Origin of the sequence: Staphylococcus sp. HMSC072E01 (genome assembly GCF_001814125.1) — a bacterium.
GTDB classification, from domain to species: Bacteria; Bacillota; Bacilli; order Staphylococcales; family Staphylococcaceae; genus Staphylococcus; species Staphylococcus hominis.
Map to the genome: position 1 here is coordinate 131,390 of NZ_KV814964.1, position 57,671 is coordinate 189,060.

General features: G+C 29.9%; 64 protein-coding genes (1 of these 64 cut by a window edge). 62 read left to right on the plus strand and 2 right to left on the minus strand.

All coding sequences use genetic code 11. The annotated features are described in order from the left end of the window. Positions 1-271: 271 nt before the first annotated feature. From pxpB to holA, 19 genes are all read left to right on the plus strand, one after another. A complete protein-coding gene (gene pxpB / locus HMPREF2953_RS05435) occupies positions 272-1,000 on the plus strand; it encodes a 5-oxoprolinase subunit PxpB (protein WP_017176186.1) in 729 nt (242 codons plus the stop codon). Next, positions 990-1,994: a 5-oxoprolinase subunit C family protein gene (locus HMPREF2953_RS05440; protein ID WP_049336040.1), complete on the plus strand. Its 1,005-nt coding sequence runs from the start codon at positions 990-992 to the stop codon at positions 1,992-1,994. Before pxpB ends, HMPREF2953_RS05440 begins: the two co-directional genes overlap by 11 nt. 2 nt (positions 1,995-1,996) lie before the next feature. After that, the gene (locus HMPREF2953_RS05445) at positions 1,997-2,437 is read left to right on the plus strand and encodes an acetyl-CoA carboxylase biotin carboxyl carrier protein (protein ID WP_049336042.1); all 441 of its coding nucleotides are present in this window, start codon (positions 1,997-1,999) and stop codon (positions 2,435-2,437) included. Positions 2,438-2,450: 13 nt separating this feature from the next. Further along, positions 2,451-3,812 (plus strand): acetyl-CoA carboxylase biotin carboxylase subunit, encoded by a 1,362-nt coding sequence (locus HMPREF2953_RS05450; RefSeq protein ID WP_070672180.1) that lies wholly within the window; start codon positions 2,451-2,453, stop codon positions 3,810-3,812. Continuing rightward, the gene (pxpA, locus tag HMPREF2953_RS05455) at positions 3,812-4,564 is read left to right on the plus strand and encodes a 5-oxoprolinase subunit PxpA (RefSeq protein ID WP_049336609.1); all 753 of its coding nucleotides are present in this window, start codon (positions 3,812-3,814) and stop codon (positions 4,562-4,564) included. The genes HMPREF2953_RS05450 and pxpA overlap by 1 nt, the downstream gene beginning before the upstream one ends. 12 nt (positions 4,565-4,576) lie before the next feature. Continuing rightward, positions 4,577-5,815: an NRAMP family divalent metal transporter gene (locus HMPREF2953_RS05460; RefSeq protein WP_049336045.1), complete on the plus strand. Its 1,239-nt coding sequence runs from the start codon at positions 4,577-4,579 to the stop codon at positions 5,813-5,815. A gap of 178 nt (positions 5,816-5,993) precedes the next feature. Next, a complete protein-coding gene (locus tag HMPREF2953_RS05465; protein WP_070672181.1) occupies positions 5,994-6,680 on the plus strand; it encodes a 5'-methylthioadenosine/adenosylhomocysteine nucleosidase in 687 nt (228 codons plus the stop codon). A gap of 27 nt (positions 6,681-6,707) precedes the next feature. Further along, entirely contained in the window at positions 6,708-7,235 is a 528-nt protein-coding gene (locus HMPREF2953_RS05470) for a YqeG family HAD IIIA-type phosphatase (RefSeq protein ID WP_070672183.1), read from the plus strand. Next, positions 7,236-8,336 (plus strand): ribosome biogenesis GTPase YqeH, encoded by a 1,101-nt coding sequence (gene yqeH, locus HMPREF2953_RS05475; protein ID WP_070672184.1) that lies wholly within the window; start codon positions 7,236-7,238, stop codon positions 8,334-8,336. A gap of 12 nt (positions 8,337-8,348) precedes the next feature. Further along, the gene (gene aroE / locus HMPREF2953_RS05480) at positions 8,349-9,155 is read left to right on the plus strand and encodes a shikimate dehydrogenase (RefSeq protein WP_002488542.1); all 807 of its coding nucleotides are present in this window, start codon (positions 8,349-8,351) and stop codon (positions 9,153-9,155) included. A 6-nt stretch (positions 9,156-9,161) separates the two neighbouring features. Then, positions 9,162-9,452, plus strand: a complete 291-nt coding sequence (gene yhbY / locus HMPREF2953_RS05485; RefSeq protein WP_070672186.1) for a ribosome assembly RNA-binding protein YhbY — start codon at positions 9,162-9,164, stop codon at positions 9,450-9,452. Positions 9,453-9,456: 4 nt separating this feature from the next. After that, positions 9,457-10,026, plus strand: coding sequence for a nicotinate-nucleotide adenylyltransferase (locus tag HMPREF2953_RS05490; protein ID WP_002449696.1), 570 nt, complete (start codon positions 9,457-9,459; stop codon positions 10,024-10,026). After that, positions 10,016-10,600: a bis(5'-nucleosyl)-tetraphosphatase (symmetrical) YqeK gene (gene yqeK / locus HMPREF2953_RS05495; RefSeq protein ID WP_002449864.1), complete on the plus strand. Its 585-nt coding sequence runs from the start codon at positions 10,016-10,018 to the stop codon at positions 10,598-10,600. The genes HMPREF2953_RS05490 and yqeK overlap by 11 nt, the downstream gene beginning before the upstream one ends. Beyond that, on the plus strand, positions 10,601-10,954 hold the full coding sequence (rsfS, locus tag HMPREF2953_RS05500; protein WP_002449779.1) for a ribosome silencing factor: 354 nt from the start codon (positions 10,601-10,603) through the stop codon (positions 10,952-10,954). It abuts the gene before it with no gap. Position 10,955: 1 nt separating this feature from the next. Continuing rightward, entirely contained in the window at positions 10,956-11,687 is a 732-nt protein-coding gene (locus HMPREF2953_RS05505; RefSeq protein ID WP_049336056.1) for a class I SAM-dependent DNA methyltransferase, read from the plus strand. Positions 11,688-11,739: 52 nt separating this feature from the next. Next, on the plus strand, positions 11,740-12,402 hold the full coding sequence (locus HMPREF2953_RS05510; protein WP_002449803.1) for a helix-hairpin-helix domain-containing protein: 663 nt from the start codon (positions 11,740-11,742) through the stop codon (positions 12,400-12,402). Between the two features lie 65 nt (positions 12,403-12,467). Then, the gene (locus HMPREF2953_RS05515; RefSeq protein WP_002449872.1) at positions 12,468-12,932 is read left to right on the plus strand and encodes a ComE operon protein 2; all 465 of its coding nucleotides are present in this window, start codon (positions 12,468-12,470) and stop codon (positions 12,930-12,932) included. Positions 12,933-13,267: 335 nt separating this feature from the next. Then, a complete protein-coding gene (locus tag HMPREF2953_RS05520) occupies positions 13,268-15,115 on the plus strand; it encodes a DNA internalization-related competence protein ComEC/Rec2 (RefSeq protein WP_239666092.1) in 1,848 nt (615 codons plus the stop codon). A 70-nt stretch (positions 15,116-15,185) separates the two neighbouring features. Continuing rightward, the gene (gene holA / locus HMPREF2953_RS05525) at positions 15,186-16,160 is read left to right on the plus strand and encodes a DNA polymerase III subunit delta (protein WP_070672188.1); all 975 of its coding nucleotides are present in this window, start codon (positions 15,186-15,188) and stop codon (positions 16,158-16,160) included. Between the two features lie 41 nt (positions 16,161-16,201). Here the strand turns inward: holA and rpsT are convergent, their stop codons facing one another. Continuing rightward, positions 16,202-16,453 (minus strand): 30S ribosomal protein S20, encoded by a 252-nt coding sequence (rpsT, locus tag HMPREF2953_RS05530; protein ID WP_017176203.1) that lies wholly within the window; start codon positions 16,451-16,453, stop codon positions 16,202-16,204. A gap of 330 nt (positions 16,454-16,783) precedes the next feature. On the opposite strand from rpsT, the gene lepA reads away from it, so the two are divergent. The 19 genes from lepA (at position 16,784) to recO (ending at position 34,759) form a co-directional block, all read left to right on the plus strand. Further along, positions 16,784-18,607 carry a translation elongation factor 4 gene (gene lepA, locus HMPREF2953_RS05535; protein ID WP_049336065.1) on the plus strand — a complete coding sequence of 608 codons (1,824 nt, stop codon included), beginning with the start codon at positions 16,784-16,786 and terminating at the stop codon, positions 18,605-18,607. Between the two features lie 82 nt (positions 18,608-18,689). Then, complete coding sequence (hemW, locus tag HMPREF2953_RS05540; protein WP_070672190.1) at positions 18,690-19,811, plus strand: radical SAM family heme chaperone HemW; 1,122 nt, start codon at positions 18,690-18,692, stop codon at positions 19,809-19,811. A 103-nt stretch (positions 19,812-19,914) separates the two neighbouring features. Further along, on the plus strand, positions 19,915-20,892 hold the full coding sequence (hrcA, locus tag HMPREF2953_RS05545) for a heat-inducible transcriptional repressor HrcA (RefSeq protein WP_049336069.1): 978 nt from the start codon (positions 19,915-19,917) through the stop codon (positions 20,890-20,892). A gap of 31 nt (positions 20,893-20,923) precedes the next feature. After that, positions 20,924-21,547 carry a nucleotide exchange factor GrpE gene (grpE, locus tag HMPREF2953_RS05550; RefSeq protein WP_070672191.1) on the plus strand — a complete coding sequence of 208 codons (624 nt, stop codon included), beginning with the start codon at positions 20,924-20,926 and terminating at the stop codon, positions 21,545-21,547. A gap of 42 nt (positions 21,548-21,589) precedes the next feature. Continuing rightward, a complete protein-coding gene (gene dnaK / locus HMPREF2953_RS05555; RefSeq protein WP_049336071.1) occupies positions 21,590-23,422 on the plus strand; it encodes a molecular chaperone DnaK in 1,833 nt (610 codons plus the stop codon). Between the two features lie 153 nt (positions 23,423-23,575). Beyond that, positions 23,576-24,706, plus strand: coding sequence for a molecular chaperone DnaJ (gene dnaJ, locus HMPREF2953_RS05560; RefSeq protein WP_049336072.1), 1,131 nt, complete (start codon positions 23,576-23,578; stop codon positions 24,704-24,706). Positions 24,707-24,708: 2 nt separating this feature from the next. Next, positions 24,709-25,647 carry a 50S ribosomal protein L11 methyltransferase gene (prmA, locus tag HMPREF2953_RS05565; protein ID WP_049336073.1) on the plus strand — a complete coding sequence of 313 codons (939 nt, stop codon included), beginning with the start codon at positions 24,709-24,711 and terminating at the stop codon, positions 25,645-25,647. A gap of 1 nt (position 25,648) precedes the next feature. After that, on the plus strand, positions 25,649-26,401 hold the full coding sequence (locus tag HMPREF2953_RS05570; protein WP_070672194.1) for a 16S rRNA (uracil(1498)-N(3))-methyltransferase: 753 nt from the start codon (positions 25,649-25,651) through the stop codon (positions 26,399-26,401). 5 nt (positions 26,402-26,406) lie between these two features. Then, entirely contained in the window at positions 26,407-27,753 is a 1,347-nt protein-coding gene (gene mtaB, locus HMPREF2953_RS05575) for a tRNA (N(6)-L-threonylcarbamoyladenosine(37)-C(2))-methylthiotransferase MtaB (RefSeq protein ID WP_049336074.1), read from the plus strand. Positions 27,754-27,885: 132 nt separating this feature from the next. Further along, positions 27,886-28,062, plus strand: a complete 177-nt coding sequence (gene rpsU, locus HMPREF2953_RS05580) for a 30S ribosomal protein S21 (protein WP_002449867.1) — start codon at positions 27,886-27,888, stop codon at positions 28,060-28,062. Positions 28,063-28,211: 149 nt separating this feature from the next. Continuing rightward, on the plus strand, positions 28,212-28,919 hold the full coding sequence (locus tag HMPREF2953_RS05585) for an NfeD family protein (protein WP_049336076.1): 708 nt from the start codon (positions 28,212-28,214) through the stop codon (positions 28,917-28,919). Positions 28,920-28,933: 14 nt separating this feature from the next. After that, entirely contained in the window at positions 28,934-29,920 is a 987-nt protein-coding gene (gene floA, locus HMPREF2953_RS05590) for a flotillin-like protein FloA (protein WP_049336077.1), read from the plus strand. 16 nt (positions 29,921-29,936) lie between these two features. Continuing rightward, positions 29,937-30,632 (plus strand): hypothetical protein, encoded by a 696-nt coding sequence (locus HMPREF2953_RS05595; protein ID WP_070672195.1) that lies wholly within the window; start codon positions 29,937-29,939, stop codon positions 30,630-30,632. A 274-nt stretch (positions 30,633-30,906) separates the two neighbouring features. Further along, positions 30,907-31,854, plus strand: coding sequence for a PhoH family protein (locus HMPREF2953_RS05600; RefSeq protein ID WP_002449734.1), 948 nt, complete (start codon positions 30,907-30,909; stop codon positions 31,852-31,854). Continuing rightward, complete coding sequence (gene ybeY, locus HMPREF2953_RS05605) at positions 31,855-32,316, plus strand: rRNA maturation RNase YbeY (protein ID WP_049336081.1); 462 nt, start codon at positions 31,855-31,857, stop codon at positions 32,314-32,316. After that, positions 32,312-32,659 (plus strand): diacylglycerol kinase family protein, encoded by a 348-nt coding sequence (locus HMPREF2953_RS05610; protein WP_049336083.1) that lies wholly within the window; start codon positions 32,312-32,314, stop codon positions 32,657-32,659. Before ybeY ends, HMPREF2953_RS05610 begins: the two co-directional genes overlap by 5 nt. 12 nt (positions 32,660-32,671) lie before the next feature. Beyond that, the gene (gene cdd, locus HMPREF2953_RS05615) at positions 32,672-33,076 is read left to right on the plus strand and encodes a cytidine deaminase (RefSeq protein ID WP_049336085.1); all 405 of its coding nucleotides are present in this window, start codon (positions 32,672-32,674) and stop codon (positions 33,074-33,076) included. Next, the gene (gene era, locus HMPREF2953_RS05620) at positions 33,077-33,976 is read left to right on the plus strand and encodes a GTPase Era (RefSeq protein ID WP_070672197.1); all 900 of its coding nucleotides are present in this window, start codon (positions 33,077-33,079) and stop codon (positions 33,974-33,976) included. 33 nt (positions 33,977-34,009) lie between these two features. After that, positions 34,010-34,759, plus strand: coding sequence for a DNA repair protein RecO (gene recO, locus HMPREF2953_RS05625; protein ID WP_049336087.1), 750 nt, complete (start codon positions 34,010-34,012; stop codon positions 34,757-34,759). Between the two features lie 72 nt (positions 34,760-34,831). Here recO and HMPREF2953_RS05630 read toward each other — a convergent pair whose 3' ends face one another. Further along, a complete protein-coding gene (locus HMPREF2953_RS05630; protein ID WP_002449775.1) occupies positions 34,832-36,223 on the minus strand; it encodes a glycine--tRNA ligase in 1,392 nt (463 codons plus the stop codon). A 331-nt stretch (positions 36,224-36,554) separates the two neighbouring features. On the opposite strand from HMPREF2953_RS05630, the gene HMPREF2953_RS05635 reads away from it, so the two are divergent. The 24 genes from HMPREF2953_RS05635 to comGD form a co-directional block, all read left to right on the plus strand. After that, complete coding sequence (locus HMPREF2953_RS05635; RefSeq protein WP_083310590.1) at positions 36,555-37,178, plus strand: transcriptional regulator CcpN; 624 nt, start codon at positions 36,555-36,557, stop codon at positions 37,176-37,178. 10 nt (positions 37,179-37,188) lie between these two features. After that, complete coding sequence (locus HMPREF2953_RS05640) at positions 37,189-38,001, plus strand: pyruvate, water dikinase regulatory protein (RefSeq protein ID WP_049336088.1); 813 nt, start codon at positions 37,189-37,191, stop codon at positions 37,999-38,001. Between the two features lie 63 nt (positions 38,002-38,064). Then, positions 38,065-39,873 (plus strand): DNA primase, encoded by a 1,809-nt coding sequence (dnaG, locus tag HMPREF2953_RS05645; protein ID WP_070672201.1) that lies wholly within the window; start codon positions 38,065-38,067, stop codon positions 39,871-39,873. Between the two features lie 273 nt (positions 39,874-40,146). Next, on the plus strand, positions 40,147-41,253 hold the full coding sequence (gene rpoD / locus HMPREF2953_RS05650) for an RNA polymerase sigma factor RpoD (protein WP_002449793.1): 1,107 nt from the start codon (positions 40,147-40,149) through the stop codon (positions 41,251-41,253). Between the two features lie 103 nt (positions 41,254-41,356). After that, positions 41,357-42,046, plus strand: a complete 690-nt coding sequence (locus tag HMPREF2953_RS05655; RefSeq protein WP_070672202.1) for a tRNA (adenine(22)-N(1))-methyltransferase — start codon at positions 41,357-41,359, stop codon at positions 42,044-42,046. Then, positions 42,036-43,139: a Nif3-like dinuclear metal center hexameric protein gene (locus HMPREF2953_RS05660; RefSeq protein ID WP_049336094.1), complete on the plus strand. Its 1,104-nt coding sequence runs from the start codon at positions 42,036-42,038 to the stop codon at positions 43,137-43,139. Before HMPREF2953_RS05655 ends, HMPREF2953_RS05660 begins: the two co-directional genes overlap by 11 nt. A 24-nt stretch (positions 43,140-43,163) precedes the next feature. Further along, on the plus strand, positions 43,164-44,510 hold the full coding sequence (locus HMPREF2953_RS05665; RefSeq protein ID WP_002449896.1) for a DEAD/DEAH box helicase: 1,347 nt from the start codon (positions 43,164-43,166) through the stop codon (positions 44,508-44,510). Positions 44,511-44,519: 9 nt separating this feature from the next. Continuing rightward, the gene (locus HMPREF2953_RS05670; protein WP_049336097.1) at positions 44,520-45,410 is read left to right on the plus strand and encodes a deoxyribonuclease IV; all 891 of its coding nucleotides are present in this window, start codon (positions 44,520-44,522) and stop codon (positions 45,408-45,410) included. Between the two features lie 120 nt (positions 45,411-45,530). Further along, positions 45,531-46,307: a metal ABC transporter ATP-binding protein gene (locus HMPREF2953_RS05675; protein WP_070672204.1), complete on the plus strand. Its 777-nt coding sequence runs from the start codon at positions 45,531-45,533 to the stop codon at positions 46,305-46,307. 56 nt (positions 46,308-46,363) lie between these two features. Continuing rightward, positions 46,364-47,209, plus strand: a complete 846-nt coding sequence (locus tag HMPREF2953_RS05680) for a metal ABC transporter permease (protein WP_049336102.1) — start codon at positions 46,364-46,366, stop codon at positions 47,207-47,209. A gap of 3 nt (positions 47,210-47,212) precedes the next feature. Further along, positions 47,213-47,635 (plus strand): Fur family transcriptional regulator, encoded by a 423-nt coding sequence (locus HMPREF2953_RS05685; RefSeq protein ID WP_002455286.1) that lies wholly within the window; start codon positions 47,213-47,215, stop codon positions 47,633-47,635. A 231-nt stretch (positions 47,636-47,866) separates the two neighbouring features. After that, complete coding sequence (locus HMPREF2953_RS05690; RefSeq protein ID WP_002449767.1) at positions 47,867-48,469, plus strand: superoxide dismutase; 603 nt, start codon at positions 47,867-47,869, stop codon at positions 48,467-48,469. Between the two features lie 129 nt (positions 48,470-48,598). Further along, positions 48,599-50,644, plus strand: coding sequence for a peptidoglycan D,D-transpeptidase FtsI family protein (locus tag HMPREF2953_RS05695; RefSeq protein ID WP_070672206.1), 2,046 nt, complete (start codon positions 48,599-48,601; stop codon positions 50,642-50,644). Positions 50,645-50,766: 122 nt separating this feature from the next. Beyond that, complete coding sequence (gene rpmG, locus HMPREF2953_RS05700; protein ID WP_002449881.1) at positions 50,767-50,916, plus strand: 50S ribosomal protein L33; 150 nt, start codon at positions 50,767-50,769, stop codon at positions 50,914-50,916. Positions 50,917-51,124: 208 nt separating this feature from the next. Continuing rightward, on the plus strand, positions 51,125-51,676 hold the full coding sequence (locus HMPREF2953_RS05705) for a 5-formyltetrahydrofolate cyclo-ligase (RefSeq protein WP_070672208.1): 552 nt from the start codon (positions 51,125-51,127) through the stop codon (positions 51,674-51,676). After that, positions 51,676-53,133, plus strand: coding sequence for a rhomboid family protein (locus HMPREF2953_RS05710; RefSeq protein ID WP_070672211.1), 1,458 nt, complete (start codon positions 51,676-51,678; stop codon positions 53,131-53,133). Before HMPREF2953_RS05705 ends, HMPREF2953_RS05710 begins: the two co-directional genes overlap by 1 nt. Beyond that, positions 53,117-53,320 carry a YqgQ family protein gene (locus tag HMPREF2953_RS05715; protein WP_070672213.1) on the plus strand — a complete coding sequence of 68 codons (204 nt, stop codon included), beginning with the start codon at positions 53,117-53,119 and terminating at the stop codon, positions 53,318-53,320. The genes HMPREF2953_RS05710 and HMPREF2953_RS05715 overlap by 17 nt, the downstream gene beginning before the upstream one ends. Continuing rightward, entirely contained in the window at positions 53,317-54,303 is a 987-nt protein-coding gene (locus tag HMPREF2953_RS05720) for an ROK family glucokinase (protein WP_002449785.1), read from the plus strand. Before HMPREF2953_RS05715 ends, HMPREF2953_RS05720 begins: the two co-directional genes overlap by 4 nt. Further along, entirely contained in the window at positions 54,303-54,626 is a 324-nt protein-coding gene (locus HMPREF2953_RS05725) for an MTH1187 family thiamine-binding protein (RefSeq protein ID WP_002449910.1), read from the plus strand. Before HMPREF2953_RS05720 ends, HMPREF2953_RS05725 begins: the two co-directional genes overlap by 1 nt. Position 54,627: 1 nt before the next feature. Next, entirely contained in the window at positions 54,628-55,254 is a 627-nt protein-coding gene (locus HMPREF2953_RS05730) for an MBL fold metallo-hydrolase (protein WP_049336109.1), read from the plus strand. Positions 55,255-55,304: 50 nt separating this feature from the next. Continuing rightward, a complete protein-coding gene (gene comGA / locus HMPREF2953_RS05735) occupies positions 55,305-56,279 on the plus strand; it encodes a competence type IV pilus ATPase ComGA (RefSeq protein ID WP_002449861.1) in 975 nt (324 codons plus the stop codon). Beyond that, the gene (gene comGB / locus HMPREF2953_RS05740; RefSeq protein ID WP_070672215.1) at positions 56,251-57,315 is read left to right on the plus strand and encodes a competence type IV pilus assembly protein ComGB; all 1,065 of its coding nucleotides are present in this window, start codon (positions 56,251-56,253) and stop codon (positions 57,313-57,315) included. Before comGA ends, comGB begins: the two co-directional genes overlap by 29 nt. Positions 57,316-57,333: 18 nt before the next feature. Further along, positions 57,334-57,645, plus strand: a complete 312-nt coding sequence (gene comGC, locus HMPREF2953_RS05745; protein ID WP_070672217.1) for a competence type IV pilus major pilin ComGC — start codon at positions 57,334-57,336, stop codon at positions 57,643-57,645. Beyond that, positions 57,635-57,671, plus strand: the 5' end (the start) of a protein-coding gene (gene comGD / locus HMPREF2953_RS05750; protein ID WP_002449773.1) for a competence type IV pilus minor pilin ComGD. Its footprint extends 398 nt past the window's final position; only the first 37 of its 435 coding nucleotides appear in the window; the start codon lies at positions 57,635-57,637; its stop codon lies off the right edge, out of view. Before comGC ends, comGD begins: the two co-directional genes overlap by 11 nt.

Consider the following 57,671-nt stretch of genomic DNA (forward strand, 5'->3'; position numbering starts at 1 on the left):
CTATAAATTAGATATAAGCAAGTACATTCATTTAATTTTTAGAACTTTTACATGACAAAAATATAAATATATGCTTAAATAACAATGTAGATAAATTATATAGTTATCTTGTACTGAAAGGGAGTAAGCGATTACATTAATGCATTACTTACCTTCTTTTATTATTGTCTATTTGAAAGACATATTAAACTACTATGAATACGTGGATATTTTATATTACTAATATATAAAATGAAATACGTTATTTATAATCGAAGGAGGACCATCATCTTTGGAAATAAAGATTATTAATGAACAATCAATTGCGCTTTATTTTAAAGAAGAAATATCTGAAAGTAATTACAGAGATGTTGAATCCGTTACTAAACATATACACGCTAAAAGAATAGATGGTATCAAAGATGTGATACCGTCATATAGAGCAATTATGATAAATTTTGATAATATAAAGCTTAATTTTAAGCAATTAATAGATATATTAGATTTAAAACAGTTAAATGGTGAACATGCTAAAGATATTTCAGATAAAACGATCATACATATTCCAGTATTATATAATTCAGAAGTCGGACCTGATTTACCATATGTAGCTAAACATAACAAACTAACTACTGATGAAGTCATTCAAATCCATACTCAAAATGAATATCTCGTTTACATGTTAGGTTTTATGCCTGGTTTTCCATTTTTAGGTGGATTGGATTCTCGTTTACATACTCCACGTCGAGATGAACCTAGAGTCAAAATTGACGCAGGTTCAGTAGGAATAGCAAATAATCAAACGGGTTTATATCCTTCTGATTCACCAGGTGGTTGGCAAATTATTGGAAGAACACCATTAAAAGTATTTGATATCAACGACGATGAAATGTCTTTATATCAAGCGGGTGATTATATTAAGTTTTATTCTATTGATGAAAATACATTTAACGACATCCAAAGTGAAATAGCAGAAAATCGATTTAATAAAGAAAAGTGGGTGTTAAATCATGTCGATTAGTATTATTCAACCTGGTATGTTTACAACTGTTCAAGATGAAGGAAGATTTGGTTTTCAACACCTAGGTTTTTCAAGTGCTGGTGCTATGGATTTATATAGTTATTTAATTGGTAAGACTTTAATTGGTAATAATGGACCCAGCCTTGAATATACTATTATCGGTCCAACACTTCAATTTAATAAAGATAATACATTTATTTTGACAGGAGCACATGTAAACGCAAAATTAAATGAAGAGACAGTTGATATTAATACTGTAATTTATGCATGCAAAGGCGATATTTTGAAAGTTGGAGCAGTGACTGCAGGCGCCCGTGGTTATATTTTCTTTGGCCATCCTTTAGATATTCAACCAATAGCAGAAAGTTATTCGACACATACTAGAAGTAAAATTGGTGGTTACAAAGGGAGACCATTATCAAAAGGAGATTTGATATTCTTAAAAGAAAATCCATCTTTCAAACAAAATTTGGGTAAAACAACAGTTTATAATGCTATTCCCGAAGATAATATAATACATATTATTACCGGTCCACAAATTGAAGCATTCTCAAAGGAAAGTATAAATAAGCTCGTTAATATGGAATATAAAGTTTCTGAAAAATCTGATAGAATGGGGTATCGTCTTAATGGTGAGCATATCCCTCCTAAAACTGGAGCAGATATTATTTCAGAACCTGTTGCTTTAGGAAGTATTCAAGTCCCAAATGATGGTAATCCTATTATCTTATTAAATGATAAACAAACTATAGGTGGCTATACGAAAATCGCTACAGTCACTCAACTAGATTTAAATAAAATTGCTCAATTTAAGCCGGGAGATTTAATTCGATTTAAGTGGTCAACGATTGAAGAGGCTACAAAGGTTCAGGAACAATATCTAAATCACTTTAATCATTTAAATGCGGAAATTAACACGTCACCAACCTTTAATATGGGTGAAATGAGACCGACAGCAAAGAAATTGACTAAAATCATTACAGAGGAGAGATAGTTATGGATATAAAAAAAATAGAAGAAGTCATTAAACTTGTAAAATCAAATGATGTAAAAAAATTTAAATATAAAGATAATAAAAACGAAATCGAATTAGATTTTACTGAACAAAGTAACAATCAAAATAATAGTACTCCAGTAATACAATCTGAAGGGAATTCTCAAGACAAAAGTATTTCAGAAAATAACCCTTCAAATGATTCAGCAAAAACAATTACTTCTCCTATGGTAGGAACATTCTTCTTACAAGATAGCAAGGAATTAACGGATCCTATAATTCAAGTAGGTGACAACATTAAATCTGGTGATGTTATCGGATATGTTGAAGCAATGAAAGTAATGAATGAAGTGACTAGTGATATAGATGGTGAGATTACTGACATTGTGGTTGAACATGGTACAAACGTTGAATACGATCAAGTTCTAGTTAAAGTAAAATAAAGGGGGCAGAAATATGTATCGTTGTTTAGTAGCAAATAGAGGAGAAATTGCGGTACGTATCATTCGAGCGTGTCGAGAAATGGGAATAGAAACTGTCGCAGTATACGCTAAAGGTGATGAAAAAAGTCTTCATGTAAGTTTAGCTGATCAAGCAGTTTGCATTGGAGAAGCAAATCCTTTAGATAGTTATTTAAATATAGAACGTATTATTGGTGCAGCTGAAATCACAGGTTCTAATGCTATTCATCCTGGATACGGATTTCTATCGGAGAGTACAACATTTGCCCAAAAAGTTGAAGAAAACGATATTCATTTTATTGGCCCTAACAAAAAAACAATGGAAATGATGGGTGATAAAATAACTGCTCGTCAAACTGTTCATTCAGCAGGAGTACCAGTTATTCCAGGCTCAACAGATGCAGTAAACTCTTTAGAAGAAATTAAAGAATTAGCAAAAGACATAGGGTATCCTTTAGTATTAAAAGCCGCAAGTGGTGGCGGCGGTAAAGGTATTCGAATTGTTAAGGAAGAAAATCAACTTGAAAAATCATTAAAAGAAGCTAAAAGTGAAGGTCAAAAATATTTTAATGATGATCGAGTGTATATAGAAGCATTTATTCCTGTTGCAAAACACGTAGAGGTTCAAGTGATTGGTGACGGAAAAGAAAATTATGTTCATTTAGGTGAACGAGATTGTTCAGTCCAAAGAAAAAATCAAAAATTAATAGAAGAAGCACCATGTGCAGCATTATCTGAAGAACGACGTGAAAAAATATGTAATGATGCTGTCAAAGTTGCAAAAGCCTCTAATTATCGTAGTGCTGGTACTATTGAATTTTTAGTTACTGAAGATGCACATTACTTTATTGAAATGAACGCAAGAATACAAGTAGAACATACTGTTACTGAAATGCGTGCAGATAGAGATTTATTACAAGCACAATTATATTTGTTATTACATAATAAATTACCGTTTAGTCAAGAAGATATTGTATTCAATGGTCATGTAATAGAGGCACGTATCAACGCTGAAAATCCAGAAAAGAAATTCCAACCTACTCCAGGTAAAGTTAAACGTCTACACTTACCTCAAGGCTTTAATATTAGAGTAGATTCGTTATTATATGCTGGTTATCAAGTATCTCCTTACTATGATTCACTAGTTGCAAAAGTTATCGTAAAAGACTCTAATAGAACTTCTGCGATTAATAAATTAAAAGTGGCACTTGATGAAATGGTAATTGATGGTTTCACTACTACGGCTGATTTTCTATATGCAGTATTAAGTTACCCACCATACGCAAAAGGAAATGCAGAAGAAGTTGATATTAAATTCCTTGAAAAACATCACATAGTTAAAGGAGTGAAATTATGATGAAAGTTGATTTGAACTGTGATCTAGGTGAAGCATTTGGTAATTATTCATTTGGAGGTGATAAAGATATCATTCCTTTAATTACATCTGCTAATATAGCCTGTGGTTTTCATGCGGGTGATGAAAATGTAATGAATCAAACAGTAAAATTAGCTAAAAAAAATCATGTAAGTATTGGCGCTCATCCCGGACTTCCAGATTTAAAAGGGTTTGGTCGTCGAAAGATGGATATTAGTCCAACCGAAGTATATAACTTAATAGTTTATCAGTTAGGTGCTTTAGAAGGATTTTGTAAAGTACATCAAACACGAATAAATCATGTTAAACCACACGGTGCGCTGTATAACATGGGTGCTAAAAATAAAGAAATTGCAAAAGCAATTGCAAAAGCAGTATACGATTTTGATTCTGCTATAGTGCTTGTAGGTTTATCTAATTCATTATTAATATCTGAAGCTAAAGCAATTGGATTGAAAACAGCTTCTGAAGTGTTTGCTGATAGACGTTACGAAGATAATGGACAATTAGTTAGTCGTAAAGAACCAGACGCAGTCATTACTGATACTGATGAAGCACTAAAACAAGTTTTGAAAATGGTAACTGAAAACAAAGTGATAAGTCGCAATGGGAAAGAAATTGATTTGGAAACAGATACAATATGTGTTCACGGTGATGGTAAACATGCACTAGAATTTGTTGAACAAATAAGAAAAAAATTAACGAAAGAAGGCATTGATATTCAATCCTTATAAGGGGGTTTTCTAATGAAAGAAAATTTAAATCAAACACAAGATAAAGACAATTTTAAATTTACAAAAAGTCATAGACGCTTACTTTATGGATCTGTATTTTTAATGGCTACATCTGCGATCGGTCCTGCATTTCTAACTCAAACTGCTGTGTTTACAGCAGAATTTTATGCAAGTTTCGCTTTTGCAATCTTAATATCTATATTAATTGATATTGGAGCTCAAATTAATATTTGGCGCGTATTAGTTATAACAGGTTTACGTGGTCAAGAAGTATCAAATAAAGTGTTACCTGGATTAGGAACTTTAATTTCAATATTGATTGCTTTTGGAGGACTTGCTTTTAATATCGGAAACATAGCTGGTGCTGGTTTAGGATTGAATGCAATATTTGGACTTGATGTTAAATGGGGAGCAGCTATTACAGCCATTTTTGCAATTTTAATATTTGTAAGTAAAAGTGGTCAAAAAATTATGGATATTGTTTCAATGATTTTAGGAGTAATAATGATATTAGTAGTCGCTTATGTCATGGTTGTATCTAACCCTCCCTATGGTGATGCACTTGTTCATACAGTTGCACCAGAACATCCTATTAAATTAATTTTACCAATTATTACTTTAGTTGGAGGAACAGTAGGTGGATACATCACATTTGCTGGCGCACATAGAATACTTGATTCTGGAATGAAAGGTAAAGAGTTTTTACCATTTGTGAATCGTTCAGCTATTGCAGGTATCTTAACTACAGGTATTATGAGAACATTATTATTTTTAGCAGTACTTGGAGTTGTAGTGACAGGTGTCACTTTAAATGCAGATAATCCGCCAGCCTCAGTATTTGAACATGCTATTGGACCAATAGGAAAAAATATTTTTGGAGTTGTTATTTTCGCAGCCGCAATGTCATCAGTGATTGGTTCAGCATATACAAGTGCAACTTTCTTAAAAACATTACACAAATCATTATTTAATAAAAATAATTTGATTGTCATTGTCTTCATCGTGATTTCAACAATAATTTTCTTATTAATTGGAAAACCAATTAGTTTATTGATTATTGCTGGAGCAATAAATGGATGGATTTTACCGATTACTTTGGGTGCAATATTGATAGCGAGTAGAAAAAAATCAATTGTTGGAGATTATAAACATCCAACATGGATGCTAGTATTTGGCATTATAGCAGTTATTGTTACAATTATAACAGGTATATTGTCTCTACAAGATTTAGCTACTTTATGGAAAGGTTAATCATAAATATATATATAATTTAAGATTTTAAAATTTAACTGTCGACAGTGTTTAACTGTATCGACAGTTTTTTTATTAAATCATTTTCAAGATTATTTTTTCATAGAAAAAGTTAGTCGTGATGAACTAGAAATTATGTTAGAATAACATGTGCTAAGATTAAAGTTGAGGTGTAAATATGATTGGAATTATTGGAGCTATGGAAGAAGAAGTAGCGATTTTAAAACATAAATTAGTGAATTTAAATGAGATTGAAGTAGCACATGTAAAATTTTATCGTGGTCAACTAAATGATAAAGATGTTGTTTTAACACAAAGTGGAATTGGAAAAGTAAATGCTACAATATCCACAACATTGTTAATTGAAAAATTTAAACCAACATTGATTATAAATACAGGTTCTGCTGGTGCTTTAGATGACAGTTTATCAGTTGGAGACATTTTAATTAGTAATCATGTGATGTACCATGATGCAGATGCAACTGCTTTTGGATACGACATCGGTCAAATACCTCAAATGCCAGCTCAATTTGAAGCTAACCAACAATTACTCCAATTAACTGAAAAAGTTGTAAAACAGCAAAATTTAACCGCTAAAATTGGTCAAATTGTAAGTGGCGATAGCTTTATTGGTAGTAGCGAACAGCGATTAAAAATTAAACGTCAGTTTTCAGAAGCTATGGCAGTTGAAATGGAAGCAACGGCTATTGCTCAAACTTGTTATCAATTTAATTTACCTTTTATCGTCACTCGTGCTGTTTCTGATTTAGCAAATGGGAAAGCAGAAATGTCGTTTGAAGAGTTTCTTGGTAAAGCAGCTCAATCATCAAGTAACATTGTTGAACAGTTGGTTAAAGAAATATAAACAATAAATAATTTAAAGGTGAAATGAATGGGATTAATTAAAAAATATTTTATGCCTAGTGATTATGTACAATCTGTATTTCAAATTGATATTGAAAAGTTAGCATATTCTGGTTTTAAAGGTATTATTACAGATTTAGATAATACATTAGTAGGTTGGGACGTTAAAACACCAACGAAAGAAATACAAGAATGGTTTAAAAAGGCAAATGATTTAGGATTAACGATTACAATTGTATCAAATAATAGTGAAAAACGTGTTTCCGGTTTTTCGAAAGACTTAGACGTTGATTTTATCTTTAAAGCTAGAAAACCTATGGGAAGAGCTTTTAAAAAAGCTATACAACACATGAATATTAAACCAGAAGAAACAGTCGTTATAGGTGACCAAATGCTTACAGACGTACTTGGTGGCAATAATAACGGTCTATATACTATCATGGTAGTTCCTGTCAAAAAGACAGATGGATTTTTAACTAGACTAAATAGAATAATCGAACGTCGATTATTAAACTATTTTAAAAGAAAAGGCTATATTACATGGGAGGAAAATTGATTGGATGAAACTTTAAAATGTATCGGTTGTGGCGCTCCTTTACAATCTGAAGATAAAAACGCACCTGGGTATGTGCCAGAACATAATTTATTTAGAGATGATGTTATATGCCAACGTTGTTTTAGATTAAAAAATTATAATGAAATACAAGATGTAGGAATGGATAGTGAAGATTTTTTAAATTTATTAAATGGATTATCCGATAGACAAGGGATTATCGTTAACGTAATTGATGTTTTTGACTTTGAAGGATCGTTTATTAATGCTTTAAAACGAATTGTAGGAAATAAGAAAATCATTTTGGCGGCGAATAAATTAGATCTTTTACCAAGACAAATTAATCAACGTCGTGTAAAAGAATGGTTAAAAAGAACAGCTAGAAAGTATGGATTAGAAGCTGAAGAGGTGGTATTAATATCAGCTCATAAAGGATGGGGTATTGATGCACTTTTAGAATCAATCAACCGTTTTAGAAATCATCAAGATGTTTATATCGTTGGTACTACAAATGTTGGTAAATCAACTTTAATCAATAAATTAATTGAGCAAAGTGTAGGTGAAAAAGATGTCGTTACAACATCAAGATTTCCAGGTACAACATTAGATATGATAGATATTCCTTTAGATGAAAAAACATTTATGTATGACACACCTGGCATTATACAAGCGCATCAAATGACCCATTATGTTACTGAAAAAGAATTGAAAGTGATTATTCCTAAGAATGAAATTAAACAACGTGTATTTCAATTAAATGAGGGACAAACTTTATTCTTCGGTGGATTAGCTAGGATAGATTATGTTTCTGGTGGGAAACGACCACTTGTATGTTATTTTTCTAATGATTTAAATATTCATAGAACTAAAACTGAAAAGGCAAATGATTTATGGCGAAATCAAATAGGGCATTTATTAAGTCCACCTAGTAACCCCGAAAAATTTAATATAAGTGATATGAAAGCTGTGCGTCTGGAAACAGGGAAAGAAAAACGTGACATTATGATTTCTGGATTGGGCTTTATTACACTCGAAGCAGGTGCAAAAGTGATTGTTCGTGTTCCTAAAAGTGTTGATGTTGTTTTAAGACAATCTATTATGTAGGGAGGATTCATAATGAAATTTGCAGTGATAGGAGATCCGATTTCACATTCATTATCACCAGTGATGCATAATACTAATTTTAAAGTTTTAGGTTTAAATGATACCTATGAAGCATTGCATATACCGGTTCAAGATTTCGATAATATTAAAGAAATAATAACTGAAAAAAATTTAAGTGGATTTAATATTACTATTCCTCATAAAGAACGCATTATTCCATTCTTAGATGATATTGATGAACAAGCTAAAGCTGTAGGTGCAGTGAATACTGTGAAAATAGAAGGGAATAAATGGATTGGTTATAATACTGATGGTCTTGGATACGTAAAAGGATTAAAACAAGTATATCCTGACTTATCAAATGCATACATTTTAATTCTTGGAGCTGGGGGTGCAAGCAAAGGTATTGCAACTGCACTTTCACAATGTGTACAACCTAAATTAACTATAGCGAATAGAACAATGAGTCGCTTTGATAATTGGAAATTAGATATTAATGCGATTACCCTACAACAAGCTGAACAATATCTTGATGAGTTTGATATTATTATTAATACAACATCAGCAGGATTAGATAATAATAAAGAGAGTGTAATTCGTCTCGATCAATTATCACCGAATACATTGGTAAGTGATATCATTTATATTCCCTATAAAACATCATTTTTACAACAAGCTGAAGAGAAGGGTAACCCTATTTATAATGGTCTAGATATGTTTGTATATCAAGGTGCTGAGAGCTTTAAAATATGGACTGGCAAAGATGCTGAAATTAAAGAAATGAAATTAGCAGTTTTAAATCAATTAAAAGGAGAATAATATGCTATGCTAACAGGTAAACAAAAAAGATATTTAAGAAGTTTGGCGCATAACATTGATCCAATTTTTCAAATAGGTAAAGCTGGAATTAATGATAATATGATTAGTCAAATAGATGAAACACTTGAAAATAGAGAATTAATTAAAATTCATATACTTCAAAATAATTTTGATGATAAAAACGATTTAGCCCAAACGCTAAGTCAAGCTACTAATAGTGAATTGGTCCAAGTCATTGGATCAATGATAGTCATTTATAGAGAATCTCAAGAAAATAAGGAAATTTCATTACCATAATTTTATGAAAAAAATTGTTTTATACGGCGGACAATTTAATCCTATTCATACTGCACATATGTTAGTAGCTAATGAAGTATTTCATAAAATTAAACCGGATGTTTTCTATTTTTTACCAAGTTATATGGCTCCACTTAAAGAACATAACGATTACTTAGATGCTCATTATCGCATCAAAATGATTAATATGGTAATTGAGCAGTTAGGTTTCGGAAATATTTGTTATGCAGAATTAGAAAGAAAAGGTCAAAGTTATACGTATGATACATTAAAAGCTTTAATTGACCAAAATCCTTACGATAAGTTTTATTTTGTAATAGGATCAGACCAATATGATCAACTTGATAAATGGTATAAAATAGATGAATTAAAGCAAATGATTATCTTTATAGTAGTAAATAGAGAAAAAAATATTCAAAAGGTTGATGAAAATATGATTTCCATATCTATTCCAAGAATGGATATTAGTTCATCAATGATTAGACAACGTGTAAAAGATAAAAAAACAATTGATATTTTAGTCCCTCGAAATGTTAGTAAATATATTAGAGAGGAAGGATTCTATGAACACTAAAGAAGCAAAAAAACTTATCGAAAATAAATTGCCCGAAAAGCGTTTTAAACATTCTCTTAGAGTAGCTGACACAGCAGTTAAGCTTGCTGAAATCTATGATGGAGATAAAAGTAAAGCAGAGTTAGCAGGTATTTTACATGATTATTGTAAATATGATGATTTAGGAAAAATGTATCAAGTCGTTCGCCAACATGATTTAGATAGCAATTTGTTAAGTTATGGAAGTGAAATTCTTCATGGACCTGTATGTGCAGCATTAATGAAGGCTGATTATGGCATCGAAGATGAAGAAATATTATTAGCCATTAAATATCACACTACTGGTCGTAAAGAAATGACAAAAACTGAAAAATTGGTATTTATTGCTGACTATATAGAACCTGGTAGAAAAACTCCAGGAGTTGAAGAAATTAGAGATATGGCATACAATCAAGGTAGCTTAGATAAAACAATTTATGAAATATCAAAGCGAACAGTGTTATTTTTAATTAGTAAAGATATTACTGTTTATGGTTCTACGATTGAATGTTTAAATTATTATAATTATAGTGATCAAAAGATAAAGGATGATTAAATGAATTCAGAAGAATTATTAAATATTGCTGTCACAGCGACAGAAGATAAAAAAGCAGAAGATATTGTTTCTCTTAATATGCAAGGTATTAGTGATATGACTGATTATTTTGTAGTGTGTCATGGTAATAATGAACGTCAAGTTCAATCAATTGCTAGAGCAGTAAAAGAAAAAGTGCATGAAAATAATATTGAAGTAAAGCGTATGGAAGGTTATCAAAGTGCAAGATGGGTCTTAATTGATTTAGCAGACGTAGTAGTTCATATTTTCCATAAAGATGAACGTAATTACTATAATATAGAGAAACTTTATCAAGATGCTCCAATAGAATCATATAATCAGGTAGCATATTAAAATGATGCAATACACTGAAATGAGTAAAGTTTATGATCAGCTTACTCAAGATCAACCTTATGAAGAATGGTTTAATATTGTAAAATATTATACAAGAACAATGTCTTCTAATGATTCAATAAATATTCTTGATATTGGTTGTGGCACTGGAAGTTTAACGCAATTACTTCCTTCTATTGGAACGGTTACAGGCATGGATTTAAGTACAGACATGTTATCTATTGCTGCAAATAAATCTAATCAAGTTACTTGGTTAGAAGGTGACATGACCGATTTTTCATTAAATACAACATATGATGTTGTAACAATATTTTGTGATTCCCTGAATTATTTACCTGATATTGATGATATCGTAAATACGTTTAATTGTGTATTTAATCATTTATCTCATTTAGGAATGTTTATATTCGATATTCATACGATATATAAAATGAACACAGCATTTAATAATCAATGTTATATTGATGATAATGATGATATATTTTTAGCGTGGGAAGCTATAAAGGGTGAAGAACCTTATAGTGTTTATCATGATATGAGTTTCTTTTTAAAACAGCATAATGGTAATTATCACCGTTTTAATGAATCACACTATCAAAGAACATTTGAAAAAGATTTCTATATTCGATTGTTAAAACAAACTGGATTTAATCGTATTGAAACTTTTGTAGACTTTGACATCAATAATCATAATGAAAAAGGTGACAGATTGTTTTTTGTTGCTTATAAATAAAATAAAGTAAACTCATCTCCTTATACGTTTATACATATAAGGAGATGAGTTTTTGTTTAAGTATAGAAATGAAATAATTCAATTATTAACTAAGTGGAAGACTCATATCATCATTTTAATTGCAGTAGTGTTACTTTTTATAGTGATTCTCATGCTTATGAAAAATAATGAGACTTCAGAACATATGACAACATCTAATGCTAATAATAGCCAATTTAATAATAATGAAAAATATAATAAAAATAAAAATGATAATAATTTATCCACTTCTTCTAAAGAAAATTCAACTATTTATGTAGATGTCAAAGGGGCTGTTAAATTACCAGATGTTTATGAAATGAAAAAGAACGATAGAGTTAAAGATGTATTAAAAAAAGCTAAAGTTTCTGAAAACGCTGATATTACAAAAATCAATTTATCTGAAAAACTTACTGATCAAAAAATGATTTATATACCTAATAAAAATGAAACGAAAATAAATGCTACACCCACTAATCAAAGTAATTTAAATACTTCTGAAAGTATTAAAGTCAATCTTAACACAGCAAATGAAAGAGAATTGCTTAATGTTCCAGGTATAGGGCCAACTAAAGTGAAAGAGATTATTAAATACAGAGAGGAAAAGGGACAGTTTAATAATGTTGAAGACTTAAAACAAGTAAGAGGAATTGGAGGGAAAACTTTTGAGAAACTTAAAGATTACTTTACTACATAAATTAAATTGGAAGAAATTTTAATATAAATTATAATAGATATATATTTTTTAAGGAGTTGAACTTTATGGATAGAATAAAATGGGATGAATATTTTATGGCACAAAGTCATTTGCTTGCATTACGTTCTACATGTCAAAGATTATCAGTGGGCGCAACAATTGTAAAGGACAATAGAATAATTGCAGGAGGTTATAATGGCTCAGTAGCAGGAGAAGTTCACTGTATTGATGTAGGATGTTTAATAGAAGATGATCATTGTATTAGAACCATCCACGCAGAAATGAATGCATTATTACAATGCGCAAAACAAGGTGTATCGTCAGATAATGCAACGATATATGTCACACATTTTCCTTGTTTAAACTGTACTAAGTCTATTATTCAAGCAGGTATTAAAAAAATATACTATGCAAAAGATTATCATAATCACAAATATGCTATTAAATTATTAAATCAAGCAGGTATTGAGTATGAAAAAATACCATTTTCTGCTAATAAAATAGCTGAATTTTTAACTAAAGAATGCTAGTTGTTTTATATGCACTTTCTTTTTTAAGTGGTATATTATGGGTTCATCTTAAATTATTTTCAATTTTAATATTTACTATTATATTAATTATTGTGTATCGAAAGAGTATTCCTTTATACCACTGTTTATTAATTCTATCCTTTTTCTTTCTAGCTTTATTTCAAGTACACCATACTTTAAAAACAAATCATTTAATACTCCAAAATTTAAAAGTCCACAGTAATATACATTCAAAAGTAACGTTTCAAAATGATATAAAACAATTCAATCAAATTATTAAAGGACAATTTCGATATAAACATAATCTTTATCACTTTACTTTTAAAAGTCCACAATTGAGAGCTAAAGATTTAAAAAATCGAGAATGTAAAATTAATGGAAATATCACAAATAGTATTCAAAATGAAGTCTATGTTTATATCAATCAAATAGATAATAAATATTGTACTAAGGTTAATCATATAAGTTTTATAGATAAACACCTAAATTATATTCAAAACAAGTTATATCATTCTTCGTTAAAATATCCAGAGAGAGTATTAGCTTTAATTACTGGGGATACTGGTGCAATTGATACAGATTACTTAGATAAAGTTAAAGCTATAGGTATTTATCATTTACTTGCTGTCAGTGGATCACATGTTGCTACCATTATTTTTATCATTCAATATAGTCTGGTCAGGTTTAATATTCCAAAATTATTTATACGAGTTTTTATTATTATAATACTAATACTATTTATTTTTTATACAAATTTTGCACCGAGTGCTTTAAGAGCAGTTTTAACCGCTATTACTTTTTTTATTATCCCTAAGGCTTTTAAAATTTCGTCTATAAGTGTATTATCTTTAGTCTTTTTATTGATGACAATTTGGAATATGAATTTTGCTTATGATATTGGATTTCAATTTTCTTTCATCATTTCTTTTTTTATACTACTTTCTAAGCCACTATTTAATAATCAATCAATTTTAAAGAATTATATTTATATAACAATTATCGCTCAATTTTCATCCATGATTATTAGTATTTACCATTTTAATCAGTTTCAATGGATTGGTTTTATTTCTAATGTAATATTTGTCCCATTATATTCTTTCATTATTTTTCCACTTTCTATTGTTTTATTTATTTTCTATCATTTCTTTAGTGACTTGCGATATATAAATATGGTTGCAAATCAATTATTTGAACTGCACGATAGAATAATGCAACCGTTCATTTTATTTAGAAATTACCAAATAAATATCGCTGATCAATCAAATTTAAGTCTACTATACTGTTTCATTTTATTAACTCTACTAACTACATTTATATGTTATAAAAATTATAGAGTATTCTTAATTATAATTATCTTATTTATAATATTTTTAAGATTAACTAATCAACCATTAGCGACGACGTTTACTGCTTTAAACGTTGGCCAAGGTGATAGTTTTCTTTTTCAAACAAAAAATAATGAAACTGTGATGGTAGATACTGGTGGTAAAGTAGTTCAAACGAAGATTAAAGATAATCATAATATTGCGAAATATCATATTATTCCTACTTTAAAATCTAGAGGAATATCAAAAATTGATCACTTAATTCTTACCCATCCACATAATGATCATATCGGCGAATTTCCTTATTTAGCACAAAATATAAGAATTAAAAATTTATATTTATATATAAAAAGTTATTCTATAGAACAAATTAAAACTATACATACAACTTGTAGTATATATCATATAAAAGTTATTGATGTTTCAGAGACTAATAATATTCAGTTGAAAGAAGCTAAAATATCATTTTTAAATGCTTTTATTGATTCCAATGAAGACAAAAATGCACATAGTATAATCTCATTAATAGAGTACAAAAATTACAAATTATTATTGATGGGCGACGCAATTGAAGAAAATGAAAATTTATTATTAAAGAAATATCATTTACCGTTAATTGATGTTCTAAAAGTTGGACACCATGGCAGTAAAACAAGTAGTTCAAAACATTTTTTAGAAATCATACAACCTAAAATAAGTATTATTTCAAGTGGAAAAAATAATACTTTTCATTTGCCTAATAATGAAACGATAGATAAATTAGAGAAAATTAATTCTCATATCTACAATACTCAGACTGATGGAGAAATTACTTTAAATCTCGATAATCAACTTATATCATCCTTTAATAAAAGTTAATGATAGAGAATAATAATTACACAATGCTATAATAACTTAATGGTAGAATTTTGAAAGGGTGCAAGTTTACATGGCTAATAATATAATGGCTATATACGGAGAAGTGCCAGAACTAGTGGAGAAAAAAAGTAATGAAATCGTAGAAAGTTACTTAAATGAAAAAAAAGACGATTTTAACTATGTTAAATATAATCTTTATGATACAAGTTTTAATCAGATTATAGAAGAAGCATTAACGATGCCTTTTATTTCAGAGAAAAAAGCTATCGTTGTTAAAAATGCTTTTATCTTTACAGGTGAGAAAGTTTCAAAAGATATCCAACCAAACAACGAACAAGTGAACGAATTTTTAGAAAAATATGATGGAGAAAATTTTATCATTTTTGAAGTGTATCAAAATAAATTAGATGAAAGAAAGAAAATTACTAAAACTTTAAAAAAGACAAGCAAGCTAACTAAAGTTGAACAGATGTCTGAACAAGAGATTAAAAAATGGATAAAAAATAAACTTCATGAAAATTTTAAAGATATTAAACAGGATGCATTAGATTTATTTATAGAATTAACTGGTATTAACTTTAATATAGTTTCGCAAGAATTAGAAAAAATCATTTTATTCTTAGGAGAGCGACCAACTATAAATAAAAAAGATGTTGAAGAGATTATTAATAGAAGTTTAGAACAAAATGTTTTTCTTTTAACTGAATATATACAAAAAGGAGAAAAATATAAAGCCATTCAACTTATTAAAGATTTAATAGTAATGAAGGAAGAACCTATTAAACTATTAGCATTAATAACAAGTAATTATCGATTATATTATCAATGTAAAATTTTAAGTCGAAAAGGATATAGCGGACAACAAATTGCTAAAACAATTAATGTGCACCCATATCGAGTTAAATTGGCTTTAAATCAAGTAAAACATTATCAATTAACTCATTTGCTAAATATTATTGATCAATGTGCAGAAACTGATTATAAGTTAAAATCCTCATATATGGATAAACAACTGATTTTAGAATTATTTATTCTTTCTTTATAAATAAAAAAAGTTCAAGCTAATCGCTTGAACTTTTTAAATGATTATTTGCTTGAAGACATTAATTGAGATTTAATGCGGTCAGCTTTATTTGAATGAATTAAGTTACTGTGTGCAGCTTTATCAACTGATTTAATTGCGAAGTTAACTAATTCAGCTTTATTATCAGCATTATTTTCAATTGCTGATTTAGCATTTTTCACTGCAGTACGCATAGCGTTTTTTTGTGAAATATTACGTGCTTCAGCAGTTTCAGTTGTTCTTACACGTTTAATAGCAGATTTAATATTTGGCATTACTGTCACCTCCTAAAAGTGATCTAAGCATATCAAATTTTATTTTGATTACAACAAGAAATATTTTATCAAAACATGAATATTTGTGCAATCATTTATTAACATTAAACCTATTTATTTACAAAAAGAACGATATTAACTATTGGAAACCTTTATACAACACTTTATAATTGTTATGTAGTTTAAGAAAAATCTTAAAATTAAAAGTAAATAAAGAATCTTCACATGATGATTCTTTTCTCTTAAATTTGCAAATAATGATTAAAAACGATATTATGTCAAAGATGTATACACATACGGGTAAATTTACGAAAGCGAGAATGATAAGTTATGGATATGCAAGAACGCTATAACCGAAGAGACAATATAAGAAACTTTTCTATAATTGCTCATATTGATCATGGTAAATCAACGTTAGCAGATAGAATATTAGAAAATACTAAATCTGTAGAAACTAGAGAAATGCAAAATCAATTGCTTGATTCAATGGATCTTGAAAGAGAGCGCGGTATTACAATTAAATTAAATGCTGTTAGATTAAAATATGAATCTAAAGATGGACAGACTTATACGTTTCATTTAATCGATACTCCAGGGCACGTCGATTTCTCATATGAAGTTTCTCGTTCATTAGCTGCATGTGAAGGCGCTATTTTAGTAGTTGATGCTGCACAAGGCATCGAGGCTCAAACTCTTGCTAATGTTTACTTAGCACTAGATAATGATTTAGAACTCTTACCGGTAGTAAATAAAATAGATCTACCCGCAGCTGAACCAGAAAGAGTAAAACAAGAATTAGAAGACGTTATTGGTTTAGATAAAGATGAAGTTGTGTTAGCAAGTGCTAAATCAAATATTGGTATTGATGAAATCTTAGAAAAAATTGTTGAAGTTGTTCCTCCACCAGAAGGAGATCCTAGTGCACCGCTTAAAGCTCTTATTTTTGATTCAGAGTACGATCCTTATCGAGGTGTTATTTCTTCTATTCGCGTAATGGAAGGCGTTGTAAAAGCTGGAGATCGTATCAAAATGATGGCAACAGGAAAAGAGTTTGAAGTTACTGAGGTTGGGATTAATACTCCTAAACAACTACCAATTGAAGAACTTACAGTAGGCGATGTTGGATATATTATTGCAAGTATTAAAAATGTCGACGATTCACGTGTTGGGGATACTATCACTCATGTAGATAGACCAGCAGATGCTCCGTTAAAAGGGTATAAAAAGATGAATCCAATGGTTTATTGTGGATTGTTCCCAATTGATAATAAAGATTATAACGATTTAAGAGAAGCTCTTGAAAAACTTCAATTAAATGATGCATCATTAGAATTTGAACCAGAATCATCACAAGCGTTGGGATTTGGATTTAGAACAGGATTCTTAGGTATGCTACATATGGAAATTATTCAAGAGAGAATTGAACGAGAGTTTGGAATAGAATTAATTGCCACTGCACCTTCAGTTATATATAAATGCGAAATGAATGATGGTTCAGAAGTTACAGTTGATAATCCATCTCAAATGCCTGAACGTGATAGAATTAAAGCGATTTATGAACCATATGTAAAAGCAACAATGATGGTTCCAAATGACTATGTAGGAGCAGTTATGGAACTGTGTCAACGTAAACGTGGCCAATTTATAAACATGGATTACTTAGATGATATCCGTGTAAATATCGTTTATGAAATTCCATTGTCAGAAGTTGTATTTGATTTCTTTGACCAATTAAAATCTAATACGAAAGGCTATGCTTCATTTGATTATGAATTTATCGAAAATAAAGAAAGTAATTTAGTTAAAATGGATATTTTATTAAATGGTGATAAAGTAGATGCACTTAGTTTTATCGTTCACAGAGATTTTGCGTATGAACGAGGTAAAGCTCTTGTTGAAAAGTTAAAAACACTTATTCCTAGACAACAATTCGAAGTTCCGGTTCAAGCTGCAATAGGTCAAAAAATCGTAGCCCGAACTAATATTAAATCTATGGGTAAAAATGTGTTATCTAAGTGTTATGGTGGAGATATCAGCCGTAAACGTAAATTACTTGAAAAACAAAAAGCTGGTAAAGCAAAAATGAAAGCTGTCGGTAACGTAGAAATACCACAAGATGCTTTCTTAGCTGTTCTTAAAATGGATGATGAATAAATTATTAATGCGAGGCTGGAACCTACAATCATGTGTTCCAACCTCGTTTGTGTTTTAAAAACTTAAAATTGAGGGTGTAACTATGTCAATAAAAAGTGCGTATATTCATATACCTTTTTGCGTTAGGATTTGTACATATTGTGATTTTAATAAGTACTTTATTAACAAACAACCAGTAGATGAATATATTTCTGCATTAATTAAAGAAATGAAAACAAGTGAAATTAGAAATCTTAAAACAATGTACGTTGGAGGAGGTACGCCTACAGCTTTAAATCTCAAGCAACTTGAAACACTTTTAAAAGCAATACAGTCAACTTTTTCAATTAAAGGTGAATATACATTTGAAGCAAACCCCGATGAATTAACTTTAGATAAAGTGAAATTACTGCACTCATATGGTGTAAATAGAATTTCTATGGGTGTACAAACATTTAAACCAGAATTACTAAAAATTCTAGGTAGAACACATAAAACTCAAGATATATATAATGCTGTAGATTATGCTAGAAAAGCAAATATTGAATCGATTAGTTTAGACCTAATGTATCATTTACCAACTCAAACATTAGACGATTTTTCAGATAGTCTTAATAGAGCAATACAAATGGATATAGATCATATTTCAAGTTATGGATTAATTTTAGAACCTAAAACTCAATTTTATAATATGTATCGAAAAGGTAAATTAAAATTGCCAAACGAAGATCTAGGAGCTGAAATGTATCAATATTTAATGAATGTTTTAGGAGAAACCTCATTTAAACAATATGAAATCTCAAATTTCGCCAAGTCTCATCATGAATCAAGCCATAATAAGACTTACTGGCTAAATGAAGAATATTATGGTTTTGGAGCAGGCGCAAGTGGATATGTAAATGGAGAACGCTATTCGAATCTCAATCCTGTTAATCATTACATCAGTGCTATTAATAATCATCAACGTCCTATTTTAACTTCCAATTTCCCTACTCAATCAGAAAGAATGGAAGAAGAAATGTTTTTAGGATTAAGAATGAATAAAGGTGTCGATAAAGTTAAATTTCTTTCAAAATTTGGTACCTCAATGGATAAAGTATTTGGTGAGACAATAAATAACCTGAAAAAGAAAAATTTACTTTATGAAAGAGATAACCATATTTCATTGACAAACAGGGGGAAAATCATTGGAAATGAAGTTTTTGAAGCATTTCTATTAAATTAATAAATTTTTTTGAAAAATAAGAGCTTTAACGTTGACTTACTTTGACCAATTTGTTAAATTATAATTAGCACTTGAGACAAAGAAGTGCTAATGAGGTGAAGACATGATTACAAATAGACAATTAAGCATTTTAAATGCAATTGTTGAAGATTATGTTGATTTAGGACAACCGATAGGTTCTAAAACCTTAATTGATAGACATAACTTAAATGTAAGCCCAGCTACTATTAGAAATGAAATGAAGTATTTGGAAGAGTTGAATTTTTTAGAAAAAATTCATTCATCTTCAGGGCGTGCACCTTCTGAACAAGGTTTTAGATTATACGTCAATCAATTGTTAAAACAAACATCTCATCAAAAACAAAATAAAGTTCAACGTTTAAATCAACTTTTGATTGAGAATCATTATGATATTTCTTCAGCTCTTAGTTATTTTGCTGATGAATTATCAATAAAATCTCAATATGCAACGTTGGTTGTTCGACCTAATCACAAAACAGATATTATAAATAATGTTCATTTGATTCGTGCAAATTCGTCTATAATTATAATGGTCATCATCTATAATTCTGGACATGTAGAACATTTACATTTAAGTGAATCAATGGAGTTTAACGATGATAGGTTAACAAGGATTTCAAATTTTCTGACTGATAATTATTATAAAAGTCAATTTGATTTTAATAAGAAGTTAAAACAATTTACAAATTCTATTGCAGAACAATCCTTTATAAATGAATTAACTATCATGCTAACTTCTCATATCCATAAACAAAGTAATAGCATTTTTATGGGTGGAAAGGTTAAACTTATTGATGCACTGAACGAAACCAATGTTTCTTCTATTCAGCCAATCTTACAATATCTAGAATCAGAAAAAATTATCGAGTTACTAGAAGATATTTCCACTTCTGAAATTAATGTTAAAATTGGCCACGAAATAGATGAAGGGTTAAGTGATATTTCAATTATAACGAGTCAGTACCATTTTGATGATGCACTAAAAGGACAAATTGCGGTTATCGGACCAACTGCGATGCATTATCAAAATGTGATTCAATTACTTAATCAAATATGGTGAATCTAATTGTAATTATATTGGAGGGCATAAAATGACAGAAAAAGACGAATCAGTGAAAAATAACACTGAACATACTGAAGAAAATGAAACCGTTAAAAACGAAGCGTCGTCTTCAAATGATGTAGAAAATAATCCTTCTGAAGAAGAATTAAATAATGAATCTACATCTGAACATGATAATGGAGGTAAAAATGATCAATCTGAAGACGAAGAAATTCAACAATTACAATTAAAAGCAAATGAAAATGAAGAAAAATATTTAAGATTATATGCTGAATTCGAAAATTATAAGCGTCGAATTCGAAATGAAAATGAAACAAATAAAAAATATCAAGCTCAACCTGTGCTTACTGATATTTTACCTACTATCGATAACATTGAACGTGCACTTCAAATTGAGGGTGATGACGAATCATTTAAATCTCTCAAAAAAGGTGTTCAAATGATTCATGAAAGCTTATTAAGAGCATTAAAAGACAATGGCTTAGAAGAAATTGAATCTGAAGGTCAAGAATTCGATCCAAACTTCCATCAAGCTGTTGTTCAAGATGACAATCCTGATTTTAATTCTGGTGAAATCACTCAAGAATTACAAAAAGGGTATAAATTAAAAGATAGAGTTTTAAGACCATCTATGGTCAAAGTTAATCAATAAGATTTAAAATTGAAAAATTTTTAAAATTGGAGGAATTTTATTATGAGTAAAGTAATAGGTATTGACTTAGGTACTACAAATTCTTGCGTATCTGTATTAGAAGGAGACGAACCTAAAGTAATTCAAAATCCTGAAGGTGCTAGAACAACTCCATCAGTTGTGGCATTTAAAAATGGTGAAACTCAAGTAGGTGAAGTTGCTAAACGTCAAGCAATTACAAACCCAAATACTGTACAATCAATTAAACGTCATATGGGTACAGATTATAAAGTAGATATTGACGGCAAATCATATACACCACAAGAACTTTCAGCAATGATTTTACAAAATTTAAAAAACACTGCTGAAAGTTATTTAGGAGATAAAGTGGATAAAGCAGTAATCACTGTTCCTGCTTATTTCAATGATGCTGAACGTCAAGCTACTAAAGATGCTGGTAAAATTGCTGGTTTAGAAGTAGAACGTATCATTAACGAACCAACAGCTGCAGCATTAGCTTATGGTTTAGATAAAACTGAACAAGATCAAAAAGTCTTAGTATTTGACTTAGGTGGCGGTACTTTCGACGTTTCTATTCTTGAATTAGGCGATGGCGTATTCGAAGTATTATCAACTGCAGGGGATAACAAACTTGGAGGTGACGACTTTGACCAAGTAATCATCGACTATTTAGTATCAGAATTCAAAAAAGAAAATGGTGTTGACTTATCACAAGATAAAATGGCGTTACAACGTCTTAAAGACGCTGCAGAAAAAGCTAAAAAAGATTTATCTGGTGTATCTCAAACACAGATTTCATTACCATTCATTTCAGCTGGAGAAAATGGTCCATTACACTTAGAAATTAACTTAACTCGTTCTAAATTTGAAGAATTAGCTGATTCATTAATCAAAAGAACAATGGAACCAACTCGTCAAGCACTTAAAGATGCTGGCTTATCTACTTCTGAAATTGATGAAGTTATCCTAGTTGGTGGTTCAACTCGTATTCCTGCAGTACAAGAAGCAGTTAAAAAAGAAATTGGTAAAGAACCTCATAAAGGTGTGAACCCAGATGAAGTTGTTGCAATGGGTGCTGCTATCCAAGGTGGCGTAATTACTGGTGATGTTAAAGACGTTGTATTATTAGACGTAACTCCATTATCATTAGGTATCGAAATTATGGGTGGTCGTATGAATACGTTAATTGAACGTAATACAACAATCCCAACATCAAAATCTCAAGTATATTCAACAGCTGCTGACAATCAACCTGCTGTAGACATTCACGTATTACAAGGTGAACGTCCAATGGCTTCAGATAATAAAACATTAGGCAGATTCCAATTAACTGATATTCCACCAGCTCCACGTGGTGTACCTCAAATTGAAGTAACATTTGATATTGATAAAAATGGTATCGTAAACGTTACTGCAAAAGACTTAGGTACAAATAAAGAACAAAATATCACTATTCAATCAAGTTCTGCATTATCTGATGAAGAAATTGATCGTATGGTTAAAGATGCTGAAGAAAATGCTGAAGCAGATAAAAAACGTCGTGAAGAAGTAGACTTAAGAAACGAAGCAGATAGCTTAGTATTCCAAGTTGAAAAAACAATTAAAGACTTAGGTGAAAATATCAGTGAAGAAGATAAATCAAATGCTGAAAGCAAAAAAGATGCACTTAAATCAGCATTAGAAGGTCAAGATTTAGATGATATTAAAGCTAAAAAAGAAGAATTAGAACAAGTAATTCAAGAATTATCTGCTAAAGTATATCAACAAGCTCAACAAGCTCAACAACAAGCACAAGACAGTTCACAACAATCAAATGATAGCAATGTTGAAGATGCTGAGTTCAAAGAAGTTAAAGACGACGAAGATAAAAAATAAAGCTAATCGTTTATAACGTTTACTATGTAAACATTTATAAATGTAAGCCAAAAAGTCAAAGTCAATTGAACATTGGCTTTGACTTTTTCTTTTATAATTAAGATACTTGAGTATGTGTTTAAATTATAAAAATTTAGAAAAGGAGAGATACTTGTGGCTAAAAGAGATTATTATGAAGTTCTTGGCGTAAGTAAAGATGCTTCAAAAGATGAAATTAAAAAAGCATACCGTAAATTATCAAAAAAATATCATCCGGACATCAATAAAGAAGAAGGCGCTGATGAAAAGTTCAAAGAAATTTCTGAAGCATACGAAGTTCTAAGTGATGACAATAAACGTGCAAATTATGACCAATTTGGACATAGCGGTGCCCAAGGTGGATTTGGCAGTCAAGGATTTGGTGGACAAGACTTCAGTGGCTTCGGTGGAGGCTTTGAAGACATATTTAGCTCATTCTTTGGTGGTTCACGTCAAAGAGATCCAAATGCACCTAGAAAAGGTGACGACTTACAATACACTATGACTTTAGAATTCGATGAAGCTGTTTTTGGTACTAAAAAAGAAATTTCTATTCGAAAAGATGTTACATGTCATACATGTCACGGTGATGGTGCTAAACCAGGTACAAGTAAAAAAACATGTAGCTATTGTCATGGTTCAGGACATGTATCTGTTGAACAAAATACAATTTTAGGACGCGTAAGAACTGAGCAAACTTGTCCTAAGTGTGAGGGTAGTGGTCAAGAATTTGAAGAACCATGTCCAACTTGTCATGGTAAAGGGACTGAAAATAAAACAGTAAAATTAGAAGTAACTGTACCTGAAGGTGTAGACAATGAACAACAAATCCGTCTTGCTGGTGAAGGTGCACCTGGTGAAAATGGCGGTCCTCATGGTGATCTTTATGTAGTATTCCGCGTTAAACCTTCTGATAAATTTAGAAGAGATGGCGATGATTTATTCTATGAACTTAACATTAGCTTCCCACAAGCATCACTTGGCGATGAAATCAAAGTACCAACTCTAAACAGTAACGTTATGCTTACAATTCCTGCTGGTACTCAAACTGGTAAACAATTCCGTCTTAAAGAGAAAGGCGTTAAAAATGTTCATGGATATGGCCATGGTGATTTATTTGTTAATATAAAAGTTGTCACACCAAATAAACTAACTGATAGACAAAAAGAATTAATGAGAGAATTTGCGGAAATCAGTGGTGAAAATCCGGAAGAACAACCTGCTAATTTTAAAGACAAAGCTCGTAAATTCTTTAGAGGTGAATAGTCATGAACTGGACAGAATTTGCAGTCACTGTAAATCATGAAGTTGAATCTTTAGTCACTAACATATTAGAAAACTATGGTTCAAATGGAGTAGTTATAGAAGATTCCAATGATTTAATTAATCAACCTACTGATAAATTTGGTGAAATCTACGAATTAAAAAAAGAAGATTACCCTGAACAAGGTGTGAGATTAAAAGCATACTTTAATGAATTGAAATATAACACTCAATTTAAAAATAAATTAGAAAATGAAATATTAAATTTGGATCTTATAGATGATTCAGTAGTTGAGTTTTCAGCAAAGACTATTGCTGAAGTAGATTGGGCTAATGAATGGAAAAATTATTTTCATCCTTTCAGAGCTTCTGAGAGATTTACGATTGTTCCAAGTTGGGAAGACTATTCAAAAGAATCAGAAGATGAATTATGTATAGAATTAGATCCTGGAATGGCTTTTGGTACTGGAGATCATCCAACAACAAGTATGTGTCTAAAAGCGATTGAAACTTATGTAACACCCGATTCCTCAGTCATTGATGTAGGTACAGGTTCTGGTATATTAAGTATCGCTAGTCACTTAATAGGTGTTAAACGAATTAAAGCCTTAGATATAGACGAAATGGCTGTTGGTGTGGCTAAGGAGAATTTTAGAAAAAATCATTGTGAAAATGATATTGAAGCCATTCCCGGTAATCTATTAAAAGAAGAAAATGAAAAATTTGATGTAGTTATCGCAAATATTTTAGCTCATATTATTGATGAAATGATTGAAGATGCTTATAATACACTAAATGAAGATGGTTATTTTATAACTTCAGGTATTATAGAAGAAAAGCATGAAGATATACTGTCGCATATGAAGCGTGTTGGATTTAATATTGTATCAATCAATCATGACAATGGATGGGTTTGCATTGTTGGTCAGAAAGTGAGTGAATAATTTGCAACGATACTTTATCAATCAAAACGCTGATGAGAATCAGCGTTTTTTTATTACCAATGAAGAAGATATACATCATATCAAAAATGTAATGAGAAATACGGTTGGTAACAAAATTATAATTAATTTTAATGATAAAAAAGTATTTATTAGTGAAATCACAAATATAAATTCTAATCAAATTGAAGTTTTACCAATAAACCAATTAGATATTGACACTGAATTACCAGTTGATGTAACGATTTGTAGTGGTTTAATAAAAGCTGATAAATATGAATGGTTGCTTCAAAAAAGTACAGAATTAGGTGCCAATCATTTTATTTCAGTGGGTATGGATCGATCTATAGTTAAATTACAAGAGAACAAGGTACAAAAGAAAATAGATAGATGGCAAAAGATTGTAAAAGAAGCTGCTGAACAAAGTTATAGACTTGTTATTCCAGATGTTAAATTTCAGTCGAATTTAAAAGTAATTTATGATACCATAAATAATTATGACTATGTGTTAATAGCATATGAAGACGAAGCCAAGCATGGCGAAAAAAGTCGATTTAAAAATATTTTAAACAACTTTCAAACGAATGATCGTGTGTTAATCATATTTGGACCTGAAGGTGGTTTTTCTGATAAGGAAATCGATCTCTTTAGGGAGGTAAGCTTAAACGTTGGTTTAGGTCCTAGAATATTAAGAGCAGAAACTGCGCCACTATATGCACTTAGTGCTATAAGTTTTGAGAAAGAATTGATGGGGTGAATTAAATGGCAACAGTAGCGTTTCATACTTTAGGTTGTAAAGTGAACCATTATGAAACTGAAGCAATATGGCAATTATTTAAAGATGATAATTATGAAAGAGTAGATTTTGAAACTAATGCAGATGTATATGTCATTAATACTTGCACCGTGACTAATACAGGTGATAAAAAAAGTAGACAAGTCATTAGAAGAGCAATACGTCGTAATCCGGATGCAGTAGTATGTGTTACAGGTTGTTATGCACAAACATCTTCTGCTGAAATTATGGAGATTCCAGGTGTAGATGTCGTTGTTGGTACTCAAGATAGACATAAATTACTTAGTTATATTGATCAATTTAGAGAAGAACGTCAACCAATTAATGGTGTTGGAAATATTATGAAAAATCGTACATATGAAGAACTTGATGTGCCTTATTTTACGGATAGAACTCGTGCATCTCTAAAAATCCAAGAAGGTTGTAATAATTTTTGTACGTTCTGTATTATTCCATGGGCACGTGGTTTAATGCGCTCTAGAGATCCTGAAAAAGTAGTTGAACAAGCAACACAATTAGTTCAATCTGGATATAAAGAAATTGTATTAACTGGTATTCATACCGGTGGATACGGTCAAGATTTAAAAAATTATAATTTAGCTCAATTACTCAGAGATCTTGAGGAAATTGATGGTTTAGAAAGAATTCGAATTTCTTCAATTGAAGCCAGTCAACTTACTGATGAAGTCATTGACGTTCTAAAAAATTCTAATAAAGTAGTTAGACATTTACATGTACCATTACAATCAGGTTCAGATACAGTATTAAAACGTATGCGACGCAAATATACTATGGAACATTTTTCTGAAAGACTAACAAAATTACATGATGCATTACCTGATTTAGCAGTTACAAGTGATGTTATAGTAGGTTTCCCAGGAGAAACTGAAGAAGAATTCCAAGAAACATATGATTTTATAGTTAAACATAAATTCTCAGAGTTACATGTTTTCCCGTATTCACAACGTATTGGTACACCTGCTGCACGTATGGATGATCAAATTGATGAGTCAATTAAAAATGAACGTGTGCATAAACTTATTGCTTTAAGTGATCAACTTGCTAAAGAATACGCATCAAAATTTGAAAATGAAGTTTTAGAAGTGATTCCAGAAGAAGTAGGAGAAACAAAAAATACATTAGTAGGTTACGCAGATAATTATATGAAAGTTGAATTTGAGGGTAGTGAGGATTTAATCGGTGAGATTGTTAAAGTTAAAATTAATAAAGCTGATTATCCAATTAACATTGGTAGTGCAGTTAGAATCGTTAATCATGCTACTAATAAAACTGAAGAAGGTATATTATTATAAATTTTTAAAATTATAAAGATTTATAATTGACCATAATTATTTCATATATTATACTAAATAAAGCATAGTTAATTATTTCTATGCAATTATTGACTTTAAGTTTCGTTGATATTTGGAGGGAGGGAAATACAGATGTCTAAAACAGTAGTACGTAAAAATGAATCACTAGAAGATGCATTACGTAGATTTAAACGTTCAGTATCTAAAAGTGGTACAATCCAAGAAGTACGTAAACGTGAATTTTACGAAAAACCAAGTGTAAGACGTAAGAAAAAATCAGAAGCTGCACGTAAACGTAAATTCAAATAATTAATAGCTCTGTTGACTCCCTCAACATGAATGTTAATTATATATATCCTCTCAATTAGTTAAACTAATTGAGAGTTTTTTTATATAATTGTAATACTATAATATAGTATTTATTTCATGTATAATTTAATTGAGAGCGAGGTGAGATAATGATAAGTATAAGTTTGATACATATCGAGAATACTTTTGCTTCAATGAATCATTCATGGTTGAATGATATGTCAAATATCATTGTTAATCCTATTGTTTTATTAATTCTTACATGTATTATCTTTTTAGGTTTTTTATATCAACTTTATTCTAAAAAGATAAATATTTTAGGTATTTTAGCTTCTCTAGCGTTACTTATTCTATTTCTAGGATTTTTAATTAGTGGCGAGGTCAATTTGATTTCAATTTTATTGTTTTTCATAGGTATCATCTTACTAACAATAGAACTATTCATTGTTGGAGCAGTAATTGGAATTATAGGAATAGTGCTTATTATTGTTAGTATGATTATGTTGGGAGATAATATTTTAGTTATGCTCTTTAATGTTATTGTTGCTTTAATACTTTCTATTATAGAATGGGTGATTTTGGTGAGAGTATTTAATCGCAAAATACCATTTTTTGATAAAGTGGTATTGAATGATTCAACGAGTACAGAAGCTGGTTATAGATCTCATGATGATCGTTCTTACTTAGTGGGAAAAACTGCGTATACTACTACTGATTTAAGGCCTGCTGGAATCATAACTTTAGATGACAAAAGAATAGATGCTGTTTCTGACGGTACATTTATCTTGAGAAATAAAAAAGTAAAAATTTTAGAGGTAGAAGGTAGTAGAGTAGTTGTAAGAGAAATAAAAATATAAAAGGAGTAAAGTCAATGTTAAATATTGGAATTATAATTATTGCGATTATAATAATAGTTGCTTTATTATTATTATTTTCATTTGTACCAGTCGGATTATGGATTTCCGCTATTGCTGCAGGTGTAAAAGTTAGTATTGCTACACTTATAGGAATGCGACTTCGTAGAGTATCTCCTCGTAAAGTGATAGGTCCTCTTATTAAAGCTCATAAAGCAGGATTAAATTTAACAACAAATCAATTGGAATCTCATTATCTAGCCGGTGGTAATGTAGATAGAGTAGTGGATGCCAACATAGCAGCCCAACGTGCAGATATCAATTTACCTTTTGAAAGAGGTGCCGCAATAGACTTAGCGGGACGAGATGTCTTAGAAGCTGTTCAAATGTCTGTTAATCCCAAAGTAATCGAAACTCCCTTTATTACCGGTGTTGCGATGAACGGTATCGAAGTTAAAGCTAAAGCTAGAATTACAGTAAGAGCTAATATTTCTAGACTTGTAGGTGGTTCTGGAGAAGAAACAATTATTGCACGAGTTGGTGAAGGTATTGTTTCCACAATTGGTTCTAGTGAACATCATACACAAGTACTTGAAAATCCTGATAATATTTCTAAAACAGTATTAAGTAAAGGATTGGATTCAGGAACAGCATTTGAAATTTTATCGATTGATATTGCAGATGTAGATATCGGTAAAAATATCGGCGCTGATTTACAAACGGAACAAGCACTCGCAGATAAAAATATTGCTCAAGCTAAAGCTGAGGAACGACGTGCTATGGCTGTTGCTTCTGAACAAGAAATGAAAGCACGTGTTCAAGAAATGCGTGCTAAGGTAGTAGAAGCTGAATCAGAAGTACCACTAGCAATGGCTGAAGCTTTACGTAAAGGCAATATCGGAGTAAAAGATTACTATAATTTAAAAAATGTAGAAGCAGATACAGGTATGAGAAACGCTATTAATAAACGTACCGAACAAAATGACGATGAATCACCAAATTAAATAGAGGGGTGATTAAATGAATATTGGAATTCTTATATTCGTTATTTCTGTGATTGTTACTGGTATTAGTGCAATGAGAGATAAAAGTCATGAACAACGAAAAAATCAAATGCCTCCACACAAAAATACACAAAGTCCTACGCAAAACATACCAAGAAAAAAAGGTATTTTTGAGCAGATAGAAGAAGCTTTTAATGAGATGGCATCAGAATTTGATGAAGAAGAACAAACTAAAAAAACATCATCACCAAAACCCTCTTCTAAAAAAGAAACGGTTCACAGTGATAAAAATCTTAAAAAAGACGTTACGCCTGAACATCATCGTGGAGAATCAAAACGATTTGAAACTAAACAATCTCATACCGGAAAAGTGCCTTCTAAAGATAGAGATTCAACTTCACGAGAGAGATTTCAAAGTGAAAAAGATATTAAAAAACAGTTAGAAGACTCCCTATCAAAAGAATTATTTAATGTGAGATCTGAAATTGATAAGGAAAAAGAAAAACAACTTTCTTTAATTGAAAAGAAAGCTAAAGAAATTATTAATGATAAGTATTTATCTGAAAAAACGAAACGTTATAAACTGAATCAATTACTCAATAGTAAATCTATTGAGAAAAATATGACACATCAAACGTTTCAATTTGACAATGATCCGATAGTTGATGGAATTATTTGGCAAGAAATATTAAATAAACCTAAAAAATTATAAGAGGTTATAAATAAAAGAATAAGACAACATTCATTGTTTCATTCTGACCTTTATAAGAGACTTTCTACGTGAAAGTCTCTTTATTTATGTTCCTAATATGTTAAGACGCCCCTAAAACTCATAGTGTTCTTAGTACTTTTTTGTTATGCTATATTATCTTAGGTTAATTATTCATTCAAAACATTTAAATTTGTATACTTTATCATTGTTTAGTAAAATTTATATGAAAGATTAATTATTAATGAATATGTTTTATGTGAAAAGGAGCGCTTTTATGCCAGGAATAATTCAAATAGATAACATCAACCATTCTCAAGCTTTAATTGGTAATAATGATGAACACTTAAAATCGATTGAAGAAGCATTTGATGTTATCATACATGCTCGTGGGCAAGAAATTGCAGTAAAAGGTCAAGTATTAGAGCATGTTGAAAAAGCAGAATTAGTTCTTAAAAATTTATTAAAGGTGATTGAGTTAGGACATTCAATTACATTAAAAGATGTTGAGGCTGCCATAAAGATGGCTAAAAATGACACTATTCAATATCTATTGGATTTATATGATGAAGAGATTACTAAAGATGCCTTTGGTAAAACAATTCGTGCAAAAACAATGGGGCAACGTCTTTATATTAATGCTATGAAACGTAATGATTTAGTATTTGGTATAGGTCCTGCTGGAACAGGTAAAACTTTCCTTGCAGTTGTGTATGCTGCAAAACAATTAAGAAAAGGAACTGTAAAAAGAATTGTTTTAACAAGACCAGCTGTAGAAGCTGGTGAATCATTAGGTTTCTTACCAGGAGACTTAAAAGAAAAAGTTGATCCATATTTAAGACCTCTTTATGATGGTTTAAATACTGTCTTAGGTAGAGAACAAACAGCACGTTTTATTGAACGAGGTACAATTGAAATTGCTCCCTTAGCGTATATGAGGGGTAGAACTCTAGATGATGCATTTGTCATTTTAGATGAAGCTCAAAATACAACACATGCACAAATGAAAATGTTTTTAACTCGTCTAGGATTTGGTTCAAAAATGGTTGTAACTGGAGACCAAACTCAAATTGACTTACCAAAAGGTGTTAAAAGTGGATTAAAAGAAGCTATTAAGAACCTTCGTGGTGTTAAAGGAATAAATATTATGGAATTAGATCAAAGTGATGTAGTACGACACCCATTAGTAAGTAAAATTATCGAACGTTATGAAGGAGACAATTAAATGTTTACGATTGATTTCAATGATCATACAAACTTAGTTAAAGATGAATGGTATCATCAAATCGAAGACTTAATTAACTTTGCTAAAGAAAAAGAAAACATTCATGAAGATGCTGAATTGTCAGTTACTTTTGTAGATAAAGATGAAATTCAAGAAATAAATAAAAATTATCGAGATAAAGATAAAGTGACTGATGTTATTTCTTTTGCACTTGAAGAAGATGAACCAGATATTATTGGTTTAGATATTCCTAGAGTATTAGGAGATATTATTATTTGTACTGATGTAGCTAAGGAACAAGCTGAATCTTATAATCATTCATTTGAAAGAGAACTTGGTTTTTTAGCTTTACATGGTTTTTTACACTTATTAGGTTATGATCATATGAATGAAGAAGATGAAAAAGAAATGTTTGGACGTCAAAAAGAAATCTTAAACGCATACGGATTGACTAGAGATTAAATTTTTAAAACGATTTAAATACACCTTTGACGGTTTAAAAACACTTCTTCAAAAAGATCACAATTATCTAATACACTTAATCTTCGCATTCATAGCTATCATTTTAGGAATTATCGTAAGACTTTCAACTGTAGAATGGTTGTTTGTTTTGTTAAGCATCACTTTGGTACTTACGCTTGAAGCTGTGAATACAGCTATAGAATGCGTCGTAGATTTAGTTACTTCTGACTATCATGAATTAGCTAAACAAGCTAAAGATATTGCCGCCTTTAGTGTTATGGTTGTTTCAATCTTTGCACTAATTATGGGTTTAATTATTTTTATACCTCACATCTTTTTTTAAGGGGATAATAAAATGAGTTATCAATCATATTATTTTCAAGAAGTTAGAAAAGCTCAACAACGTGCTTATGTACCGTATAGTCATTTTAAAGTAGGTGCATATTTAAAAACAAAAGACGGTCGTCATTTTTATGGAGCAAATGTTGAAAATGCAGCTTATCCAGCAACGATTTGCGCAGAACGATCTAGTTTAGTAGCTGCAATTTCAGAAGGCTATCGACCAGGAGATTTTGAATCAATAACAGTTACCGTTGACGCTGAACATCCGTCATCACCTTGTGGAACATGTCGTCAAGTATTAAAAGAACTCTGTGATGACGACATGCCTGTGTATATGACAAATCATAAAGGTGAGATGATTAAATCAACTGTAGCAGAACTATTACCTCACGGCTTTTCAGGAAAGGATTTAGAATAAATGACAGAACACAAATCAGGATTTGTATCTATTATAGGGAGACCGAATGTGGGAAAATCCACATTTATGAATAGAGTCATTGGACATAAAATTGCAATTATGTCAGATAAAGCTCAAACAACAAGAAATAAAATTCAGGGAATAATGACAAGAGAAGATGCTCAAATCATTTTCTTAGATACACCAGGCATTCATAAACCTAAGCATAAATTAGGAGATTATATGATGCGTGTAGCTAAAAATACGCTATCAGAAATCGATGCTATTATGTTTATGGTAAATGTAAATGAAGATATTGGTCGTGGTGATGAATATATAATGGAAATGCTGAAAAATGTTAAAACACCGGTATTTCTAGTGTTAAATAAAATTGATTTAGTTCATCCAGATGCACTTATGCCTAAGATTGAAAAATATAAAACCTATATGGATTTTACTGAAATCGTGCCAATTTCGGCACTTGAGGGATTGAATGTGGATCATTTTATCGATGTACTTAAAGATTATTTACCTGAAGGTCCAAAATATTACCCTGATGATCAAATATCGGATCATCCAGAACAATTTGTAGTAGGCGAGATTATTAGAGAAAAAATCTTACATTTAACAAGTGAAGAAATCCCACATGCAATAGGGGTAAATGTAGACAGAATGATTAAGGAAAGTGAAGAAAGAGTAAGAATTGAAGCAACTATTTTTGTTGAACGTGATTCTCAAAAAGGAATTGTTATAGGTAAGGGTGGGAAAAAACTTAAAGAAGTTGGTAAAAGAGCTCGACGCGATATTGAAATGCTTCTCGGATCAAAAGTTTACCTTGAATTATGGGTAAAAGTTCAGAAAGATTGGAGAAATAAAGTAAACTTTATTCGTCAAATGGGATATGTTGAAGATCAAGATTAACGTTTAAATTAATAGGAAAGCCGGTGAGATGCATTGTTAGAAAAACAAAAAGGAATTATCATAAAATCAGTAGATTATGGTGAATCCGATAAAATTATTACAATATTAAACGAGCATGGTGCTAAAATTCCTATTATGGTAAGACGTGCTAAAAAATCTAAAACCGGCTTGCAAGCTCATACACAACTCTTTGTGTATGGCTTATTTATTTATAATAAATGGAAAGGTATGGGGACGCTCAGTTCTATTGATGTCATAAACCAATATTATCAATTACGATTAGATATTTTTGATAGTAGTTATGCGACTTTATGTGTTGAAGCAATAGATCGATCATTAGAACCAGATGAAGTTTCTCTATATCATTATAAGTTATTAGAATTTGTACTCAATAAAATTTCAGAAGGTAATTCTGCTCAATTAATGTCGATTATCGTATTATTGAAATGTATGAATAAATTTGGTTTTGGCGCATTTTTCAATTATTGTGCAATTACTGGTGATACTGATCAATCTAAGCTTATTGCTTACAGTTTTAAATATGACGGGACAATCTCAGAAACTGTATTAAATAATGATCCTTATGCATTAAAGCTATCCAATAAAACATTTTATTTATTGGATATTTTACAAAAGTTGCCAATTGATAAAATGAATCATTTTAATATTAACCAAGCTTTATTAGATGAAATGTCAGAATTAATGATAATGCTGTATAGAGAATATGCTGGCATGTACTTTAAAGGTCAAAAATTAATTAATCAACTTAAGCGATTAGAATAATATACAATATTTAAATTAATTAAAAGAACCCACTTATTACTCATAGCAAGTAATAAGTGGGTTCTTGTTATATTAAAACTTAACTTTTTCAGCTAAGAATGTTTCTAATTCTGAAATTGGCATACGAACTTGTTCCATAGAATCTCTATCACGTACTGTAACTTGATTATCTTCTAATGAATCGAAATCAAATGTAATACAGTAAGGAGTACCGATCTCATCTTGACGACGATAACGCTTACCAATTGATTGTGATTCATCAAAATCAACAGAAAACTTAGAACTTAATTGTTCAAAGATTTTAATTGCTTCTTCAGATAATTTTTTACTTAATGGTAAAATAGCAGCTTTATATGGTGCTAAAGCAGGGTGGAAATGCATTACTGTACGAGCATCTTTACTACCTTCAACGCCTTCTTCATCATAAGCATCACATAAGAAAGCTAATGTAACACGATCTGCCCCTAAAGAAGGTTCAATACAATATGGAATATATTTCTCATTTGTTTCTGGATCATGATATCTGAAATCCTCGCCAGAATGTTCACTGTGCTTTTTCAAGTCAAAATCAGTACGGCTTGCAATACCCCATAATTCGCCCCAACCAAATGGGAATTTATATTCAATATCTGTAGTCGCATTAGAATAGTGAGATAATTCTTCTTCATCATGGTCACGTAATCTCATATTTTCTTCATTGATGTTTAAATCTTTTAACCATTGACTTGCAAATGTTTTCCAGTAATTTTGCCATTCAATTTCTTCACCAGGTTTACAGAAGAATTCTAATTCCATTTGTTCAAATTCTCTTGTTCTAAAAATAAAGTTACCAGGCGTGATTTCATTACGGAATGATTTACCGATTTGACCAATACCAAATGGTAATTTTTTACGCATTGAACGTTGAACGTTTTTATAGTTTACGAAAATACCTTGAGCAGTTTCTGGACGTAAAAATAGTTCATTAGTAGAGCCCTCAGTAACACCTTGGAATGTTTTAAACATTAAGTTAAATTGACGAATATCTGTCCAATTAGCAGTACCACTTACTGGACATACAATACCTTCATCATCGATGATGCGTTTCATTTCTTCAAAACTTAAGCCATCAGCAATGAAATTTTCATCACCTTTTTCATTTTGCATATAGTCTTCGATTAATTTATCTGCACGATAGCGAATTTTACTATCTTTATTATCAATCATTGGGTCATTAAAATTACCTAAATGACCAGATGCTTCCCAAGTTTTTGGATTCATTAAAATTGCAGCATCAATCCCAACATTGTATGGTGATTGAGTAATGAATTTTTGCCACCATGCTTTTTTAATATTATTTTTTAATTCAACACCTAATGGACCATAATCCCATGTATTAGATAAACCACCGTAAATATCACTACCTGGGAATACAAATCCTCTATGTTTAGCTAGTGATACAATAGTATCCATATCTTTAACCATATTATCTCTCCTTTTAAAATAAAAACGTCCCAAGACAATAAATAAATATAAAATAATACTTATTATTATCTTGGGACGAGTTAATAATTCATCTATATAAATATATAGTGTTAACAAAATAACCCGCGGTTCCACCCAAATTAGTGTAGACACTCGCTTTTATGTAATGATATTGATAAGCCAATTTTTAAAATGTTAAGCTTCCACCAACCTTAACTCGCTTAATCATATTTTAATTCATAGAAAATTTAATAGCAAGGATTTATATGTATTTGTAGGTATATATATAAATAGGTATAATAAAACATGAAATTAAAAGGGGTGAAGACCTATAGAATTAAGTAAAAGACAAGAACAAATAATTGAAATAGTTAAGGATGGTGGCCCGATAACAGGTGAACATATAGCAGATAAGCTTAATTTAACTCGTGCTACTTTACGTCCTGATTTAGCTATTTTAACTATGTCTGGTTTTATTGAAGCTAGACCACGTGTGGGTTATTATTATTCAGGTAAATCCAAGAATAAATTAGTCAGTGATCATTTACGTCAATATATAATAAAAGATCATATGTCTCTACCTGTTATCGTTAAAGAAGATACGACAATTTATGATGCTATATGTACTATATTTTTAGAAGATACAGGAACATTATTTATTATTAATCAAAAAGATGAATTGATTGGTGTGAGCTCGCGAAAAGATTTGTTACGTGCCTCTATGATTGGTCAAGATATTCATACTATGCCTATAAGTGTCATCATGTCACGTATGCCTAATATTGTTTATTTAAAAGAAGAAGACCTCGTCATCTATGCTGCAAGTCAAATGATAGATAAGGAAATTGATTCAATTCCCGTTGTTAGAAAAAAAGAAAATAGTAAATATAAAGTTGTAGGTAGAATATCTAAAACAACAATAACAAAATTATTTGTTTCATTATTTAAAGAATAGGTGATAAACAATGGAAAATATAAAGATAATCATTGCATCTGATTCAATAGGAGATACAGCTGAGTTGGTTGCTAGTGCTTGCGTCGCTCAATTTAATCCTAAAGCTTGTAAACATGGTTTTTTGAGATATCCTTATATAGAAACTTTTAAGGATATAGATGAAGTTATACAGGTCGCTATAGATAAAAATGCAATTATTGTATATACGTTAGTAGAACCAGAAATTAAAGCATATATGAAGAAAAAAGTAGACGATTTCTCTTTAAAAGCTGTTGATATAATGGGCCCTCTAATGACACTACTTAATCAAACGCATGATGAGGAGCCGTATAATCAGCCAGGCAGAGTTCATAAATTAGACGATGCCTATTTCAAAAAAATAGATGCAATCGAATTTGCGGTAAAATACGATGATGGTAAAGATGCGAAAGGATTACCTAAGGCAGATATTATTTTAATTGGCATTTCAAGAACTTCTAAGACGCCTCTATCTCAGTATTTAGCGCACAAAAGCTATAAAGTAATGAACATTCCTCTAGTTCCAGAGGTAACGCCACCAGACGAATTATTTAAAATTAATCCAACTAAATGTATAGCATTAAAGATTAGTGAAGATAAACTTAATTTAATAAGAAAACAACGACTTAAACAATTAGGATTAGGTGAACATGCTAGATATGCGACTGAAGATAGAATTAAAGAAGAAATTCAATATTTTGAAAAAATTGTCGAAAAAATAGGATGCCCTGTTATTGATGTATCTGATAAAGCTATTGAAGAAACAGCAAATGATGTTATACAAATTATTGAAAGTAAAGCATAAATATTTAAAAACCTTTTATAAAAGTGTATAATATTATGACTACTATTTAATAGGTGATATATATTGCGTATAGAACAGTCTGTAATTAACGAAATAAAGGAAAAAACAGATATTTTAGATTTAGTAAGTGAATATGTGAAATTAGAAAAAAGAGGACGCAATTACATTGGTTTGTGTCCTTTTCATGATGAAAAAACACCTTCTTTTACAGTTTCTGAAGATAAACAAATATGCCATTGCTTTGGTTGTAAAAAAGGTGGAAATGTTTTTCAATTTATTCAAGACATTAAGGATATTTCATTCGTAGAAGCAGTACAAGAACTTGGAGAACGCGTTAATATAAAAGTAGATATTGGTCATTCTAATCCCTCTACAACTCAAATAGCATCTGAAGACTTAAAAATGATTGAAATGCATGAATTAATTAATGAATATTATATGTATGCATTAATGAAATCAGTAGAAGGTGAAGAAGCTTTAAATTATCTCGTAAATCGTGGTTTCACTGAAGAATTAATAAAATCTCGTGGAATAGGGTATGCCCCTAATAACGCTCACTTTTGTCATGACTTTTTACAACAAAAAGGATATGACATAGGACTAGCTTATGAAGCTGGTTTGTTATCACGTAACGAAGAAAATTTTAGTTACTACGATCGTTTTAGAGATCGCATCATGTTCCCTTTAAAAAATGCTCAAGGAAGAATTGTCGGTTTTTCTGGTAGAACTTATAACAATCAAGAACCTAAGTATTTAAATAGTCCTGAGACACCGATTTTTCAAAAAAGACGATTACTTTATAATCTTGATAACGCAAGAAAATCAATTAGAAAAAATGATGAAGTCATGTTGTTAGAAGGATTTATGGATGTAATTAAAGCTGATTACGCTGGATTAAAAACAGTGGTAGCAAGTATGGGTACAGCATTATCAGAAGATCACATGACAGTTTTAAAAAAATTAACCTCTAATATAACTTTAATGTTTGATGGAGACTTTGCTGGTCAAGAGGCCACTTTAAAAACTGGAGAACATTTACTGAAACATGGATTAAATGTATTTGTAGTACAATTACCAAAAAACATGGATCCCGATGAATATATAGTTAAATTCGGTAAAGAAAAATTTATAGAATTTTTAAATAATGAGAAGAAATCGTTTATTATTTACAAAGTTCAATTCTATCGAGATGAAATTGAAAATAATGATCTAGCTTATGAGCGTCACTTTAAAGAGATTACTGAAGATATTTCATTTGTCAGATCTTCAATATTAAAAAATAAAATTGTGAATGACGTAGCTGACATTTTCAATATTGATGCCAATACTATTATGTCCAATGTACATCAACAACCTGAATTTATCTCATATGAAGAAGACTATATTGGAAATACCAATGATAACTCAAATTCAAATTCTCAAAATTTAAACATTGTTTTTACACATTTAAACAAAAGTGAAAAAGCACAAAGAGCTTTATTAAAACACTTTATGATGGATAAAGATGTATTTCTAAATTATAATCGACAACTTGAAGCAAACGATTTTACGAATAAATATTTCCAAAGTATTTTTAAAGCGCTAACCGATTATTATTCTGAAAATGATTACTATTCGATAAGTGATTTAATATTATACATTGAAGATAAAGATATTAGAGAAGCAATCATACAGCTTGATGATTATGAATTAAATCGAGAACCTTATGATTTAGAAATTGAAGAATATATCTCAACTTTAAATGAAAACAAATATGAAGATTCTATTGAAGAACTTAATCATAAATTAAAAGAAGCACTTAGAATTGGTGACGTAGAATCTCAAAAGTATTATTTACAAATGATAGTTAATAAAAATAAGCAACGCATGTAGATGAATATTTAAATTAAAGAAATATAAACAAATATTAAACTTTTAATATAGTATTTATATTTAATAACCATTACTGTATAATGGTTATTATGCTTTTTTAAAGGGTAGACAAATAGTAAGTTAAATATTTATGAAATAAGGATATCATTTTTATTACCTATAGAATGATAATATTTCATGTTTATTATAAAATATACTTTTCTTATTATAATAATTTATTATATAATTAAATATCTTAATTGAAAGCTTAAAATACGATTGGGAGGCCTTTTCATGTCTGATAACCAAGTTAAAATCAAAAAACAAACAATTGATCCGACTTTAACATTAGAAGATGTTAAAAAACAATTAATTGAAAAAGGTAAAAAGGAAGGTCATCTAAGTCATGAAGAAATTGCTGAAAAGCTGCAAAATTTTGACATGGATTCCGACCAAATGGATGATTTCTTTGACCAACTAAATGATAACGATATTAGTTTAGTAAATGAAAAAGATAGTTCAGATACAGATGAAAAATTAAATCCAAATGACTTAAGTGCGCCTCCAGGTGTTAAAATTAACGATCCTGTAAGAATGTACTTAAAAGAAATTGGACGTGTAAATCTGCTTAGTGCACAAGAAGAAATTGAATTAGCTAAACGTATTGAACAAGGTGATGAAGTAGCAAAATCTCGCCTTGCAGAAGCCAACTTGCGATTAGTTGTAAGTATTGCAAAACGGTATGTTGGTCGTGGTATGCTTTTCTTAGACTTAATCCAAGAGGGGAATATGGGTCTTATCAAAGCAGTAGAAAAGTTCGATTTTAGTAAAGGATTTAAATTTTCTACTTATGCTACGTGGTGGATTAGACAAGCCATTACACGTGCTATTGCTGACCAAGCTCGTACCATCCGTATTCCTGTGCATATGGTTGAAACTATTAATAAGCTTATTCGCGTACAAAGACAATTATTACAAGACTTAGGTCGTGATCCTGCTCCTGAAGAAATTGGTGAAGAAATGGATTTACCACCTGAAAAAGTTCGCGAAATACTTAAAATAGCTCAAGAGCCAGTATCCCTAGAAACGCCAATAGGTGAAGAAGATGACAGTCACTTAGGAGACTTTATTGAAGATCAAGAAGCACAAAGCCCTTCTGACCATGCTGCTTATGAGTTATTGAAAGAACAATTAGAAGACGTTTTAGATACACTTACTGATAGAGAAGAAAATGTTTTACGTTTAAGATTTGGCCTTGATGACGGACGAACTAGAACATTAGAAGAAGTGGGTAAAGTGTTCGGTGTTACAAGAGAACGTATTCGTCAAATCGAAGCTAAAGCGCTTAGAAAATTAAGACATCCAAGTCGTAGCAAGCGTCTTAAAGATTTTATGGACTAAGATTAATGGTGAATCTGAGTTAACGATAGATGTTATGTATAAAGAAACTTGAGGCTAAGACAATACTATGTCCTAGCCTCTTTTTATAATAAAGGAGATAACAATGATATCATTAAATCATCGATTAAAAGTTGTAAGCCAATACTTATTAAGTAATTCATTAGCTGATATCGGTTCTGATCACGCTTATTTACCTATTTATGCATTACAACATCATCTATGCGATGATGCTATTGCTGGCGAAGTAATCAAAGGACCTTATACAGCTGCTAAAAAGAATGTAGCACAGCATCAACTTACTCAACATATCGATGTTCGATTAGGTGATGGTCTTAGTATACTAACTGAGAAAGATAAAGTAGATAATATCACAATTTGTGGAATGGGTGGACCTTTAATAGCGAAAATATTAGATGAAGGTAAAAATAAACTTGCACATCATCCACGTCTAATTTTGCAAAGTAATATTCAAACTGAAACCTTACGCAAGACACTTCAACATCTTAATTATGATATTATCGCTGAAGAAATTTTAGAAGAAAAAGGACATATCTATGAAATTGTAGTTAGTGAATGGAAAGAAAATATTAATCTTCTTAATAAAAAATCACTTAAATTTGGTCCTATTCTTTTAAATAATAAAAACGGTATTTTTATAAAAAAGTGGGAAAGAGAGTTAGCAGCTTTAGAGCATATTCGTAATCAATTGAATCCAATACAACATCGTGAGAGACTAGAAGAGATTGAAGAAGAGATATCAATGATAAGAGAGGTACTCTATAATGAAAATTAAAGAACTAATGTCAATTATTGACCAACACGTTCCCCTTAAAACTGCTGAAAGCTGGGATAATGTGGGTTTATTAATTGGAGATGACACTAAAGAGATAACAGGTATTTTGACAGCATTAGATTGCACAATGGAAGTAATAGAAGAGGCAATTAGCAAAGGATACAATACAATTATTGCCCATCACCCTTTAATTTTTAAAGGTATTAAATCATTAGTTAATGATGGATATGGTAAATTAATACACATGCTTATTCAAAATGATATTCAACTTATTGCTTTGCACACCAATTTAGATAATCACATTGATGGTGTCAATGAGATGCTAGCAAAAAAATTAAATTTAACTAATATTAGATTTTTAAATGAAGAAGAATCATTTTACTATAAAGTACAAACTTACATTCCCGAAGAAAATCTAGAATCATTTAAATATCATATTAATAATATTGGTTTAGCAAAAGAAGGGAATTATGAATATTGTTTCTTTGAGTCCAAAGGTAAAGGTCAATTCAAACCAGTTGGAGAGGCTCGCCCTCATATTGGAGAACTAAATCGAATTGAATATGTAAATGAAGTGAAGCTAGAATTTATGATTCGTAAAGATCAATTAAATATTGCTAAAAATGCAATTATTAATTACCATCCTTATGAAACACCTGTATATGATTTTATTAAGATGACGACATCTGCTAATTATGGTCTTGGAAAAATAGGCGAACTAAATGAGCCGTTAAATTTAGAAGATTTTGCTAAATATGCTAAAGCACATTTAAATATTCCTAGCGTTCGTTATACAGGTCCTTCAGAAGCGTTAATTAAAACAGTTGCTATTATCGGAGGTGCTGGTATCGGTTTTGAAACTAGTGCTTTTAAAAAGGGAGCAGATGTTTTCGTTACTGGAGACATAAAACATCATGATGCACTTGATGCTAAAACTAATGGCATTCATTTATTAGATATCAATCATTATAGTGAGTACGTTATGAAAGAAGGACTTAAAGGCTTACTAGGACAATGGTTATTTAGTAATGAGAGTAAGCAGTTTAATATAGAAGCTTCAGAAATAAATACAGATCCATTTAATTATATTTAAAACTATACAAAGGAGGCCAGATGAATGGCTAATCATCCATTTGAAATATTTAATTTAAATACAAATCTTATTGATGCAGTTAAAGATTTAAATTTTAATAAACCTACTGAAATTCAAAATAGAATTATTCCACGTATAAAAAAAGGAACCAATTTAATTGGTCAATCACAAACCGGTACTGGCAAATCACACGCCTTTTTATTACCTTTAATAGATTTAATTAATACTGACATTAAAGAACCTCAAAGTATTGTTGTTGCACCAACTCGTGAATTAGCACAACAATTGTATAAAGTGGCTAGTCATCTAGCTAGTTTTCAATCAGATATTAAAGTAAGTTTATTTATTGGTGGTACTGACATAGAGAAAGATAAACAACGAACAAATCAACAACCTCAATTAGTGATTGGTACACCAACACGAATCAATGATTTAGCTCAGAGTGGACATTTGCATATTCATAAGGCATCATATTTAATTATCGATGAAGCAGATTTACTCATTGATTTAGGCTTAATAGAAGATGTTGATTATATTGCTGCTCGTTTAGATGAAAATGCTAATATTGCAGTCTTTAGTGCAACAATTCCAAAATCATTAGAACCGTTTTTAAATAAGTATCTTAGTCACCCTGAATATGTTGTAGTTGATAACAAATCCCAAAATAAAAAAAATATTGAATTTTATTTGATTCCTACTAAAGGAACTGAAAAAGTTGATAAAACTTTGCAATTAATTGATATACTAAATCCATATCTATGTATTATTTTTTGTAACAGTAGAGAAAATGCAAATGAACTTGCTCAATCTCTTAATGAGTCTGGCATTAAAGTTGGTATGATTCATGGCGGTTTAACACCAAGAGAACGTAAACAACAAATGAAACGTATTCGGAATTTAGATTTCCAATATGTTATTGCAAGTGATTTAGCTTCAAGAGGAATTGATATTGAAGGCGTTAGTCATGTAGTGAATTTTGATGTTCCTAATGATATTGATTTCTTTACTCATAGAGTGGGTAGAACAGGACGTGGAAATTATAAAGGCGTGGCTCTAACATTATATAGCCCAGATGAAGAACATAATATTTCTCTTATTGAAGATAAAGGCTACCACTTTGATAATGTTGATATTAAAAATGGAGAACTTAAGCCAATCAAAGCGCACAATACACGTCATAAACGCGAACGTAAAGATGATCATTTAACAAATCAAGTAAAACATAAAGTAAGAAGTAAATCTAAAAATAAAGTTAAACCAGGTTATAAAAAGAAATTTAAACAAGAAGTAGAAAGAATGAAACGACAAGAAAGAAAGCAATACAGTAAACAACGTAGTAGACAACAACGAAAAAACAATAAAAAAGGTTAGGTGAAACAAATGTTAATTGGCTCACATGTATCAATGAGTGGTAAAAAAATGTTAGAAGGATCGGCCGAAGAAGCACATCAATTTGGTGAATCAACATTTATGATTTATACAGGTGCACCTCAAAATACAAGAAGAAAAAGTATAAACGATTTAAATATTGAAAAAGGGCATAAAGTTATGGAACAATATGGTTTATCAAATATTGTTGTACACGCTCCTTACATAATAAACATAGGAAATACAACGAAACCTGAAGTTTATGAATTAGGTGTTAATTTCCTTCAAAATGAGATTGAACGTACGCAAGCTTTAGGAGCGAAAGATATTGTCTTACATCCAGGTGCACATGTAGGTGCTGGTGCAGATAAAGGAATTAATCAGATTATTAAAGGATTAAATGAAGTGTTAAACCATGATCATGATGTACGAATTGCACTTGAAACAATGGCTGGAAAAGGAACAGAAATTGGACGTAGTTTTGAAGAACTTGCTCGCATTATTGATGGTGTGACACATAACGATCGGTTATCTATTTGCTTCGATACCTGTCATACACATGATGCTGGTTATAATATCAAAAATGATTTTGATGGCGTTTTGAATGAGTTTGATAAAATTATTGGAATAGACCGTATTAAAGTTGTTCATGTAAATGATAGTAAAAATGAACAAGGTGCACATAAAGATCGACATGAAAATATTGGATTTGGATATATTGGTTTTGATGCTTTGAATAATGTGGTACATCATGAAGCTTTTAAAGACATTCCTAAAATCCTTGAAACTCCTTATGTAGGAGAAGATAAGAAAAATAAAAAGCCGCCTTATCGCTTTGAAATTGAAATGTTAAAATCTCAAATTTTTGATCCTAAATTAAAAGAAAAAATATTGAATCAATAATTAAAATAAGAGTAAGATAGCATAATCTACAAAGAGACTATCTTACTCTTATTTTAATTCGTAAACATTACTATTTACAAAAAACATATATAATTGTATAGTATTTAGCGAGGTGAAAAGATGAATCAACCTGTTTTTGAATTGAAAAATATTGATTATTATTTTGATAATAAACAAGTATTAGAAAACATTAATATCCGAATTAATAAAGGTGACTTTCTTGCAATTGTTGGTCCTAATGGAGCAGGAAAATCTACTCTTTTAAAGGTTATTCTTGGCTTGTTACCATTACAACGCGGTGAAATATACATTGACGGGAAATCTTATAAAAAAAATACTCAATCTGCATTAAAAATTAGTTATGTGTCTCAAAAAGCCAATGCTTTTACTGCAGGATTTCCTGCTAGTGTGAAAGAAGTCGTTTTAAGTGGTTTAACTAAAACGAAAAGAATTTTTCAGTGGTTTAATAAAAGTGATGAACAACAAGTAGATAATGTTTTACATCGTTTAAATATTCATCATCTAAAGAATAAAAATATTGCAGAATTATCAGGTGGACAACAACAACGTGTACTAATTGCACGCGCTTTAATTTCAAATCCATCCGTCTTAGTATTAGACGAACCGACAAATGGGATTGATGCAAAACATGTGAATGAATTCTATGCCACCTTGCAACATTTAAAAGAAGAAGGTATAACGATTATTTTAGTTACTCATGATATAGGCGTTGTGGTAGACACAGCTACAAAAGTCGCTTGTTTAAATAAACATCTTCATTTCCACGGTTCTACTGAAGAATTTAAATCTCTTGATGAAGTTGAAATTTCAAAAATATATGGTCATCCAATTAAATTTGTTGATCATCAACATAATCGTTCATGCTGTGAAGCATAATTTTAAATAGGAGTTAATTATGATAAGTATATGGATTGAATTAAGAGGTGAATATCGTGATTGAAGCATTGTTAAATTTTGATTTTATGAGATATTCACTTTTAAGTGGGATATTGATTGGTTTTATTGCACCTTTAATTGGTGCATTTATAGTGGTAAGGCGATTATCATTAATTGCTGATGCTTTAAGTCACGTCACACTAGGCGGTATTTCGTTTGGAATGTTTATTATTACCTTATCACCAGCATTAGCATTTATAAATCCTATGTGGTTTGGTATAATCTTTGCAATAGTTGGAGCTTTACTTATAGAAAAATTAAGAACTTCATATTCAAACTATCAAGAAATTGCAATTCCAATTATAATGAGTGCAGGAATTGCATTAAGTGCAATTTTTATTTCTCTAGCTGATGGGTTCAATCAAGAAATTGTTGGATTATTATTTGGATCAATTAGTGCTGTAAATTTAAGTGACTTAATCACAATTACGATTATTTCAATCGTCGTATTATTATTCATTCTTTTATTATACAAAGAATTATTTATTTTATCTTTTGATGAGGAATATAGTAAGGTTATTAATATTCCAAAATGGATTCAGTTTTTATTTATAACGATTGTTGCTATGGTTATTTCTGCATCAATGAGAGTAGTAGGAATTTTACTCGTGAGTGCATTAATTACATTACCTGTGGCTATAGCAATGCGATTAACTAAAGGATTTAAACAGTTGATTATCTTAAGTATTATTATAGGTGAATGTTCTGTTATTCTAGGGCTTACCTTAGCATTTTATATTAATATATCTCCTGGTGGTGTCATCGTGGTATTATTAGTTCTAATTTTAGGAATAACGATGTTACTACAGAAAACTAAGCGAACTGCCAAAAAGGAGCATTAAATTATGAATACAAACGACGCTATTAAAATTTTAAAAGACAATGGGTTAAAATATACTAAGAAAAGAGAAGATATGATTAATATCTTTGTTAATGAAGATAAATATATTAATGCTAAATATATACAACAACAATTAGACAATGATTATCCAGGTATATCTTTTGATACTATTTATCGTAATCTTCATCTTTTTAAAGATTTAAATATTGTTGAAAGTACAGAATTAGATGGAGAAATGAAATTTAGAATCGCTTGTACTAATCACCATCATCATCATTTTATATGTGAAAATTGTGGAGATACAAAAGTAATAGATTTTTGTCCAATTGAGCAAGTTAAGCAATTTCTACCTAATGTAGATATTCATACTCATAAATTAGAAGTATATGGTATATGTGAAACTTGTCATAATAAAGGTATAAATTAAAATGAGAAATGTTCTGAGACGTAAATAAACGTCTCAGTTTTTTTATAGGTCAAAAGTCTGAATTTTTACTAATATTGAAATATAATGTTTAAAAACTACTAAAATGAGATATAAAAAGAGTATAATAAGAAATATGACAACTATGTGAATAATATTTAAAGCAAATGATTTGTTGCACATCATATAGCTTGTTATGATTTATGTAAAGATAATTTAGGAGGATGATTATTTATGGCTTTTGAATTACCAAATTTACCATATGCAGCAGATGCATTAGAACCACATATCGACAAAGAAACAATGGAAATTCATCATGACAAACATCATAACACTTATGTTACAAAATTAAACTCTGCAGTTGAAGGTACTGATTTAGAATCTAAATCAATTGAAGAAATTGTTGCAAATTTAGATAGTGTACCTGAAAATATTCAAACAGCAGTACGTAATAATGGTGGAGGTCATTTAAATCACTCATTATTCTGGGAATTATTAACTCCTAATTCTGAAGAAAAAGGTACTGTAGTTGATAAAATTAAAGAACAATGGGGTTCTTTAGATGAGTTTAAAAAAGAATTCGCTGATAAAGCTGCAGCACGTTTTGGTTCAGGTTGGGCTTGGTTAGTAGTAAATAATGGAAAATTAGAAATTGTTACTACTCCAAATCAAGATAACCCTATTACTGAAGGAAAAACTCCAATTTTAGGCTTAGATGTTTGGGAACATGCTTATTATCTTAAATATCAAAATAAACGTCCAGATTATATCAGTGCTTTCTGGAATGTTGTAAATTGGGAAAAAGTAGACGAGTTATACAATGCTGCTACAAAATAATAAATAAAAAAAGTATTTATTAGTGATCTCTTTTTGGGAGATCACTTTTTTTATGAAAAATATAGAAAAATTATACAATTTCATATATCATTTATAAGTATACATGATTAATAATTGAGGTCGGTTGTCTTGCTTAAAAGATTAAAAGAAAAATCAAATGATGAAAAAATAAAACATACGATGAATAAACGAATTCGTTTTATATTTGGTGCAATTGTTTTGATTTTCGTATTAATTGTCCTAAGACTAGGATATTTACAAATTGCACAAGGTGCACATTATAGTCAATTAGTGAAAAATGATGAGAATATTACTGTCAATGAGTCCATACCACGAGGAAGAATACTAGATAGAAATGGCAAGATTTTAGTTGATAATGCTTCGAAATTAGCAATTACCTACACGCGTTCTAGAAAAACAAGTCAACAAGACATGTTAAATACCGCTAAAAAATTAGCTAAACTCATTACAATGAATACTGATAAGATTACAAAGCAAGATAAACAAGACTTTTGGATACAAAATCATCCAAAAGAAGTTAATAAATTAATGAAAAAAGAAACAACTATGCTTAACAATGGTAGCATAAGTCAAGAACAGTATGATAAACAATTACATAGTAAAATTAAAAATACTCAATTAAATAGTTTATCTAAGCATGATTTACAAGTGTTAGCTATATATAGAGAAATGTCATCTGGATCTACACTTGATCCGCAAATGATAAAAAATGAAGATGTTAGTGAAAAGGAATATGCTGCTGTTTCTCAACAATTGGATAATTTACCTGGTGTCAATACTTCAATGGACTGGGATCGAAAATATCCATATGGTGAAACTTTAAGAAGTATATTTGGTAGTGTTTCTACACCTTCTGAGGGTATTCCTAAAGAATTAACTGAACAGTATTTAGCAAAAGGATATTCTAGAAATGACAGGGTAGGGAAAGCTTATCTAGAGTATCAATATGAAGACATTCTACGTGGTAAAAAGAAACAGCTGAAATACACTACTGATAAATCTGGTAAAGTTATTAGTTCTAAAGTGATTAACCCTGGGTCACGTGGAAATGATTTACAACTAACAATTGACATTGATTTACAGAAAAAAGTTGAGTCTCTGTTAGAAAACGAAATAAAAACACTGCGTAGTCAAGGAGCAACCAACATGGACAATGCGCTTGTAGTTGTTCAAAATCCTAAAAATGGTGATATTCTTGCAATGGCTGGAAGACAAATTGATAAAAATGGTGAACTGCTAGATTATGATTTAGGTAACTTTACTGGCCAATTTGCAGTCGGTTCTTCTGTTAAAGGAGCAACCTTATTAACTGGTTATCAAAATCATACTATCAAAGTCGGTGAAGAAATGATTGATGAACCTTTACACTTTAGAGGCGGACTAACTAAACGTTCTTATTTTAACCAAAATGGCAAAGTCCTAATTAACGACAAAGAAGCATTAATGCATTCTTCAAACGTATATATGTTTAAAACTGCTTTAAGACTAGCTGGTGATCCTTACTCAAGTGGTATGAGTTTACCTAATAATATTGAAGAAGCTGGTCAAAAACTAAGAAAAGGTCTAAATCAAGTAGGATTAGGTGTTAAAACAGGTATCGATTTACCTAATGAAACAATTGGTCAAATTGAACCATTAACTAATAATCCAGGCAATTATTTAGATTTATCAATAGGTCAGTATGATACTTATACACCTATTCAACTTTCACAATATATATCTACAATTGCAAATAATGGTTACAGAGTACAACCGCACATTGGTTTAGCTATACATGACGCAACAAATAGTGATCAAGTAGGACCGGTAAAAGATAAAATTAAAGGTAATATACTAAATAAAGTTAATAATTCTCAAGATGAGATAGATGAAGTAAAACAAGGATTCAAGATGGCTTTCAATGAAAAAGATGGTACAGGCTATGCAAGCTTCCATAAAACTGTTGTTCCATCAGCTGGTAAAACTGGTACTGCTGAAGTTTATCAAAATGGACAATCTAGAGTTAACTCAACATATATAGGTTATGCGCCTATTAAAGATCCTAAATTAGCTTTTTCTATCGTATATACTAATCAACCTGTTCCACCACCATGGTTAAATGGGGGAGATTTAGGAAGAGATATCATTAATTACTACTTTAAAAATGAAAAATAATTTTAATAACCGTTGATAAGATGCTTTTCTACTTAATACTAGTAAAAATTAATACTTTTCAATTAATCGTCTAAGTGGTATGATAATAAAGTCGTATTTAGAAAAGGTAAGGAGGTATAATCATGCGCGTAAACGTAACATTAGCTTGTACTGAATGTGGTGACAGAAACTACATTACTACTAAAAATAAAAGAAACAATCCTGAACGTATTGAAATGAAAAAATATTGTTCACGTGATAACAAACAAACTCTACATCGTGAAACTAAATAATATTAAAAGTAAAAAAGGTTGGAACAAAATTGTTCCAACCTTTTTTACTTTAGTAGATTATTCAACCATTAATCATCTTAAATATATAACTAGCAATTATATTTATTTTATATAGATTAATATATTTTTTAACTTAAAATAATTTGAATTATTACAAATGACATCACTATATAATAACGTTATAATATATTAAAGGATGGGAGAAAGAATGGGTAAAAAGCAAATTAGAAAAAATATTTTATCACAAATGAAAGACTTTGATAAAAAAAATAAGCGTAAAGCTGATATTTGGTTAATGAAACAGTTAATTGAAAATGAAAAATTTAAAAAAGCACATCGTATCGGTATATTTTTGTCTATGCCACACGAGATTAATACATACAATATTATTAATTTCGCTTTAGATAATGGAAAACAAATTTTTGTGCCCGATACAGATTACAGAAGTCGTAATATGAATTTTAAACAACTATTAGATTTGTCATCAATAGCTACCGATGATAAAGGTATTAATTATGTTAATGAAGATACATCTATTAGTAATGAGATGGACTTACTTATTGTACCTGGAATAGCTTTTCAAACAAATGGTTTTCGTATAGGATACGGAGGAGGTTACTATGATAAATTTCTAAATCAACACGATATTAACTCAATTAGTCTTACATATGACTTCCAAATATCAGATTTCGATGTGGAAAAATATGATCAACCTGTAGATAATTTAATTATATGTAATACTAAGTTTGGGAGGAATTAATGAATATTGATAAACTATATTGGAAATCAATTTATTATTGGATCAAATATTTTAACTATAAATTAGAACACACAGATAAAAATACAAATGAAATTTGGTTATCCAATAAGAAAAAAGAAGAACTTATTGTATTTAGAAAAGAAGTGAGTTCAACTCAAGAGATACGCTTCGACAAATCTAAAATAAATGATCATAAAGAGAATTTACAAAAAAAGTTAGGATTTAAAATTAAAAAAGTCGAGTTCTTCTACTTTTTAGAAACATCGATGAATATTGATCATCTCGATGAAATGCATCCTACTAAGTTGATTTATCATAGTATCATTAATGAAAAAGACTTAGAAAATACAATGCCTAATTTTATTTTAAAAAAGCGCATTAATAAAAAAGAAAAAAAATCATCGTTGGATTATAAAAAACGTGTACTTAATACGAATCTTGTTGATAAGTATATGATGATGTTTTCACCAATGACTTATACACTTATAGCTATAAACGTTCTAATATGGTTATATATGAAGATTTATCTAAATCATTTTTCAGATATTAAGTTACTAGATGTTGGGGGATTAGTACACTTCAATGTAGTGCACGGAGAGTGGTACCGTCTTATTACCTCGATGTTTTTACATTTTAATTTTGAACATATTTTAATGAATATGCTATCTTTATTCATTTTTGGTAAAATTGTAGAGACTATCGTTGGTCCATATAAAATGTTAGGTATCTATTTAATTTCTGGTTTATTTGGAAACTTTGTTTCGTTATCCTTTAATATAAGCACCATATCTGTTGGTGCAAGTGGAGCTATTTTTGGTCTTATAGGAGCTATTTTAACGATGATGTACTTAAGTAAGACTTTTAATAAGAAAATGATAATACAATTGTTAGTTGTTGTATTAATATTGATTTTTGTCTCGCTATTTATGTCGAACATTAATTTAATGGCTCATTTAGGTGGTTTCATAGGTGGTTTCCTTATTACATTAATAGGCTATTATTTTCATGAGAACCGTAATTTATTTTGGTTATTTTTAATTTTATTATTAGTACTTTTTGTTTTATTACAAATTAGAATATTTTCAATTAAAGAGGAAAATATTTACGATAAACTTATTAAAGACGAAATGATATCTTATAATTATGATAATGCTTTATCAATTGTTGAACATACAATCAATAAAGGATACGATGATGATGAAACATATTACTTAAAGGGTTTAATAACTGCTACTAAAAGTTCTAAAGCAGAAGCAATGGCTGATTGGGAAAGAGGCCTAAGAAGTCATCCTAACTCTGCATTACTAAACTATGAATTATCCATAGCTAATAGAGCATTAAATGATAACGATAAATCTTTAAAATATATAAAAAAAGCTTTAAAAATTGATGGCAACAACCAAAGCTATAAAAATTTAGAAAAAGAATTGAAAGATAGTAATGAATCTAAAAATTAACAATTTTTATGATGTCTTGCAACTTTTGAAACATTATGGTTTTATTATATATTTTAAAGATAAAGAAGATATGTATGAAATGATGCAACAAGAAATACGTTCTCTTTACAATTATGATCTTTTATCAAAAGAAGAATATCTAAAATGTATTTTAATAATTAATCAAAGAAGGAATGAGCATAAATGAAAAATATTATTTTAGCAGCTGATATAGGTGGAACAACATGTAAACTAGGTATCTTTGATACGAAATTAGAACGATTACATAAATGGTCTATTGAAACCGATACTTCAGACCATACAGGTCGAACATTATTAAGGCAAGTCTTTGATTCTTTTAAAGAAGCAACTGAATCTTATCACTTTGATCTTCAAAATGTTATCGGAGTTGGTATAGGAGTTCCCGGTCCTGTTGATTTTGAAACGGGAATCGTACATGGGGCTGTTAATTTACATTGGCCTGGAAATGTAAATGTGAGAGAGATTTTTAGTGAATTTATAGATTGTCCTGTATATGTTGATAATGATGCAAATGTAGCTGCACTAGGTGAAAAGCATAAAGGTGCGGGTCAAGGTGCAAATGATGTAGTTGCTATTACACTTGGTACTGGTCTTGGTGGAGGTATCATTTCAAATGGTGAAATTGTACATGGTCATAATGGTTCAGGTGCGGAAATAGGTCATATTAGAACTGATTTTGATCAACGTTTTAATTGTAACTGCGGCAAATCAGGATGTATTGAAACTGTTGCTTCAGCTACTGGAGTTGTTAATTTAGTCAATTTTTATTATCCTAAACTTACTTTTAAATCATCTATTTTATCACTTATAAAAGAAAATAAAGTAACTGCTAAAGCTGTATTTGATGCAGCAAAAGCAGGAGATCAATTCTGCATATTTATAACAGAAAAGGTCGCAAATCATATCGCTTATTTATGTAGTATAATTAGTGCTACAAGCAATCCTAAATATATTGTTTTAGGTGGAGGAATGTCTACAGCAGGATTAATATTAATTGAAAATATTAAAACAGAATATCATAATTTAACATTTACTCCTGCTCAAAAAGATACTGAAATTGTCCAAGCAAAACTTGGAAATGATGCTGGTATCACTGGTGCTGCTGGACTAATAAAAACATATATAATTGAAAAGGATGGTGTTAAATAATGGCTATTGTTGATGTAGTTGTTATACCAGTTGGAACGGAAGGTCCAAGTGTTAGTAAATATATTGCAGAAATCCAAATGAAACTAGAAGAATTTAAAAAACAAGGTAAAATCGACTATCAATTAACACCTATGAATACGCTTATCGAAGGTGATCTTAAAGATTTATTTGAAGTAGTTCAAGCAATTCACGAATTACCATTTGATAAAGGATTAAATAGAGTATGTACAAATATCCGTATTGATGATAGAAGAGATAAGTCTCGTAAAATGAATGATAAGTTAAAATCTGTTCAAAAACATTTAGATAAACAAGGTGAGTAATATGAGAATTTCTAATTTATCTTTAGGATTAGTTGATACAAACGCATATTTTATAGAAAGCGATAACAGTGTATTATTAGTTGACCCTGCCGGAGAATCTGATAAAATATTTAAGCAATTAAATCAAATCAATAAACCTTTGAAAGCAATATTACTTACACATGCTCATTTTGATCATATTGGTGCTTTAGATGATGTATTATCCAAATATGATGTACCTGTTTATATGCATAAAGAAGAATTTTCTTTCTTAACTGATCCTGAAAAAAATGGTTCTTCAAAGTTTAAACAATATGGTATGCCACTCACTACTAGTAAAGCTCAACCAATTGCTTTAGATGAAGGTAATTTTACAATTGATGAATTTAAATTCAATGTTATTCATACACCAGGTCATTCACCAGGAAGTTTAACTTACGTTTTTGACGATTTTGCAGTAGTCGGAGATACATTATTTAATAACGGTATTGGAAGAACAGACTTATATAGAGGAGACTATGAAACATTAGTAAACTCAATTAAAGACAAATTATTTGAATTAGACGGAGATTTGCCTTTATTCCCAGGTCACGGTCAATACACTACGGTAGATGATGAACAACTCAATCCATATTTAGATGGACAATAAAAAAAGTAATTTAAACACCTCTTACGTTTATATATGTAGGAGGTGTTTTTTTGAAATTATTATTTCAAGAAATAATTAATAAAGCAATTTCAAAAAATGCAAGTGACGTACACTTTATTCCTTCAGAGGATAAAGTACATATTAAATTCAGAGTGAATGATAGGTTAGAGACGTATGAAATATTTAGTAATGACATTTATGAAAAATTATTAATTTATATGAAATTTAAAGCAAATTTAGATGTATCAACACATCAAGTAGCTCAAAGTGGTAGATATACTTATCATGCTAAATCAATATTTTATTTAAGAATTTCTACTTTACCTTTGTCATTAGGAATAGAAAGTTGTGTTATCAGACTTATCCCTCAATATTTCACTTCTAAAAGAGAGTATAAAGACTTTAATGACTTTAAACCTCTAATGAATAAAAAGCAAGGTCTCATTTTACTTACTGGTCCAACAGGTTCAGGTAAAAGTACTTTGATGTATCAATTAGTACTCTATGCTTTTCAAGAATTAAATTTAAATGTTATTACAATAGAAAATCCTGTTGAACAATTATTAAAAGGCATAACACAAGTGTCAGTAAATCATAAAGCTGGTATAGATTATGTTAATTCATTTAAAGCAATATTAAGATGTGATCCAGATGTTATTTTAATTGGTGAAATTAGAGATGCTGAAGTGGCAAAATGTGTTATTCAAGCAAGTTTAAGTGGTCATTTAGTGCTAACCACTATGCATTCAAGCAATTGTAAGGGCGCAATACTCAGATTGTTAGAGATGGGGATTAGTGTTCAAGAAATTTCACAAGCAATAAATGTCATTTCAAATCAAAGATTAGTTACAACTACTTTAAATCAAAGAAAGCTTGTTTGTGAGTCTATTACAAATAATCAAATTCAATATTTTTTTGAACATAACCATACGCTTCCTGAGACATTTAATAATTTAAAAGAAAAATTGTTATCGCTATCGAAAGAAGGTCTTATATGTGAAGATGTGGTTGAAAAATATATTTAACAAACATTCTAAAGTTCTTAGCGAAAACCAACAAATTATACTTCTAAATAATTTGAATAACTTACTTAAAAGTGGATTTACATTATTAGAATGTTTTAATTTTATAAATTTGTATTTTAATTATAAAAATAAAGATATAGCAAATAAGATAGTTAAAATAATAAAAACGGGAGGAGAATGCGATCAAATATTAGAATTAATAGGCTATCCTAAATCTATTATCACTCAAATTCAATTTGCGCAGAAATATGGAAATATAAATGAAGCACTAGAGGAAGCAATAAATTATTTAAAAACAAATCTTCAAGCTAAACAACGAATATTAAAAGCTATTCAATATCCCATTATTTTAATTGCAATATTTATAACTATGTTAAGTATATTAAATTATACAGTTTTACCTCAATTTAAACATCTGTATTCAATGATGGATGTTAAACTCAATTTATCACAAGCTATTATTACATATTTAATTAGTCATTTACCGCAAATTTTTCTTTTTGTTTTTTCTACTTTACTAACTTTATCCATCATTATATTTATCTTTCTTAATAAATTAGATATATCCAAAAAACTTACATTCATTTCTTACATACCAATTGTACGTTTTTATTATTCGACTATAAAAACATATCAACTTGCTAATGATTTAGCTTTATTTTATAAAAATGGTATTAGTATTCAACAAGTCGTAGATATGTACATTCATCTACAAAACAACTCATTTTTGAATTATATTGGTATCGTTATTCAAAATGAACTAAATAGAGGCATTAATTTACCCAATATTTTAATTAAAATACCTTGTTATCAATATGATTTAATACAGTTTATTAAGCAAGGTGAGAAAAACAATAAATTAGATATTGAGTTGAAAATGTATTGTCAAATATTAATTCAAAGGCTCCAACAAACAGCTTTAAAACAATCAAAAATGATCCAACCTATCGTATTTATATTCTTAGGAGCCTTTATAGTCAGCTTGTATCTAGTGATCATGTTACCCATGTTCCAACTTATGCAAAATATTAAATAAAGTAAAATGGAGGTTTTTATGAAAAAATTCAAAAATAAATTAAAAGCTTTTACTTTAATCGAGATGTTACTTGTACTATTAATAATTAGTGTTTTACTCATTCTTATTATTCCAAACATAGCTAAACAAATGGCACATATTCAATCAACAGGATGTGAAGCACAAGTGAAAATGGTCAATAGTCAAATTGAAGCTTATACTTTAAAACATAATAGAGTTCCTAATTCTATTGAGGACTTAATAACTGAAGGGTTTATAAAACAAGGGCAATCATCTTGTAAGTCTGGAGAAACTATCAGTATTAAAAATGGAGAAGCAGTTGCAGAGTAAGAGTATCAAATCATTCACTTTTATAG

What these genes read in the sequence shown, in the direction of transcription:
- HMPREF2953_RS05440 (WP_049336040.1), top strand. Translation starts at nt 990, where the DNA reads ATGTCGATTAGTATTATTCAACCTGGTATGTTTACAACTGTTCAAGAT.
- HMPREF2953_RS05445 (WP_049336042.1), top strand. Translation starts at nt 1,997, where the DNA reads ATGGATATAAAAAAAATAGAAGAAGTCATTAAACTTGTAAAATCAAAT.
- HMPREF2953_RS05450 (WP_070672180.1), top strand. Translation starts at nt 2,451, where the DNA reads ATGTATCGTTGTTTAGTAGCAAATAGAGGAGAAATTGCGGTACGTATC.
- pxpA (WP_049336609.1), top strand. Translation starts at nt 3,812, where the DNA reads ATGAAAGTTGATTTGAACTGTGATCTAGGTGAAGCATTTGGTAATTAT.
- HMPREF2953_RS05460 (WP_049336045.1), top strand. Translation starts at nt 4,577, where the DNA reads ATGAAAGAAAATTTAAATCAAACACAAGATAAAGACAATTTTAAATTT.
- HMPREF2953_RS05465 (WP_070672181.1), top strand. Translation starts at nt 5,994, where the DNA reads ATGATTGGAATTATTGGAGCTATGGAAGAAGAAGTAGCGATTTTAAAA.
- HMPREF2953_RS05470 (WP_070672183.1), top strand. Translation starts at nt 6,708, where the DNA reads ATGGGATTAATTAAAAAATATTTTATGCCTAGTGATTATGTACAATCT.
- aroE (WP_002488542.1), top strand. Translation starts at nt 8,349, where the DNA reads ATGAAATTTGCAGTGATAGGAGATCCGATTTCACATTCATTATCACCA.
- yhbY (WP_070672186.1), top strand. Translation starts at nt 9,162, where the DNA reads ATGCTAACAGGTAAACAAAAAAGATATTTAAGAAGTTTGGCGCATAAC.
- HMPREF2953_RS05490 (WP_002449696.1), top strand. Translation starts at nt 9,457, where the DNA reads ATGAAAAAAATTGTTTTATACGGCGGACAATTTAATCCTATTCATACT.
- yqeK (WP_002449864.1), top strand. Translation starts at nt 10,016, where the DNA reads ATGAACACTAAAGAAGCAAAAAAACTTATCGAAAATAAATTGCCCGAA.
- rsfS (WP_002449779.1), top strand. Translation starts at nt 10,601, where the DNA reads ATGAATTCAGAAGAATTATTAAATATTGCTGTCACAGCGACAGAAGAT.
- HMPREF2953_RS05505 (WP_049336056.1), top strand. Translation starts at nt 10,956, where the DNA reads ATGATGCAATACACTGAAATGAGTAAAGTTTATGATCAGCTTACTCAA.
- HMPREF2953_RS05515 (WP_002449872.1), top strand. Translation starts at nt 12,468, where the DNA reads ATGGATAGAATAAAATGGGATGAATATTTTATGGCACAAAGTCATTTG.
- holA (WP_070672188.1), top strand. Translation starts at nt 15,186, where the DNA reads ATGGCTAATAATATAATGGCTATATACGGAGAAGTGCCAGAACTAGTG.
- rpsT (WP_017176203.1), bottom strand. Translation starts at nt 16,453, where the DNA reads ATGCCAAATATTAAATCTGCTATTAAACGTGTAAGAACAACTGAAACT.
- lepA (WP_049336065.1), top strand. Translation starts at nt 16,784, where the DNA reads ATGGATATGCAAGAACGCTATAACCGAAGAGACAATATAAGAAACTTT.
- hemW (WP_070672190.1), top strand. Translation starts at nt 18,690, where the DNA reads ATGTCAATAAAAAGTGCGTATATTCATATACCTTTTTGCGTTAGGATT.
- hrcA (WP_049336069.1), top strand. Translation starts at nt 19,915, where the DNA reads ATGATTACAAATAGACAATTAAGCATTTTAAATGCAATTGTTGAAGAT.
- grpE (WP_070672191.1), top strand. Translation starts at nt 20,924, where the DNA reads ATGACAGAAAAAGACGAATCAGTGAAAAATAACACTGAACATACTGAA.
- dnaK (WP_049336071.1), top strand. Translation starts at nt 21,590, where the DNA reads ATGAGTAAAGTAATAGGTATTGACTTAGGTACTACAAATTCTTGCGTA.
- prmA (WP_049336073.1), top strand. Translation starts at nt 24,709, where the DNA reads ATGAACTGGACAGAATTTGCAGTCACTGTAAATCATGAAGTTGAATCT.
- mtaB (WP_049336074.1), top strand. Translation starts at nt 26,407, where the DNA reads ATGGCAACAGTAGCGTTTCATACTTTAGGTTGTAAAGTGAACCATTAT.
- rpsU (WP_002449867.1), top strand. Translation starts at nt 27,886, where the DNA reads ATGTCTAAAACAGTAGTACGTAAAAATGAATCACTAGAAGATGCATTA.
- HMPREF2953_RS05585 (WP_049336076.1), top strand. Translation starts at nt 28,212, where the DNA reads ATGATAAGTATAAGTTTGATACATATCGAGAATACTTTTGCTTCAATG.
- floA (WP_049336077.1), top strand. Translation starts at nt 28,934, where the DNA reads ATGTTAAATATTGGAATTATAATTATTGCGATTATAATAATAGTTGCT.
- HMPREF2953_RS05595 (WP_070672195.1), top strand. Translation starts at nt 29,937, where the DNA reads ATGAATATTGGAATTCTTATATTCGTTATTTCTGTGATTGTTACTGGT.
- HMPREF2953_RS05600 (WP_002449734.1), top strand. Translation starts at nt 30,907, where the DNA reads ATGCCAGGAATAATTCAAATAGATAACATCAACCATTCTCAAGCTTTA.
- ybeY (WP_049336081.1), top strand. Translation starts at nt 31,855, where the DNA reads ATGTTTACGATTGATTTCAATGATCATACAAACTTAGTTAAAGATGAA.
- cdd (WP_049336085.1), top strand. Translation starts at nt 32,672, where the DNA reads ATGAGTTATCAATCATATTATTTTCAAGAAGTTAGAAAAGCTCAACAA.
- era (WP_070672197.1), top strand. Translation starts at nt 33,077, where the DNA reads ATGACAGAACACAAATCAGGATTTGTATCTATTATAGGGAGACCGAAT.
- HMPREF2953_RS05630 (WP_002449775.1), bottom strand. Translation starts at nt 36,223, where the DNA reads ATGGTTAAAGATATGGATACTATTGTATCACTAGCTAAACATAGAGGA.
- HMPREF2953_RS05640 (WP_049336088.1), top strand. Translation starts at nt 37,189, where the DNA reads ATGGAAAATATAAAGATAATCATTGCATCTGATTCAATAGGAGATACA.
- rpoD (WP_002449793.1), top strand. Translation starts at nt 40,147, where the DNA reads ATGTCTGATAACCAAGTTAAAATCAAAAAACAAACAATTGATCCGACT.
- HMPREF2953_RS05655 (WP_070672202.1), top strand. Translation starts at nt 41,357, where the DNA reads ATGATATCATTAAATCATCGATTAAAAGTTGTAAGCCAATACTTATTA.
- HMPREF2953_RS05660 (WP_049336094.1), top strand. Translation starts at nt 42,036, where the DNA reads ATGAAAATTAAAGAACTAATGTCAATTATTGACCAACACGTTCCCCTT.
- HMPREF2953_RS05665 (WP_002449896.1), top strand. Translation starts at nt 43,164, where the DNA reads ATGGCTAATCATCCATTTGAAATATTTAATTTAAATACAAATCTTATT.
- HMPREF2953_RS05670 (WP_049336097.1), top strand. Translation starts at nt 44,520, where the DNA reads ATGTTAATTGGCTCACATGTATCAATGAGTGGTAAAAAAATGTTAGAA.
- HMPREF2953_RS05675 (WP_070672204.1), top strand. Translation starts at nt 45,531, where the DNA reads ATGAATCAACCTGTTTTTGAATTGAAAAATATTGATTATTATTTTGAT.
- HMPREF2953_RS05685 (WP_002455286.1), top strand. Translation starts at nt 47,213, where the DNA reads ATGAATACAAACGACGCTATTAAAATTTTAAAAGACAATGGGTTAAAA.
- HMPREF2953_RS05690 (WP_002449767.1), top strand. Translation starts at nt 47,867, where the DNA reads ATGGCTTTTGAATTACCAAATTTACCATATGCAGCAGATGCATTAGAA.
- rpmG (WP_002449881.1), top strand. Translation starts at nt 50,767, where the DNA reads ATGCGCGTAAACGTAACATTAGCTTGTACTGAATGTGGTGACAGAAAC.
- HMPREF2953_RS05705 (WP_070672208.1), top strand. Translation starts at nt 51,125, where the DNA reads ATGGGTAAAAAGCAAATTAGAAAAAATATTTTATCACAAATGAAAGAC.
- HMPREF2953_RS05710 (WP_070672211.1), top strand. Translation starts at nt 51,676, where the DNA reads ATGAATATTGATAAACTATATTGGAAATCAATTTATTATTGGATCAAA.
- HMPREF2953_RS05715 (WP_070672213.1), top strand. Translation starts at nt 53,117, where the DNA reads ATGAATCTAAAAATTAACAATTTTTATGATGTCTTGCAACTTTTGAAA.
- HMPREF2953_RS05720 (WP_002449785.1), top strand. Translation starts at nt 53,317, where the DNA reads ATGAAAAATATTATTTTAGCAGCTGATATAGGTGGAACAACATGTAAA.
- HMPREF2953_RS05725 (WP_002449910.1), top strand. Translation starts at nt 54,303, where the DNA reads ATGGCTATTGTTGATGTAGTTGTTATACCAGTTGGAACGGAAGGTCCA.
- HMPREF2953_RS05730 (WP_049336109.1), top strand. Translation starts at nt 54,628, where the DNA reads ATGAGAATTTCTAATTTATCTTTAGGATTAGTTGATACAAACGCATAT.
- comGC (WP_070672217.1), top strand. Translation starts at nt 57,334, where the DNA reads ATGAAAAAATTCAAAAATAAATTAAAAGCTTTTACTTTAATCGAGATG.